Raw genomic sequence first — 57,671 nt, 5'->3', positions numbered from 1 at the left:
ACTTTCGCTTCGTCCCCCGGCTTCATCGCGCCGAGCAACCAAATGAGCTCGCCCGCCGGCCCGCGCGCTGCGGTCGGGTTCGACGACTTCAACTGAGTTCCTTGCGGCACGAGATCACGAATCTCGACGTCGCCGGCCGTCGCGCCGCCGACGTTGCGGACGACGATCTCGAACAGGGCCGGCTTCCCGACTTGGATCTCTTGCGGAGCGATTTTTTCGATCGTGAGCGTCGGGCTCTGCGTTCCTTCGAGAGCTTTCTCGCCAGGCCGACCGGTGCCGCCGACGCCGCTGGATGTCGTTGTTGAAGAGCCGACCGATGATGCAGGGTTGACCGGCGGTGTCGCTGCGGCCATCGTCGATGAACTTGCCGCAACCGGCAGTGGCGCGCGATCCGGAATCGTCGAGGCCGAGCCGGCGGGGCTGAATGGTGCCGGAGCGGCAGCAGTAACCGAAGTCGGAGCCGAAGCGGCGGTAGTCGACGCAGTAGAAGTCGGCACAGTAGAAGTCGACGCGGCGGCGATCGGTGCGCGGGGCAGCGCGTTCGCCGGAGGAGTCGTATAAGTAGGAACCGTGGGGGCGTACGGTGAAGCGGCGGCGGGCGAACTCGTCGTCGTACCGTAACGGGAATCGCTCGCCGGGGCCGCGGCGGACGTTTGCGGTTTCGCGACCGTCGGCATCGGAGTGCTAGGGGGCATCGCAGCGCGCGGCGGCAACGGCGGCGCCGGGGTCGGCATAGCGCCCACCGGTGGAACATTGTTGGCGAACGGCTCGGCCGGCTCGTTGCGCGATTCGGCAATCGGTTCTTCCGCCGCGGCTTGGCGAACAGCGTAACCTTCGTAGCGGTTGCCGACGCGGATCGGGCCGCTCACGGCAGAACTGCTCGAAGGGGTGCCGCCGGCCGTCGTGTCCGACGATGCGGTCGTGCCGAAGCGAATGCGGTTGCCGGTCTTCGTGTTCGGATCGGTCGTGGCCGTGGCTTCCGCGGCGCGATCTTGCGCGGGTGCGGCGACGAATGGCTTAGGCGTGTCGGCTTCCGACTTACGCATGACGGCCGCCAGGGTGGCGGCGGCGATGACGGCGACCGTCGTAACGGCCAACGCACGGTAGACGCGGCGATTCCGCATGACTTAAGCTCCGGAAATTATGTGCGCAGATTCTGCGCGCAAGTAATAAGGGGGGCTTAAGTACCAAAACCCCGCTCGTGGGCAAAGATCAGTTGCCGCCGCCCGTGGCTTGCGGGCCGGGATCGTCGTGGCCGTAGCGACCTTGAAACTCGCCGGTCGGATACTTCTCGGCGTTGCGAAGCATCTTCCGCGCGACGGAGTCTGCCAAGTCGAGATCGAGAGCGTTCGCCAAGGCGAGCGCATAACAGACGACGTCGGCCAGTTCTTCCCCGACGGCCTGCCGCTTGCCGGCATCCACGGCAACGGCCGCCGATTGCTCGGCCGTGAGCCATTGAAAATGCTCCATCAACTCGGCGGCTTCGATCGCCACGGACATCGCCAAGTTCTTCGGAGTATGAAACTGGCTCCATTGGCGCTCGTCGACGAAGCGGCGAACGAGGGCTCGCAGCTCGGCAACCGTGGTCGATGCGTCGTCCATATAAGATCGATCCTGCTCCGATGTGCCTGCCGCTAGGCGGCGCGCGGGGCGACGTCGTCGAAGCCCGGCAGCGTGAGTTGCACCGGTGGATCGCGACGTCGGAAGTAGCGCTTGCGATACACTTCGGACAAATGCACCATGACTTCGAGCACCAACAAATCGGCGCGGGTCATTACATGCCGCGCGCTGCGCGTGCCGAGCCCTTTGACCATCTCTTCGAGCACGTTGACATGCAGCTGCATCGTCTCGGGAGCCGAGATTTCCGCGTCGGCCATGAGCTCGGCCATGCGGCTCATGTCGTCTCCCAAGTTGCCTGAGCCCATGATGACGTAGGCCCGCATCAGCTCGTGGTAATGGCGCACGAGCGGCTCGGGAAGGTCGAGCAGCTTCGGTGCATGCGCGACGTCGTCGATATCGGTTTCTTCGGTGTTCGACGTCGATTTTTCCGGGACGTTCGTCGCTTCGACGACCGCTTCGAGGTCGCGAATCAGCGAGCGCTGTTCGTCGAGCATGCGCTGCGTTTCGTGATGTTCTTGCTGTAGGCGATGTTGTTCGGTTTGCGCCAGGCGGCGATTTTCGCGGATCAAGCGATGCCGCTCGATCGCTCGTGCGACGATCCAGATCAGCGAGCGCGTGGTGGTCGTGTTGACGCAGACGTAAGCATCGGCCCCGGCTTCGAAGGCGAGCGGAAGAACCTCTTGCTCGCTTTGCGCACCGAGCAAGATCAGCGGCTCTTCGGAACCTCCGCCGCGTAGGGCTTCGGCGAGGTCGAGGCCGTCGAGCTGGCCCGGCTCGTGCGTAGCGAGGACGGCATCGAACGCTTCATCGCGGAGGCGCGCGAGGCCGTTTGCCATGCCGAGCGCTTCTTCGATCGACGTATGCACGGCACTATCGTGGGCGAACGCCTCGGTGAGCCAAGCGCCGGTCCGGTGCGTGCCGGTGATGAATAGGAGCCGCAAGTGCGACGGCAGCGTGCCGAGCGGCACGGCGGAGATGTTCGGTCGCGGCGTTTTCAGGGTCAGGGGCATGACGGGCGAGTGCGTGACAAGCGGGCGAAACGGGGCGGCAGCGATTCGATATCCGGCTCGGGGCGGTACTGTAGCGAGCCGGGGGAGAGGGGTCAACGTCGAGCCCCGCGGCAGCGCGAGGCGCTCCAGTCGTGCTAGCTGTTGCGACGTTGCTCTTGTGACGCGCTCGCCGGCATCTAGAATACAGCACTTTCATACAGCCGTTTTCGGCGCGCACTGGAACCGGTGCCGCATCGCCCCCGACCGCGCGAGGATTCTCGAAACGTGAAGATTGCGTACTTAGATTGCTTGAGCGGAATCAGCGGCGACATGACTCTCGGGGCGCTCGTCGATGCCGGAGTGGAACTCGGCGCGATCCAAGCGGCGATCGATTCGCTGAAGCTGCCGACGTGCAAGCTCGTCGCCACGGAGGTCAAGCGCAAAGGGTTTCGAGCGACGAAGATCAACGTCGAGCATGAGCCGGAACATGCGCATCGGCATCTGCATCACATCACCGACATGATCGACGCCTCACAGCTTTCGCCGCGGCAGAAAGATCTGGCGAAACGGATCTTCACGAAGCTCGGTGAGTCGGAAGCGAAGGTCCACGGCACGACGATCCGCAAAGTGCATTTCCACGAAGTCGGCGCGGTCGACTCGATCGCCGATATTTGCGGCGCGGCCGTCGGGTGGGATTTGCTCGGCGTCGATCGTATCTATTGTTCCCCCGTGCCGACCGGACGCGGCTTCATCAATATCGAGCACGGTCGTTGCAGCATTCCGGCACCTGCCACGGCCGAGCTGCTGCAAGGAATTCCGATCGCCGAGTCGAACGTCGACGGCGAGCTCACGACCCCGACCGGGGCCGCGATCTTGGCAACCTTGGTCGACGCGTTCGGGCCGTTGCCGGGAATGAAAATTGCGCGGATCGGTTACGGATCGGGCGACAAAGACTTCGCCTCGCATCCGAACATCTTGCGGCTGTTCGTGGGAGAGAGCGTTGAAGTCGCCGCGAGCGATCAGGTGTGGGTCGTCGAAACGAACCTCGACGATATCAGCGGCGAAGTGATCGGCTACTGCACGACGAAGCTCTGGGAAAAGGGAGCGCTCGACGTCTATACGACCGCGATCCAGATGAAGAAGAACCGGCCCGGCACGACGTTGACCGTGCTCTGCCACGCGGCCGACTTAGAGAAGATCGAAAAGACGATCTTCAAAGAGACCGGCACGCTCGGCGTGCGGCGTTGGCCGGCGAGCAGACACAAGCTGGAGCGGAAGCCGCATAGCGTCGAAACGCCGTGGGGCGCGGTGGAAGGGAAGCTCGGCTGGATCGCGGGCCAAGAGCCTAATTTCTCGCCTGAGTTCGAGGCCTGCCGGAAGATCGCCGAGGCCCACGGAGTGGCGCTGCGCGAGGTATTCGAAACGGCCCAGCGCGCGTTCGATGCCGCGAAGCAAGCTCCGCCTGCGGCAGTTCCCGCGGCGCCACCGGCGGCGAACGGGCCTTCGACGAGTTAGCAGAAACCACTCGCAGGCCAACGGACGGCCTGCGATCTTACGAGAGCGAACAAGGATGTTATTCGCGATGGAATTCGACCCGAGTTCGTTTCTGAAACTATTGTTGGTCGGCGCCGTGACGACGACGCTGCTGGTGCGGTTGCACATTGCGCGGCGCAAGCAGCAGCTACGCGAGGCGCAGCCCGTCGGCGAAGGAAGCCGCGTCCGCGATGCTTACGCGCCGCCGGAGACGCTCCGTTGGCAAACCGAGATCCACGACTTCACGCGCGACGTGCAAGCTCGGCTCGACAATAAGATCGCGATGCTGCAGCAGTTGCTGTCGGCGGCCGATGAGCGAATTGCCCGGCTGGAAGCGATGGAGACACGCAGGTTGCAAGGTGCCCCGCGCATGGTCCCGGGGGAAACCGTCGATGAAACGGCTCGCTATGCCGCGGTGTTTGCGATGGCGAACGCCGGAAACGGCCCGACGACAATCGCCGACCGGCTCGGGATGCCGCTCGGCGAGATCGAGATGATGCTCAGCTTACGCCGACGCATACCGGATCGGCTGTCGGCATAGTCGTTGAATCTGCGGCGTGCCGTTACGTGCCGCGCTTCGCGTATTTCGCGATCGTCGTTTCGATTGCCTCGCTGCCTGTGACGGGGGCTTGGCAAGTGAAGTTCTCGCAGACGAAGAGGGTCGGCTGATTGCGTTGCGGTTTCTTCCCTTCGAGCACCGCTGCGAGATGCTTCGATGCCCCTTTGCCCGGCACCGCCGCGATGACTTTGTTCGGCCAGAAGGGGCCGTTCACTTGCTTTAAGAGGGCATCGCGTCCGGCGGGGTCGTCGGCCGCGACGACGATTTCTTGCGTCGGGCCAAGCCAGAGATCGAGCGCCAGCAACGATTGGCCGACCGCCGTCGGGGCTCGCTCGAACAGTTCGGCGATGGTGGCAAAGGTTCGCTCGGCCGCGACGAGATACGTGGCGTTGCCGGTCAGCTTGCCGAGGCGGACCAGCACGGTGAGGGCCATGCCGGTCCCGCTCGGTACGGCATTGTCGTAGACGTCTTTGTTGCGGGCGATCAGCTTTTCGTGGTCGTCGGCCGTGTAGTAGAAGCCGCCGCGCTCGACGTCGGAGAAGTGGGCGAGCATCGTGTCGCAGAGCTTCGTCGCCTCGTCGATCCACCGACCGTCGAAGTCGGCTTCGTACAGCGACGTAAGGGCTTGCGCGAGGCAAGCGTAGTCGTCGAGGTAGCCGTCGAACTTCGCTTGCCCATGCCGGTAGCTATGCAGTAGTCGACCATCGGGCCGGCGCAGCTTCGTCGTGAGGAAGTCGGCGGCGCGCTGCGCCGCGGCAAGGTAGCGGGGCTCGCCGAGCACGCGGGCCGCCGTCGCCATGGCGTCGATCATCAGGCCGTTCCACGACGTCAACACTTTGTCGTCGAGTCCGGGCGGAATACGCTTCGTGCGTACCGCGAGCAGCTTCGCGCGGGCGGCGGAGAGCTCGGTCCGGAGTTCGTCGACGTTGCGATTGAGCCGCTTCGCATGCGCGGCGAGCGACGTCGACAGGTTCAAGATGCTTCGGCCGGGATGCACCTCGGGCTCGAAGTTGCCGCGCGTCGTGATGTCGTAAATCTCGCAGAAGGTCTTGGCTTGATCGGCTCCGAGAATCGAGGTGACTTCCGCAACCGTCCAGACGTAGAACTTCCCTTCTTCGCCTTCGCTGTCGGCGTCTTGCGTGCTGGAGAAAGCCCCTTCGGGGGTCGTCATCTCGCGTAGGATGTAGTCGAGCGTTTCGCGCAGCGTGCGGGCATAGTCTTCGCGGCCGGTCGCTTGATATGTTTCCGTGTAGGCAACGGCCAAGAGGGCGTTGTCGTAGAGCATCTTCTCGAAATGCGGGACGAGCCAGCGCGCGTCGACGCTATAGCGATGAAAGCCGCCGGCGAGTTGGTCGTAGATACCGCCGCCGGCCATCTTGTCGAGCGTGAAGGTCGCCATGTCGAGCGCCTCGCGCTTGCCGGTTCGCTTCCAAAGCCGGAGCAATACGCGGAGGTCCATCGGGTGCGGAAACTTCGGCGCGCCGCCGAAGCCCCCTTCGGCCGGATCGAAAAGTTTCGTCAACGACGCCTCGACCGCCGTGAACATCGCGGGGGAAAGCTTCGGAGAATTCTTGCCGTCGGAACCCGCGGAACCGACGACCTTCAAGTGGTCGGTCAGTTGCTCGGCTTGATCGAAGAGCGCCGGCCGGCGATTCTTCCAAGCATCGAGCACCGCGGCCATCACTTGCTCGAAGCCGGGCATTCCCGCGCGCGACTTCGGCGGCCAGTAGGTGCCGCCGTAAAACGGGCGCAGGTCGGGAGTGAGAAACACCGACATCGGCCAGCCGCCGCGACCGGTGAGCGATTGCACGGCGTTCATGTAGATCTGGTCGACGTCGGGCCGCTCTTCGCGATCGACTTTGACGCAGATGAAACCGTCGTTCATCTGCTTCGCGATCTCGGCATTCTCGAAGCTCTCATGCTCCATCACATGACACCAGTGGCATGCGCTGTAGCCGACCGAAAGAAAGATCGGACGATCGAGCTTCTTCGCCGCCTCGAACGCTTCCGCGCCCCACGGATACCAATCGACCGGATTGTTCTTATGTTGAAGGAGGTACGGACTCGTTTCCTTCGCAAGTCGATTGGGCATGTTCAAGTTCCGTGCTGAGAGTAAATGTTGCGAAGGAGACGGGGCGTGCGTTAGCGATACTGCTGGTCGGGCGTTGGGAATCGGCCGTCGCCGACTTCGTCGCGATACGCCGTCACCGCGGTTTGAATCTGCGCGCGGAGGTCGGCGTATTGCTTGACGAACTTCGGCGTGTACCCGGAGGTGAGGCCGAGCATGTCGGGCGTGACGAGGACTTGGCCGTCGCAGTCGCCGCCGGCTCCGATGCCGATCGTAGGCACACGGAGGCTCTTCGTGATCTCGGCGGCGAGATCGGCCGGAATGCATTCGAGGAGGACGCAGAACGCGCCGGCCTGCTCGGCCTCGGCCGCTTCGCGCAGCAAGCGTTCGCGATCGCGCTGCACTTTATAACCCCCGAGCAGATGGACGTTCTGCGGACGAAGCCCGCAGTGGGCGACGACCGGAATGCCGGCCGAGGTGAGTCCGGCGATGATCTCGGCTTGGTCGGCCCCCCCCTCGAGCTTGACGGCTTGGCAACGGGTTTCCTTGAGGATCCGACCGGCGTTCTCCACCGCTTTGTAGCGGCCCAGGTGGTTGGTCGGAAACGGCATATCGACGATAACCAGGGCCCGTCGGACGGCGCGGCCGACCATTTCGGCGTGATAGATGATTTCGTCGAGCGTCACCGGCAGGGTCGTGTCGTGCCCTTGGACGACCATCGACATGCTGTCGCCGACGAGAATGGCGTCGATGCCCGACTCGTCGAGGAGCCGCGCCATGGGGTAGTCGTAGGCGGTGAGCATCGAGATTTTACGTCCCGACCCTTTCATTGCGATAAATTTAGGGACGGTCAAACGGGGTTCGGCGGCAGCGGTCATGGGAAAGAGCCTAATTGCGGAATCAACGTCGGGCGGCGGTTTATTCGGGCAGTTGCGCTAGTGCCGTTATTGTGGGCCTCGGCAGGCCGGCGGGCAACCGCCGAGGGGGCGGCCAGCGATGAAAATAGTGGCGATAAGTCGGCGGCTACGCTATGTTGAAAGCCGACGCCCGCTTCGTCTTTGCGTGTCTGCGCCGCGATCCATCGCCCGGATCGGCAGCGCCGGTTTCGGCACGCCGCGATACGAAGCAACCCCATCCGTCCCTTCATTCGATTCATTGCTTTGGAGAAACGCCCCATGCTTTGCCGTGTCGTCGGTGTCGTCGCGCTCGGACTTTTGCTGTCGGTCTCGCAATCGTCGCTGGCCCAGGCTCCTCAGGGGACGATCATGAAGGTCGACGGCAAGGTCGCACAAGTGACCTCGCAAGGCCTGATGGTCAACGGCAACGACGGCAAGTCGTACGGCTTGATGTTCGATCAGAAATCGAAGGTCTCCGTGCTGGGGAGCGCGGCTCCCGAGTTTCTCGCACCGAAGATGTTCGTGCAACTCGATACCGTATTGGACGACAAGGGCATGCCGACCAAGGAAATCGACAAACTGCAGATCGTCCAGCAATCGGAAATCAACGCACCGGGAGTTTTTTCGACAGCCGGGCCTGATGCGAAGCCGGGGGCTGCCGGCGATTATTTCGTTCGCGGTTCGGTGAAGACGTACAAGGACGGCGTGCTCACCGTCATGGCAGGGCCGAAGCCGATGACGTTTAAGGTCAGTGCCGCGGTCTCGATTCCCGTGACGATCTCCGATTGGGGCTTGGCGAGCGTCGGCGATGCGGTCTCGGGCGACGGTCAGAGCTTCCCGGTGCAAGGAACCGTGACGCCGGTCTACGGCGAGCGGATCGAAATTAAAGCGGTCATGCCGATCTCGAAGAAGAAGAAGGGGCGCACGAAGTAACCCGCGCTCCCGCGAAAGCCATTCCAAAAAGCACAGGCCAGCCGAGCGCTGGCCTGTGCTTTTTTTATGCGCGAACGGATTTGCTTAAGAGCCGATCACGGCACCATCGCACCGGAGAAATCGGCCTTCGGCAGCGCCTTGGTCGGCTGCTTGTGCGGAGACTTGTCGTACAGCTGAATCGCGACTGGCATCCAACCGTTAAGATCGGAGATGCGCGTCTCATGGCTCGGGTGCGTCGAAAGAAACTCCGGCGGAGAGCCGCCGCCGACGTGCTTCATACGCTCCCAGAATTTCATGCTTTCGCGCGGGTCGTAGCCGGCCGTCGCCATGAGCAGCAAGCCGAGGTGATCGGCTTCCGATTCATGTTTGCGACTATAGCGCAAGATGCCGAACTTCGCGCCGGCGTTGAGCGCCTGCATGATCCGCATGCGATCTTCGGGCGACATATCGGCCGCCGCGCCGCCGGCGCTCATCAAGCCGATTTGCACCATCTGCTGCTGCGCCATCCGCTCGGCTCCGTGATGCGCGAGCGCGTGCGAGATTTCGTGCCCGAGCACGGTCGCGAGTCCGGCGTCGGTCTCGGCGATCGGCAAGATGCCCGTATACACGACGATCTTTCCGCCGGGCAAGCAGAAGGCGTTCTGCTGGTCGCTCTCGACGACTTCGACGCGCCACTCCATCGGCTGCTGTTTCAATTGCGCGCTGCTGAGGAATCCACCGTCTTCGGCGGCATGCTGCAAGTTCACGGCGATCGTGCGAATGGCATCGACGAGCGGGCCGCGCGTGAGCCGCTTCTCTTGGGCCAGCACTTCTTGAAAGGCTTGCAGCCCGAGGGCCTTCTCTTGTTCCGGATTCAACGCCACGACCTGATTCCTCCCGAACGGCCCTTCTTGGCAATTGCTGATCGCCATGATGCCGATCATCGCCAGGCCCATCAGAATCGGCACGAAGCGGAGCCCGAACGGGGAGCGACGACGCGTGGGATCGGTGTTTCCGAAGGGAGACGACATGGTGGAGGTTCCTTTATCTCGAGCTCAAGTTGCTTGATCTGGTCGATGGAAGAGAAGCGTGGGATGGTCGATGCAAACGATGTGCCTTCAGGTCGTCGTTTTCTGCGCGGGTCATGGCTTCCGGCAAACCGCGATCCAGCCGTTGGCCCGGAGCCTGCCGAACAGCCAAGGGTGCGGCAGGGCATGGCGCTTGGCCGTGTCGAGCGGAATCAGTTCGACGATCTCGAAGCCCGGCTCGCGCAGGTCGCGCTCGAACTCCGGCTTGGTGAAGAGATGGAGAAACATTTCGCGAATGCCGCGATAAGGAAAATACTTATCGCCCGGTTCGTTCGTGCCGCGCCAGCGTTCCCAGGTGAGGTTCTTGAGCAACCAGCGGCGTCCTTGCGACTCGCGCAAATTATGCCATCGATTGTGAACGTGGACGATAAAAATTCCGCCCGGTTTCAAACTGCGATAAACATGCGCGAGCGCCTGCGCTCGCGATGCGCGGCCGCGGATCATGCCGAGCGTGCTGAAGAGGCACGCCGCATAATCGACCGAGGCATCGGCGAGGCAACCGAGTTCGATGAGATTGGCGACGACCAATTCGATCGATAAACTCTCGCGCGTCGCCTTCTCGGCGACCAGCCGAAGGAATCGCGGCGAGAGATCCACACCGACCGCCTGAAACCCACGCCGCGCAAACGGCAGCAACGCGCGACCGGTGCCGCAGCCGAGATCGACGAACGTGCCGGGCTTCGTGAAATGCCGCAGCAACACGCTCTCATCGAAATCGAATAGCGTATTTTCGGCGAATTCTTCGTCGTAGTTGCCCGCAACTTGCGGACGGTGCGCATATTCCCAAACTCCGCGCGAAATGCCGACCGGGAGACGCCACGACGGAGGGGGCGCCGAGGAATCGTCGGTCTCAGCGGCGTCTGCGGCGTTGCGATCGGCGACGGTGCGCTCGGCCACGGCTTGGGGGTCGTCCGGCGGGTTGAAGAGGCGTCAGGCCGTCAGTATAATCCCGTGCTTCGCAAGCGCCCATCAGATCGCTGGTTCCAGACTTCCAACTTCCGGGCTTCCTAGACGCTGAACTCCTGAACGGAGCCGCGACGTGCCGATGCACGTCGAACGTTTCTAGCTCGCGGCATCGCACGAATGCGATCGTCGCGAGACTTGCCTTGGTTTCACTTCGTTAAGGAGATTGCTTCGTGGCTATTCGTGTCGCCATTAATGGTTTCGGTCGGATCGGTCGCCTCGTGTTTCGCGCCATCTGCGACCAAGGTTTGCTCGGCAAGGGAATCGACGTCGTCGCGGTGAACGACCTCGTGCCGGCCGACAACCTCGCCTACCTCGTGAAGTACGATTCGACGCAAGGCAAGTTCAAGGGCGATGTGTTCAGCGAGAAGTCGAGCCCGAGCGTGGCGGAAGACGACATCTTGAGCGTCGACGGCCATAAGATTAAATGCTTGGCGGTGAAAGAAGGCCCGGCCGCGATGCCGTGGAAAGATTTGAAGATCGACCTCGTGTTGGAATCGACCGGCCTCTTCACGGAAGCCGCGAAGGCCAAGGGACACATCGACGCCGGCGCGAAGAAGGTCTTGATCTCGGCGCCTGCCAAGGGCGAAGACCTGACGATGGTTCTCGGCGTGAACTGCGATAAGTACGACGCCGCGAAGCACACGATCGTCTCCAATGCGAGCTGCACGACAAACTGTCTTGCGCCGATCGTGCATGTGTTGCTGAAGGAAGGTTTCGGCGTCGAAGAAGGCCTGATGACGACGATCCACAGCTACACGGCCACGCAAAAGACCGTCGACGGCCCGTCGAAGAAGGATTGGAAAGGTGGCCGCTCGGCTGCGATCAACATCATCCCGTCGACGACCGGCGCTGCGAAGGCCGTCGGTCTTGCGATTCCGGAAGTGCAAGGGAAGCTGTCGGGCATGTCGTTCCGCGTGCCGACGCCGACCGTGAGCGTCGTCGATCTCACCGTGAAAACCGTGAAGGCGACGTCGTATAAGGAAATCTGCGCGGCGATGAAGAAGGCTTCGGAAACCTATCTCAAGGGGATCTTGGCCTACACGAGCGACGAAGTCTGCTCGACCGACTTCATCCATGACGCCCACTCGAGCATCTTTGACGCCGGCAGCGGCATGGAACTCAATAGCAAGTTCTTCAAGCTCGTCAGCTGGTACGACAACGAATGGGGCTACTCGAACCGCTGCGTCGACGCGATCAAGATGATGATCAAGCAATAACGCTCGATCGCATGAGATGACAAAACGAAACGGGGCTCGCCATGATCGGCGGGCCCCGTTTTTTTGTTTGCGTAGCGTTTAGTTACCCGGAGCGACGAGCATCGGGCCGAAGCTGGGGTCCGGCACCGGTCGCAGCGGAGCGTCCGTCGTCGGGATCAGCACTTCGGCGCGTGGCGCGTTGATCGCCGGCTTCGGTGCGCCCCAGTGGAGCGTTGCCGGTTGCACGGCGCCGGCCTCTTTGTTCGTGCTGCCGCCGGCGATCGTCGGCGGAGCAGCGTTCGCGCGGGTCGCCGTTTGCAATGGCGGCGCGAGCGGGTTCTTCCAAGCCGCGGAACTTCCCGTGCCGAGGTCGACGACGAGATCCTTCTCGGCCTGGAGGCGTCGGCCGTCGTCGGTATGGAAGCGAATGAAAAGCTTGAGCCTCGCGTGAGCCGGCGGAGTCTCGGGCCATGGTAGTTCGAAGTGCAAGCCGCCGCTGCCGCCGGTGGCGAGCGGGCGAACCAGCGCTCCGGCATCGCTCGCGGTGAAGTCCCAACGTGCGAAGCGGCCGGCGTCTCCTTCCGCAGCCGGATCGATGACGACGAGCGAGACGCTCCCCGGCGTCGGCACGACTTCGCCCCGCGCGTTGCGCGGCTCGATGACGACGAGAATGCCGTCGTCGCCGGGCTTGCCGTCGGAATTCCAGCCGCCGGTTCGCCGATTCAGAGAAATCGTTTTCACGCTGAGGTCCGCAGGGAGCGGCGTGGGAAGCAGGTCACCTTGTTCGTCGCCGGCGATCGCGCTATTGCCGAGAGCGCCGGGCGAGACGAACTTCGGCGACGACATTTCCTTCATCACCGGTTCGCGGCGCGCAAGTGCGCCGTCGTGCGTGCCGCCGTGTTGCGCACCGCCCGGCTTGAACGGAGGTGCCGCACCGGGGGTCGCGCCAGGAGTCGGAATTCCTTCGGGCTTCGTCGGGTCGGGAGGCGAGATGATCGGAGCGCCGCGGAACGGCGGCGCAGGGCCGGCGCCGGTCGACGGAAGTTGAACTGCCGGAGGGGCCGTGTCGCCGGTCGGCGGCAAGAGCACGGACGGAGCCGCAGTCGAGCCGGTGCCGGAAGAGGAACCGGGCTGGACCGTAGAAGGGCCGTTGAGCGGAGGGGCGAACGTCGAGCCTGAAGAGCCGCCGCTGCCGAATAAGCCACCGAGCGTGGGCTTGCCGCCCGGAGGAAGCGTGTCGGGGTCGATGCCGCGCGAGCGACACAACTCGCGCTGCGCGTCTTCGAGCGCGCCTTCGAGTTGATAGATACGATCTTCTTGCAGGCGCAGTTCGCGCTCCAGCAGCTCACGGTTCGCCGCCTGATTGTGGCGACAACCGAGAACGCTTGTGAGCGCGACGATGATGAGGAGCGCCTGACGCCGGAAATCCATTTCGGCCCGTCGATGTATGCGTGCGAAGCTTCGGCACCGCGAATCCGTCGCGGAGAGGGGCGAATAGTCGCGATTTTACGCCGCCGCGTCAATGCCGACGGTGGGAAAGCCGCAAGGCCTGTGATTCGTTTGCTAGCAACGACAACGCTCGACGGGCCGCAGGGGCAACCTCGTCGAGCGTTATGGAAGCGGCGAAAGATCACGGCCGGGCCGGCCGGCGAAACCCTCGGCAAGATTAAGTAGGCGCGGTCTGCGGAGTCGTCACCGGGCGGTCCATGCGATCGATCACCTTATCGACCAAGTTGTAATCGCGGGCCTCTTCGGCCGACATGAAGTTGTCGCGCTCGGTATCCGCTTGGATCTTCTCCAACGGATGGCCGGTGTGCCGGAGCAAGATCGTGTTGAGCTTCTGCTTGATCTTCCGGAATTCCTTGACGTGGATCAGGATCTCTTCGGCGGTCCCTTCCATGCCGGCAAGCGGCTGGTGGATCATGATCCGCGAGTTGGGCAACGCATGGCGCTTGCCGGCGGCGCCGGCGGTGAGCAATACGGCCCCCATCGATGCACACTGGCCGATGCAGTAGGTCGCCACGTCGCAGGTGACGAATTGCATCGTGTCGTAGATCGCGAGGCCGGCGGTGACGCTGCCCCCCGGCGAGTTGATGTAGAGATGGATGTCGGCTTTCGGGTCGTCCGATTGCAAGAACAGCAATTGCGCGACGATCGCATTGGCGACTTCATCGTTGACCTGCGTGCCGAGGAAGACGATGCGGTCTTTCAGCAGCCGGCTGTAGATGTCCATCGCCCGCTCTTCGCGGCCGCTCTTCTCGATGACGTACGGAATCAGAGGCATCGGTCGGGTACTCCTAGAGCTTTCGGCAGACTCGGTGTTTTCATGAGCAGTAACTAGCGGCTACGATTCTTTAGGAGGGTTAGTCCTTGTCGTCCGCGTCCGGGTCGACCGGCGGCTTCAGCAACACTTCATCCACGAGACCGTAATCTTTCGACTCTTGGGCCGTGAGGTAATAATCGCGATCGACGTCTTTGGCGATCCGTTCGACCGGCTGGCCCGTGTGGAACGCGAGAACTTTGTTGAGTTCTTCGCGCGTCTTCATGATTTCGTTGGCCTGGATTTCGATATCGGTGACTTGCCCACCGACTTGTCCGGCAGGTTGATGGATCATCACCTTCGAGTGCGGCAAGGCGAATCGCTTCCCCTTGGCACCGCCGGCGAGAATGACCGCGCCCCCCGAGGCGGCGAGGCCCACGCAATACGTCGCGACGGGACAGGTGAGGATCTGCATCGTGTCGTACATCGCCATCGTGGCCGTCACGCTGCCGCCGGGCGAGTTGATGTAGAAGTGAATGTCTTTGCGGCGATTTTCGCTCTGCAAATACAACAGCTTCATCACGATCTCGTTGGCGTTGCCGTCGTAGATCTCTCCTTGCAGGAAGATGATCCGATTTTCGAGCAACAAATCGCCCAACGTGAGTTGGCGCTGACGCTGATAGCCGCCGTTGGCCTGAGGGTCGACCGGGGATGAGGCAAAGCCGTTACGCATGAGAAGTCCTTTTTCCGTCGTCTCGCCAAAACCGAAGCTGAAAATCTACAGAAGCAAAAAACCGAACTTGAAATCCAACCGTCCGAGAAATCACCAAGCCCGCAGGTATCGTACGGCGTCGGGCAAGGGGGGCCTACTCGTAATAAACGTTTCGCCGCTTCGTCGGCTGTTTTCTACAACAGTTCGACGAAGCGGCGAAGACGAATTCGTTATTTATTACTAAGTCGTCGGTTCCGTGTGCTTATCGCCCGAGTGCTTGTGTTCGCCCTTGTTGTAAGGCGAATCGCCCGACGTGGCGGCTTCGGGAATGTCGGAAGCCTTCTCACCGCCGGCGAGCGACGTATCGATCGCTTCGGTCGTCGGCACTTCCAAAGCGTACTTGGTTTCGTCGAACTTCGCGTTCGCCAAGATCACGTCGATCGTCTTCCGTTCGATGATTTGGTTGTGCAACGTGTCCATCAAGCCCCGCTTTTCCATCTGGGCCCGCACGCGCCGATTGCTCTCGCCGCTTTGTTCGGCGATCAGCCCGATTTCGTCATCGTAGTCCGACGACGAGACGTCGATCTTTTCTTCTTCGGCGATCCGCTCGAGCACGAAATGCTCCTTGAGCGACTTGGCCGTTTGCTCGCGGCTGTTCCGCAGCAACTCGTTGGCGTGAGCGCGAATTTCCGGCTCGCCGAAACCGCTGCGACGCAGCTCCATCACGCTTCGTTCGAACTCCCGGCCCGACTGACGCTTGAGCAAGTCCGGCGGCAAGTCCCAATCGGCCGCGACGGTGAGCGACGACAGAATCTGCTTACGGGCCTGTTGTTGTTGGTGGTATTGCAGCCGACGCTCGAGGCTTTTGCGAACCGTCGAGCGGAGATCGTCTTCGCTCTCGAAATCGCCGAGGGTTTGCAGGAATTCCGGCGTCATGGCCGGCAACTCGACCTTCTTCACTTCGAGCACTTCGAGTTCGACGTTCAGCTTCTTGCCGCGGAGCGTTTCGTTGGCGGCGTTCTCGCTGATCTCGACTTCGGCGGTCTTCTTATCGCCGGCCTTCGTGCCGACGAGCAGCTTATCGAAGCCGTCGAGCTTGGCATCGTGGAACGAGATCGATTTGCGAATGCAGACGCCGTCGTGGGTCGTCTCGCTGACGACTTCGTCGCCGTTCTTCGCCGTGATTCTCAGGTTGACGAAGTCGCCGGCGTCGGCGGTGCCGTCGTGCGGAACGAGCGTCCCTTGCGAGGCCAGCAGCGTCTTAAGCTGCACGTCGACGTCGGCGTCGGTGAATTCGCGCGTCGGGCGCTCGATCTTGAGGCCCTTCCAATTCGGCATATCGAATTCCGGACGGACTTCGATATCGAACTCGAACGTCATGGCCCCTTCTTCGGGGAGCGTCACGGCGAGCGGATCGAACGACGGCTCGCTGATCGGCGAGAGGTCGTTGTCGGTGGAAACCTGCGACAGGCTATCCATCAACAACGAGCCCTTCACCTGATCGGTCACGTCTTTGCGGAAGCGGGTTTCGACGAGTTTGCGCGGGGCGCGGCCTTGGCGGAAGCCCGGCACGGCGGCCTTCGGCATCAAGTCTTTCAGCGCGTTGTCGAAATAGCGCTCGATGTCCGGCCGATCGATGACGACCGTGATGTGGCGCTCGCAAGAACTCTTCTTCGCAATATTGACTTGAAGATCGAGCTTCTTCGGCGTGGTTTCGGCCCCTTCTTCGGCGACGGCGGTTTCGTCCTGATTCGACATGGTGACTCGTGTTCGCAGTTCAAGAAATACTGTTCGAAAAATATGACAGGCGGATGTAAGTAATGTTGTACGGAATCAAAGCCGCATTGTGTAGGGTCGATATTGCTCGGAGCGGCGGAGAAATGAGGCACGCTGCCCGAAACGACTCTCGACGACTCAGATTGAATCCGAACGGGGTTACTACGGCAAGGCACGCACCGGCGGTTCAGGGAAAAATCGAGAGCCCGAAACGGACGTGAGGCGAACGGTCGCCACGGTAGATCCGCTACGACGATGACGACCGGCATTAAAACTGCGAAAAATCCGCAGGAGTGCGATGAGGTGATCAGCCGGCACAACGACAAAACCGGACCGAGAAAACCGCGGGCTCAGCGAGCCGATCGACGGAAGCCGCAATTTCGGAGCTTCGGCAACCGAGGCCGAAAGCTCGGTGCGATTGAGCCGCTAACCGCAGAGAAGAGCGGTGCGTCGATGTCCGCTCAGCAGCGGAGCATGGGAGAAGAATCCCGCCTCAAACGAGGCAAAACCACGACTTTCCAGCCGACCCAAGCAGATTCAGAGCGGGTGATCGGATTCGAACCGACGACAACCACGTTGGCAACGTGGTGCTCTACCAACTGAGCTACACCCGCATACAGACAACCCTTTTCGTCGAAAACCTACGTCGGACTAGCGGAAAATTCCGCGAAATTTTCCAACTACTTGCCGGCGGCGGTGTTCAGCGAGAGACAGATTATAGATGCGGTCCCCGCGGTTGCAAGGGGTGGCCGGGTTGTAGGGTCTTAACGTCTTTCCCGCTGAAAAGTTGCGACGAGCCGATTGCTGGTTATAGTTAAGGTTTGCGGAGTAGATGTGCGGTTTCGTTCTCGACCTAAGCTGCCGTAGTTACCGAGTCGCACATCTGCGGGATCTTTACGCACCACCGATGAGCCCTCGTAGTCGACCAGCCGGCATTCCGGTCGGCCGAGCGGGGCTTGCCGCGCGGTCGGGCTCGTAATTTTCACGCAGAGACTCGCGGTTCACCCACCACGCCTCGTCGGATACCGACTTCGAAATAAGTCGGGGAGTTAAGCAGATGGATGCAAAGCTGGTCGTCATCGGTGGCAAAGCGAACATGGGCGAAGTCAAACTCCGACTTCCCATGACGATCGGCCGAGGTCATAAGGCCGATCTCATCATCTCGCACCCGACGGTCAGTCGCGAACATTGCAAGCTCTCGGAAGTGAAGGGCCATCTCGTCGTGCTCGACAACGGCTCTTCGAACGGTACGTTCGTCGACGGCGATAAGATCGAGAAAGCGACCGTCGTTCGTCCCGGCCAGATTCTGGCGATCGGCCCACTCACGTTCCGCGCCGAATACGACTTGCCGGGCACAGGCAAGAAGCGCAAAGAACCGAAGCCTGAGGAGTCGGGCCTGGCCGAAACGCAAGCGATCGATCGAGGCGAACTCGATATCGACTTCATCCTCGACGACGCCCCGGCCGGCGAAGCGCCGGAACCGAAACAGAAGGCCGCCGGCTCATCGGCCGAACAAACCATCGAAGCGAAGTTGCCCGACGCCGCGAAGAAGCCGATCGCCAAGGCTCCGCTTGCGCCGAAGCAGGCCGACAAGCCGAAAGCACCGAGCGGCGGCGAGACCGACGAAATGGATCTCGACTTCTTGCTCGACGAAGTTCCAGATGCAAAGAAATCTGCCCCGAGCGAACGAGACGCCGGCGAGATCGACTTCAGCGAACTCGGCTTCGACGAACCGAAGGCCAAGAGCGGCGATCAACTGACGACCGACTTCAGTGCCACGTCCGAGAAGACGGTTGATTTCAAAGCCGAAGACGTCGAGCTCGACGAGTCGTTTTTCGAGGAGATTAAGCCCGAGGTAGTTGAAAAAAAAGTTGAGAAGTCCGTAGAAAAGGGGAAGTCGAAACCGGAAGCGAGCGCACCGGCTACCAAAGCACCGGCCGCTAAGATCGAACCGCCGGCTCCGAAGATCGAACCTCCGGCACCGGTTGCGAAGCAGCCGGTCGAAAAGCAGCCGCCTGCCGAAAAACCGAAGAAGAGCGGCGGTCTCGATTTCGATTTCCTTTCCGCCGGCCCCGCCGCTGCCGAACCGTTGGCCGGTCCCGCCAAGGCGGAAGTCGGCTTCGACGATCTCGCCTCGCAGTTCGATTTCACCGGCTCGGCGAAAGCGAAAGTGGCGCCGGAAGAGATCGAATCGAAGAGCGCCGAACTCGAGGCTAAGTCGGAACCGGTTCAGCCTGAATCGGTTCAACCAGAGCCGATCGAAGCTCCCGCGCCTGCGATGGAAAGCGCTGCTTCGCTCGACGACGATCTCGACCTCGACGCGTTCTTGGACGACGTCGCCGAAGCGCCGACCGAAATGGCTCCTGCTGCCGAAGCAGCTGATCAGCAAGAAGTCGAAAACCTCGTAGCGACAGACGAGCAACCGGCACCAGACGAACAAAAACTTTTCGACGACTTCCCGGAAACGCCTTCCGCGGCAGCTTCATCGATCGAAGAATCGGCCGAAGAGCCGGCCCCTTTCGAAGCGCGCGAAGAAGAGCTCGTCTGGGACGAAACACCGTCGCCGGAAGAGATCGCGCTCGACGATGTTCTCGTCGAAGAAACGCTCGCGAAAGAAACGCCGCAGCAACCGGCAGCCGCCGCGCCGTCGCCGGCCGACGTCGACGAGTTTCCGTTCACCGAGCCGGTCGCTCCGCCGACAGTTTCCGAATTGCCCCCGATGCCGGAGATGGCCTCGGCTGCTGAGGTCGAAGAAGCCGATGACATCGTCATGGAAGAGCCGGCTATCGACGAGCCCCCCTTCCACGCAGCGGCCGATGCCGCGGCTGTCGCGCCGGCCGAACGAGCCGAGTCGTTCACGTTCGACGCGCCTCCGGCCGAAGTGCCGGTCTTCGATGCCGCTTCGGAGTCGATGTCGCTCGCCGATGCCGTCGCTGCGGAGCACGAACCGACTTTCGATTTCGATTCGTTAGACGATTCGGCGGCCGAATCTCCCGTCGAAGAACTCAAGGAAGAAGAACTCGAGGAGATTTCCTTAGATCTCGACGAGGTTCCATCGGCCCCTCCGCCGGCCATCGAGCCGATCGAAGCGAAGCAAGAGCCGACGTTCGACTTCTCGAACTTCGATGTGAAGAAGAAGCCGAAGCCGAAGACCTCGGACGAAACGGTCGCCTTCACCGGCCTCGATCTCGACTCGGGCAAGACGGCGGCGAACATCCCCTCGATCCTCAAGCCCGCTCTGCCGGAAGTTGCCAAGCAGGCACCCGCGATCGCGCCGCCGAGCTTCGCCCCTCTGGCCACGGAACCGGTGGCGTTGGAACCGATGAAGTCGACTTCGGCGCCGGCCGATGATTTCGATTTCCTCTCGGGCGAGGCCTCGCCGGCGGCGACTTCCGACGAACCGAAAGCGAACGAGCCGGAAGCCGCAGCCGACATGTTCGCCGATTTCTCTGCGGCTGCTCCGAGTGCCGCAGCGCCGAGCTTCGATCTCGCACCGCCGACGAACTTCGCCGTCGGCCCCATCTCGGCCAAGCAAGACGCCCCGGAGCTAGATGCCGCTGAGTTAGACGTCACCGAGCAGTTCGTCTCTCCGGCAGCGCCCCTGGTGGCGCCGAGCAAGACGACGCCGGCGAAGGCCTCGAAGCCCGCGGTCGCGAAAGTCTCGGTCTTCGACAAAATCAAAATGCTCTTCTCCGGCTCCGCAAAACCGAAAGCGAAGCCGAGCAAGCCTGCGAAGAAGTCGGCGACTGCTGCCGATGCGCCGGTCGTGAATAAACTTCCCGTCGCGCCGCCGAAGCAATCGTTCGACCCGATCCCGCTCGACGATAGCCCGCTACCGATGTTCGACGTGACGGGCCCAAAAACCGGCGGCGCTGCGATCGGACCGATCTTCGACGACCAGGCCGCTTCGGTGGTCACGTCCGGCTGGAAATCGCTCGACGCGCCGATCCCGCTCGACGACGTTTCGCCGGCCGCAGCTCCGGCTTTAGAAACTCCTGACCAGACCGTGGCCTGGGGGGCCGAGAAGCCGAGCGAAGCCACGCCTCCGGAAAATAGTTGGGACCAAGCCGCTGCCGGTGAAGCGGCAGTTAGCGAAGCGGCCCCCGCCGATGCTCCTGTCGAGTCGGCTGCGAGCGACGAATTCGATCTCTTCGCCGGCGACTTCTTTACGGAAGAGCCGAGCGCCGAGGAGCCGAAGCCCGCAGATGCTGTTGCAGAAACAGCTGCCGTAGAAGAACTGGTCGTGAGCGAGCCGGTTGTCGCGGAGCCGGCGGCTACGGAATCGACTGAGGCGAAGTCGGCCGAAGAGAAACCGACCGATGAGGAATGGAACTTCGACGAATGGAGTGCCGAAGCACCGGTTGCCGAGAACCCGGCAGTAGAAGGCCCGGCCGTTGAAAGCCCCATCGTCGAAAGCCCGGCAGCGGAAGCACCGTTTTTTCTGGACGACTTCGCGCCCGCGGTTGAAAAAAAAGTAGACGCTGAGGCCTCGCCCCCCGCTCCCGCAACGGAGAGCGAATCGCCCGGCCTCTTCGATGACTTCACGCTCGCCGAATCGACTTCCGAGTCGAGTGCGGCGGCTGAGCCGACGGCAGCGCCGGATCCGCACGATTGGATGGCGTCGCTCGACCCTGTCGCAGCCGATGCCCTACCGGCCGAGACCGCAGTAGGCGAAGCCGCCCCAGAGGCGAAGGAAGAAGTAGCGGCAGCGAAAGACGAGGATCTCTTCTCCGCTTGGGATTCCGAAGCAGCGCCGGAACCGGCTGCCGACTCGGAATCGCCGGCCGCGAGCGAGTCGCTGGCAGCCGAAGCTGCGTCCGCTCCAAGCGACCCGTGGTCGCAGGAAGTGCCGCTGTCGTCCTCGCCTGAAGCATGGGAACCGGCAGTGCTCGAAGCCGATGCCGAAGTATCCGTCGCCGCAGACTCGGCGATTTCGGATTCAGCGGCTCAAGATTCACCGGCCGGCGACGCGCCCCCTTTTGAGCTGATGGGCCTCGAACCAATCGACGAGGCGGCTCCTGCTGCGGAGGCGCTTGCTCCTGCAGCCCCGTCCGTGCCCGCAGCGCCGCCGGTCTCGAATCGGCAGCGCTCGGTCGATGTCGATCTGCGGCTGAGTTCTTCGTTGCGCTCGTTGACCCGTGTCAGCGTTCGGCCGCCGCGCTTCGACGTCGTCGCGATGGAGCCGGAAACGCCGGCCGGCCGCTCGTTCGAGCCTCGTCCGAAGTCGGCCCCGAGCATCGCCGCCGCGACCGACACGACGGCGACTCCTCCCGTCGACGAAGAGCCGCAGACAAGCTCGCCGGAGAACGATGCGCAATCGAACGATGCGTCGTCGAATGAAACTCTGCAATGGGGCGCTGCGCCGACCTCGGAAGCGGACGCTGCGACCTCGGTGTTTGCTTTCGACGAACCTGCCGGCGATGCCGATCCGTGGGGCATCCCGAAAGCCGAAAGTACGCCGCCGGCCGAGGCCGTGGCTTCCGGCGAAGTCGAGGCATTTTCTTTCGTCGACGAGACAGCCGACGAACCGCTCGATGCGAATGCCAATCCCGAATTAGCCGCCAAGAAGAACGACACCGGCCGCAACGACGGCGAGACCGATCGGACCGTCGCCTATCTCGGTTCGCCGAGTGTGGTCGAAGAGGCCGAGTCGTTCCTCGCCGGGCTCGACGACCCATCGCGAGCGACGCGCGAGCCCGAGTTCGATCTCGACGCGATGTTCGCCGAGACCGAAACGGCGAAGGCGGAAACCGCCCCTTGGCCGACGGACGCCGGCGCTTCGGTAGAAAACGCTGCGCCGAGCGACGTGAAGGACGATGCCAAAGACGAGGCCGAGATGGATCTGAGTTTCCTCTCCCTCTCCGACGACGTCGCGGAGACGACGCCGGTCGAGGAATCGCCGGCCGCCTCGATCGACCCGTCGGCGGAAGTCGCACATGTGCCTTCCGCGGAAATCGATCTTGGTTTCCTCGATCTTGCCTCCGCGCCGAAGAACGACGCGATCGATCTCGGCGTGTTCGGGCTCGAAGCAGCGGAGCCGGTCGCGGAGATGGCTGAGCCGAAGAAAGCGGAGCCTGCGAAAAACGGCACGAAGCCGGTGCCCCAACCGGCAGCGGCTCCGGCTTCACAGAAGAACGACGCCGAACTCGACGACTTCCTTCGCGATCTCGGGATGAACTAAAGCCGCGTCGATGGCGTGACTTCCGCGAAACCGCAAGCGAGGTTGCGGCACGAGGGAAGTCGCGCGTTCTCGATTTTCTTGACCCGACCTTCCGGCGCTCCTACGCTGGCGGGCCTATGCTGCTCTTCAAGAAAAAGTTTCTCGATTCGATTCGCGACGGAAGCAAAACGCAAACCGTCCGGCTCTGGAAGTTTTGCCGCTTCCGCGCCGGCCAGCGCAGCTATATCCCCGGCATCGGCTATATCCGGATCACGCAGATCGATCCGGTCTGCTTGGAAGAGCTGACGGAGGAAGACGCCCGGCTCGACGGCTTCCTCTCGGCCGAGGCGTTGCTGACCGAGATCCGCACGCTGTATGCGGAGCGACTCGATCAAGGTTATCGCGCGTTTCGACTTCGCTTCCACTTGCTCAGCGCCGAAGAAACGGCCATCGAGCTCGCGGCCCGACCGCCGAAGAGGCCGCGCTCGAAAAAGAAATCGCCTACAGAGGCAAGACGCACCGAGCAAGCGGAAGAGTAATCGCTGTCGGGCGAGCCTTCTTCAGAACCGCATCATGTCGGTGAAGCCTTGCGCAATCTCTTGCGGATGCATGCAGGCGATCCAACCGATGCGGCAGAGAATGCCGAGCGCGGCGATCAGCACGCCGAGTCCCCAAGCGTTGGGGGTCGTCTCGACGGAACTCCGCAGTTGCTCTTTCAAGGCCCGTTCGAGCACGCGCCAGCCGGCGTAACTTTGCGGCGTCGCCGTGGCGACGAGCGACACGTTGCGCACCGATGGATGATCGTCGAAATAGAACTCGACGTGCAGCTTCGGCAGAGCCACGCTGCCGCCGGCCCAACGGACATCGGCATCGAGATCGTTCACGGCATCGGCGAGCGCCGGCCGCAGCTGGTCGAGCGTAACGTTGTAGACCACGAGGCGCGGCTTGCTGAGCAACACGCCGAGCGTAAGAAACAAACAGTACAACACCAGCAGCAGCATCCACACATAGCCGGTCACATGGTCCGGCAGCGAAGGCAACAGCAACTCGATCGGGCCGACGAGCAGCAAGCCGATCGTGCCGAGTCCGAGAAACGCCATGTCGCGCGAGCCGGCGACCACCACCGGTCGGCGACGAAAGTTGAGCACCGCCAAGCCGATCATGTAGATCGAAAGGGGCGCGAGCGCCACGCAGAGTCGAAAATAGTCCATCATAAGCAAAGCATCGCAAGGATCGCGGCGCGGGCTCCCCTCGGCCGTGGCGAACGGTGCGAATCGCCGGGGAATCGTGATGCCAGCCAGTCTACGCTGCCGCAACCGGGCGGGTCAATCGACCGCTTCCGCGTCGGGCCCGAGATGTTGCCGGAGTTCGGCGCGAGCTTTTTCCATTTCGGTCGCACTGCGCCGCAATTCTGCGCTCCAATGCCGTCGCGAGGCGATGTAGTCGAGCGTGGCCGACCGTAACAGAGCCAACGCGATCAAGGCCGCTCCGATCCAATCGCTGATGTACGCCAGCGGGTGGCTGCGCGGATCGATCGCTTCTCCCGCCACGACCGCGGCGCCGAGAAAGAGAATCTGAAAACCGATCCGCAAGCGCCGCACCGAGCGCTGCCGCGCGAACGGGCCTGCCGCCGGATCGGCGAGCCCTCGGCGCTCGAAGAACACGAGCCCGATGCCGACGAGCACCAAAGCCACGCCCAAGTAAAACACGACGGACGGCACGACGAAGATCTCGCGATGTGATCACCGCCGAGAAACAAGCGACGGCGGAGCCGCATTATAGGCTCGGGCGGCCGAGAAGGCACGCGCTTGCTACGGCCGGCTCGCGCTAGCGATTCACGTTGGCGCGCAACCATTCGTAAACGACTCGCCCGACCTTCTCCAAGCTGGCGGCGGAGCATTTGTCGGGCGTATCGGCTTCTGTATGCCAGTAGGGATAGTCGAAGTCGATGACGTCGGCCGTGGGAATACGCGCGATCTCGTTCAGCGGCAGATGATCGTCGCGAACGGTCGGGCCGGCGCGCTGCTCGAACTCGCGAACTCCGAGACGCGACGCTGCGCCCCAGACGTCGCCGACGACGTAGCGCGCGAGCTTGACGCTGTTCTGCTCTTGCCGGATCGCGAGGTTCGCGTCGCCGACCATGTCGAGCAAGAGCCCTTGGCGATAGCGATAGCCCGGCGGTTCGGCGCGGTAGTTCGCCGCGAAATGTTCGGAGCCGAGGAAGTAGCGATCGGTCTCGCTGAACACGAGTTCTTCGCCGTCGAAGTAAATGAAGTCGACGCCGTTCTTGCCTCGCAACCCTTGCATGTGTCGCCCGAGCTCCATGAGGAGCGCGGAACTGCTGCCGCCGTCGTTTGCGCCGACGAACGTGCCGCGCGGGTTCACGCGGTCTTGATCGGGAAACGGTCGGGTATCGTAATGCGTGCAGACGAGATAGCGTTCTTTCGCCGTGGGATTCCAGGCGATGATCAAGTTCGACATCTCGACCGGCGTGCCGTCGACCGGATGCCGGACTTGAAACGTCTGTCGTCGGACGTCGGCACCCAAAGCGGTGAAATGCTTGACGATCAACTCTTGCTGCGCGGTCATCGCCTTCGAACCGCTCGGGCGAGGGCCCAAGGCGCAGAGTTCTTCGAGGTGCTTGAAGGCCGCGGCACCGTCGAACGGGATGGCCTCGTATTTGAGAGGCGCAGCGGCAGCCGAATCGGCCGGAGCGATCGACGAGCGGCCGTCGATGAGGGCGATCCCCGCCGCACCCGCCGCGCAAACCACGACGGCGACGAAGGGATACCAGCCGAAACGAGGCAATCTAAACATGAGCACGAGCCGCGGCGAAGTAGTGACGAAACCGGTCTGCTGTCGTTGAAGTTTAGTTGCCGGGCCTGAGACGAGCGATAGCAACTACGCCGGCGACGGGGCATTCGCGTTGGCGCGGCGCATGAAAAAGCCGCTCGTCGCGGGAGACGAGCGGCTTCCGATATCTTCGAATTGCGTCTACTTCGCAATTAGCAGCAGCCGCCCGACTTGCAACGGCGGCGACGGCAGCGAGCTTCGGCAACCTTGGCTTGCGTCGTCACGGCACCGACCGCGGCAACAGCGGCAACGGCCAGCAAAGCACGACGCAAGAACGAACGACGATTACGATCCATATTCCAACTCCTTTAAGCACAAATCGATGCCGCGAAACGGAAACGAGCGGCATCTGGGTTGGCTTACTTTTAGCGTTCGATGAGGCGGTGTCAAACTCCACGCAGTTTACCTAGATATTTGTAATCGTTAGGGTCGTACGCTGGCCGACACAACCCGACGCAGACAGTGACGCAGTTTACCCATACTCCGGCCCTGCGCTCGCCCAGACCTCCGACTCCCTGTACTCGTATGCAACTTCACATTTCGGAGATTTTCGTACCATTCGATAAAAAGCACGCTCCGGCACCACTCCGGCCTGCTGGAGGAAGCGGTTGGCTGCCTCGTTCCGATCGGGCACATCGATCAAGATCTCACGGCCGGCGAACTGCCGAACGGCGAATGCCAGCAGCGCGCGTCCGACCGCCTCGGTGCGCGCGATCACGGGGCCGACCTGAGTCGCTCGGCTCCCCGAGCGCGCGAGCCCGAAGCCGAGCACGGCCGTAACTTCGCGCGGGTCGCTCATCGCCGTCACGGCTGCTTCGGGCAGCCCGTCGCGGAGCGAGGCCAGCAACGATAGACGATCGGCACCGGTCGCAGCCCGATCGAGATCGGCGACTTCGCCCCCGGCGAGTTCCTCGGCGGTCATCGGTCGGAGGGCGACTCCGTCGCCGGCGGATTCGATCGCTTGTGCGATCCCGCGCCGGCGCGTGAGCTGGAACTGCGTCCGGAAGCCGAGTTTCTCATAGACGGGCTGGCCCATCTCCGTGGCATCGAGCCAGATCGACGTCGCGCCGCGTCGCTCCAAGGTTTCGATCGCGTGTTCGAGCAAGGCGTTGGCAATGCCGCGCCGGCGAAAGTCGGGATCGGTCAGGACCATCGCGATCCAGGCGCTACTGCCGGCGACTGCGTCCCCGCCGAAGACCGTCGTCGCCAAGGTTGCGGCCGGCGTGCCGTTCCAGCAGCCGACGAAGCAGCCGGCCGACTCCAGCGCGAGATGCCGGCGCCAATCGGCTTCCGTCTGGTTCCAGCCGGCGAGTTCTTTCAAACGCATGCCGAGCGGGATGTCGGCCGGCGTCAGGATGCGGATGGAAAGCATAGCGACCGTGGAATGAGAGACCCTAGAAGCTCATTTCGCCGCGGACCATCAACGTGTCCGAAGGATCGAGGCCCGGGCTGCCGCTGTTGAACTCGATCGAACGGTCGAACACCCAACCGGCTTCGAAGCGTCCGCTGAAGCCGCGGGGAGCTCGTCGTTCCCAGCCGACCAAGAGCCGGAGGTCGGCATACGTCATCTTATCGGAGATGCCGCCCGGTTGCTCGATGGCCCAAGTGTTGCCGCCATACTCTCCGCCGAGGTAAACCCAATGCTCGATCGTACCGTTCACGAACGGCCGGAAATACGCGCGCGGCCGAGGAAAGATCGCTTCGATGCGGATGTCGCTCGCAGGTTTCCAGATGGCTCCGGCCACCGGAACCGCCGGGAAGTCGCTGCGCCCGGTATAAACGCCGCCGAAGACGATCTGCCAGCGTTCGTTCCAACTCCAAGCGCCGAGTGCTCGGCCCGTCACACGCCAAGCGTCGCTCGTTTTGTTATGACCGTCGCCGTAGTAGCTCGGCGCTACCGAAATATCGATGCCGAGCCTGGGGGTCGCTTGCTTCATGTAGCGGAATTCGATTTCGCCGTCGATCAGATGCGGCGGCACGTCGATCGGCGCCGGCCCGTCGAGGAAGTGCGTCGTGTAACTCGGCGAGACCAAGATCGGCGAACCGGAAATAAACGGCGGCAGGGCGAACGTGAATTGCTTCGTGAGGCTCGTCATGCCGAAGCCGTCGGCACCGATGCGCGGCAGATAGGTTGTGCGAAACAGGCTTTGTTGAAAGATGCCCGTCTTCGCCCCCTCGGGGATGTGCGACGGTCGCCAACTGAACAGCGGCGTCTCCACCGGCGCCATCAGCGGAATCTCCGGCGATGTGAGGGGCGAGGTGGCGTAAGGAGGATTCGGCACATAGTCGCGCTGGTCGACCGAAGGTGGCGCTAAGGCCACGTTGAACGTCGGAGCGAACAGTCGGGGAGTCGCCGGCGAGGCGATCACCGGCGCACGCGGGAGCGGCTTCGGAGTCGTTGTGGTTTCGCCTTGCACCGAGGGAAGATCATAGAGCCGCGCGACCCCCGGCTTGGCGTCTTCGCGAAACGCCGAATGCGTCGGCAACTGCATCGGCGGGCCGGACAATTGCCCGTTCGCTGCGGCACTCATGGCGAGCGCAAGCATGATCGCGACGCAAATTCTTAGACCGACGCATCGCACGGCTTTGCCCGCGCGGCTGCCGTTCGCGAATGTCGCATCTGCAAGGATAGCTGTGCGACAGTCCACCGGTTGAGTCTTCCGAATTAGTAACTGACGCCGGCGCGCAGCATGATGCTGTCGCTCAAGTCGAGTTTAGGAGGACTGTTGAGATAGAGGATTTCGCGATGGAAGACATAGCCGATTTCCGCGTGGCCGCGCAACCGCGGGCCGATCGCTTCGATCCCGAGATAGACGCGGAAGTCGTTGTAGTTGACGACGTCGTGCGAGCCGTTGGCATGCGTGATCGACCACTGACCGCCGCCGTATTCGCCGCCGAGGTAGCCCCACAATTCGTAGGTGCCGTAGTTCGTAATGCGTTGCGAGAGCTTCGGCTGCGGAAAGAGCAGCTCGAACTTCGCGTCGTCGTGCGGCTTCCAAATAAATCCGGCCGCAGGCAAGATTTTGATATCCAACCGATCGAGATAGACGACTCCCAACACCCCTTGCCATTGCGGGTTGAACTGCCAAGTGCCGACACCTCGGCCGAGGATCCGGATGCTCGTGTGGTCGGTGTACGAGAAGTCGGAGTAGACGCCGACGCTCAGCGCGAGATCGGCCCCGAACCGTTCGTTGAACTGCGGCTTCCAACTCAACTGACCGAACGCATCGTACGTGGTGCCCGGCAGATCGCGCGCCGGCGTAGAGCTCGGGCCTTGAAGGAAATGAAAGTTGAAGCCGGGCGTGAACAAGATCGGCGCGATGTTCACGTTGTGGAAAAACGGGAACGCCAACGAAGCCCAAAAGTCGAGATCTTCGATCCCGAAATTATCCGTGCCGTTGCCGCCGCGATTGATCCAGGTGTAGCGCATCCCCAAGTTTTGCACAAGCTTCGTCGAAGGGGCCGACCAATCTTGAAACGGATATCCCAGTTGCGGGTTCGCCGGTTGGTAACCGTAGGGTTGCAGCGCCGGAGGAGGCGTGGCCGCCGAGCCGGGCATCGCGTAAGGATCCCACGCCGGTGTCAGCGAGGGAGCCTGTGTGCCGGGGAGCGGAGCCGAGTAAGGGTTCGTTACCGATGGAGCCGAGTAGGTCGGCGTGGGAGTGGCGGGCGTGAACGAGCTTTGCGGAGCGGCGCTGCTGAACGGACTCGCCGGTGTGGTCGAGGGAAATTGCACGCGCTGTGCCCAGGCGATTGAGGGCAACAGCGACAAGGCAACGACGAACAACCACGGCCACCGGCAACGAGTCGCCGCAGGGGCAATGCGAGGCGTCGAGTTTTTCACGAGCCGTGGCATGGCGAACAAGGGGTTGAGAGACCGCGAGCAACTGAATTTGCGGTAATAAATGAGGATTGGGGCAACTTAATTAGTGGGGCGAAGTTTTTCGGTCAAGATCGAACGACGATCTGCCGACGCGCGCGAGCCGCAAAATGGCCGGCTGGCCGAGAGTGCTTCAGCACCGACAACGAGCTCTAGAGATTGCCAAGCGTGCCGTTTTCGCTACGATAGCACTCGCGTGCCGGCAACTCGATTCGCTCCGCCGGCCATTACGGAACGCAACCCGAACCGGAGAGCAAGGATGACGACCGATCAACTCGCCTCAAACACCAGCAACCCTTCCGCTCAGGCCTCGGCCGACGAGATGCACGCCCGCAAGAAGGTGATTCGCGAACAGGCCCATGCGGCCCGGGGTGCGCTGGAAAACAAGGACGAGTTGAGCCGCGGAATCTGCGAGAAGTTCGTCGCTTTGCCCGAGTATGCAGCCGCGAAGACCGTGATGTACTACGTCGATGTGCGCAGCGAAGTCCGCACGCGGCACTACCTCGCCACGGCCCTGACGCACGGCAAGCGGATCGTCGTGCCGTGGTGCCGCGAAGACGGCATGCTCGACCTCTTCCTCTTGGAAGATATGAACGAGTTGGCGATCGGCATGTATAAGATTCTCGAGCCTCGGGCCGACCTCCGCGATCTGCCGGCGAAGAAGATTCGCCCTGAAGAGCTCGACCTGATCATGGTGCCGGGCGTGGCGTTCGACGCCCGCGGCGCTCGCACCGGTCACGGCTTCGGCTACTACGACAAGCTGCTCGAACACTCGCGCATGGACTGCCCGCTCGTCGCGCTGGCGTTCGAGTGCCAGATGTTCCCCGAGATCCCGACCGCCGCGCACGACATCTATATGGACAAGATCATCACGGAAGCGACGATCTACAACCGCCAAATGCCGACCCGCAACGGGTAAGCGTCCGGCATCGAAGCGTTGGCGGATGGTCGACTCCACCGACCACCGACCACCGACCACTGACCACCGACCACTTTCTCTGGCCCCTTCTCCCATGCCGGTCGATCCTGCTCGCTTCGCATCCCTCGTCGACGACACCTACGCCGAGGCGTTCCGCAGCATCTACGCCGAGGTGTTGATCACGGCCCGCGATCGGACGTGGCTCGACCATGCCGTGCAAGCGGCGACGGGGAACGCCTCGAGCACGATCCTCTGCGATTGCGAGGCGGGCTTGGATCGCTACGTCGGGCCCGGCGGCGATGAATCGTTTAACACTCCCGACGGCCGGCCCGGCGCGATCGTGCAGTTCCATGTGCCGCGGTTTCATAAAGACCGCGCTGCGCGCTTGGAGCGTTCGCTGTTGGTGCGGCTGAGCCAGAACGTGCTTACGTGCCCGACGACGGCCTGCTTCAATTTGGTGGAGACCGCGCCGGAGTCGACGGAGTATTTCAAGCTCGGTCGCAAGATCGCTTACTTCGGCGACCACCATCAGTTTCGCGACGTGCGCCACGGCCGGCCGGTATGGGTCGTGCCGATTCTCGGCGGCGAGTTTGCGCTCGACCGTCGCTTCGGCTATCGCGACGGCTTGATGGGAGGCAACCTCTGGTTCCTCGGCAGCTCCGTCGACGCAGCGCTCGAAGCGGCTTGCCGCGGGCGCGATGCGGCGGCGCGGACGCCGGGCATTATCCAACCCTTCCCCGGCGGTGTCGCCGGAAGCGGCTCGAAGGCCGGCAGCAGCTATAAGTTTACGATCGCCAGTACCTACGCGGAATTCTGCCCGACCTTGCGCGAGAAGCTCGGCGAGAAGTCGAAGCTGCCGCCGGGCGTGGCTTCGGTCATGGAGATCATCCTCAACGGTCGCGACCTACCGACGATTTGCGCTGCGACCCACGCAGCCGTCGAGGCCGCGCTCGATGTGCCGGGCCTCGTAAAAATATCGGCCGGCAACTACGGCGGCCGGCTCGGCAAGAGCTTCATCTATCTGCATCCCGAGAAGCAGCCGGTCCCTGCTTAGTGCCGCTGCGGCTTAGTCCCCGGTCGCTGCCCTGCGCATGTCTTTCGATCTCGATCCATCTCGCTTGCGGTTGCCGACGTTCATCGCCGAAGTCGACTACGCGCGCACCGTCGACTCGACGAACGACGTCGCGCGTCGTCGTGCCGGGGACCTTCATAAAGACGTCGGCTTGCTCGCGATCGCCGAAGAGCAAACGGCCGGCCGCGGGCGCGGCAGCAACCGTTGGTGGACCGGCGCGGGGAGCCTGGCGTGGAGCTTGCTCATCGATCCGGCGCGGTTCGGCATCGCGCAGCGCTATGCGAGCATGGTGCCGCTGGCCGCGGCGACGGCGCTCGTAGAAGTCGTGACGCGGCATCTGCCGAGTCCCGCCGTCGGTATCCATTGGCCGAACGACGTTTATCTCGGCCCGCGCAAGCTCGCGGGCATTCTCGTCGAAGCGCTCGGCGACGGGCGCCAGATCGTCGGCATCGGCTTGAACGTGAACAACTCCGTCGCCGCCGCTCCGCCCGAAGTCGCGGCGATCGTCGCTTCGCTCGCGGACGAAGTCGGCGCACCGCTCGATCGAACCGATCTCTTGTCGGAATTGCTCGAGGCACTCGGCACGGCCTTCGCCGATCTCGGCCGGCAGCGCGAAGACTTAGCGACCCTCGCCGACGAACTCTGCACGCAACGTGGTTCGTCGCTGACCCTCACCATCGGCGACGAGCGGGTGACCGGCCTCTGCACGGGCATCGCTCCCGACGGCGCTCTGGTGCTCGAAACACCCACCGGCCGACGCACGATCTACTCCGGCATCGTAGTCCGCTAAAATCGTCGTCCGCTAAAGTAGTAGGCACGTTCCACGTGCCGTAACCACGAACGATTTAGTATCGCCAAGCCGGATCGAGCCGCACTCTTAATAAGTAACAAGCGGAGCGCGAACCAATGTCGCAGCGCGCTTCGATGTGGCAGGTGGCTACGGCACGTGGAACGTGCCTGCTACTTTAGCCGCGCTTCTTCTTCTGAATCGGCTTCGGCCGGCGCTTCACCCCTTGCGCTCCGAGCTTCGCGATCGGCTTCGGCGGCTCTTTCGCATTGAGCTCTTCCTTGCGCTTCAGGCCGAGCTTGTATTGCGGCGGAGCGGCTGCCGGCGGTGTCGCGGTTGCCGGAGCAGGGCTCGTCTTCGCTGCCGAAGATGACGTCGACGGAGAGGGCCTTGAGGAAAAGGACCTTGAAGCGTTCGAGCCCGGCGTCGGATGCGCAAGCGTTCGTGTCGACTTAGGGACCGGCACCGGCATTTTCTTCTTCGCGGCGAAAATCTCCTTCGACTTCGACGGCCGCGCGGCAGGCTTCGATTCACCTTGATCGCGATTGTTCCAGTCGAGTTGTTCTTGCGTCAGTTCGTCTTGTTCGCCGGTAATGGGTTCCAAGTGAGTTCGTTCCTTCTTAGTTCGTTTATGTTCTTGGTTCGACTTCCGCGGCGCCCCCTCGGGCCGCCCCTCCGCTTGCGGTTTCGCGGCAACCTTCGCGACAACCACATCGCCGCTCCCGGCCCCCACGACGCTCTTCGCAATCTTCGCGAGCTTGCGCGTGGCTCGCTCTTCGAGTTTCTCAAGCGGAGCGGGCGCCCCTTTTCGTTCGGCGGCGAGGCAAAACTCGCGACGGTTGTGTTGCAACTGCCGACAGTGAACCTTGCCGAACCCCCAACTCTGTACGCGCGACACGTATTCCGCCGCGTCGTCGGCTTGTTCCCAGTCGAGCAGCTTGAGCGTCAGCAGCATCCCTTCGATGTGGACGTCGGGATGCGTCACGATCGCTTCGACCGTGTCGAGCGTGTAGTTCGGCGCGACGTTCATGTCCGTCATCAACCACTTCACGCCGGAGAACTCGCGGCGCTTCACATCGCTGCCGCGCATCCGCAAATGGCGAAAGTTCGGATGCCCGGCGACGTAAGCGTCCATCTCGGCCGGATCGATCCCGGTGACCAACAGCCCCCGATTCAAGAGCGCTTGGCAAGCTCCGCCCGGCGCGCAGCCGATCTCGGCCGCATGGTCGTCCGGCTCGACGGGCAAACCGCTCCAAGCCAGCCCTTCTTCGAGCTTCAAGTAGGCCCGCGAGACGGCGTCGTCGGGCAGCCCGATCTCTTCGAAGATGCCGCCGGGCCGGCGCGTCGGCAAGCCGTCGGCTCGATGAAACCCGACCCACCACAGGTTCGCGTCGACTAGGACGACATCGAGAACCCGATCTCCCTTTTGCGTCGGCTGCTTGGTCTTCAACGCGGCGAACTGCTCGGGCGCGGCGGCGCGAATCGCTAGGTCGGCGGCATACGACTCGGCCGTCTGCGCGACTTCGAAATCGTGCTGGCCCGGCGCGAAGCGATCGCGCGGCCACACGTGCAACGCTTCGAACTCGCGCCCGGCGGCGAGCTTCCACACTTCTTCGGCCGGCGCGACGAGCGTCGGTGCGAGCGACGCCGTGCAGACGAACGACTCCGGCACCGCGACCTTGCCGAGCGAGAAACCGTAGGCCCGCGCGAAGATCGCCTTCAGATCGAAATCGTCTTTCAAGCCATGCTTTTCCGGAAGCTTGAACGTCAGGAAGCCGGGTCGCGAATAAGCGAAACGAAACGACGGGCGATACTTCGCCAACTCGCGCTTCAGCGCCGGCTCGGCGCCGACTTGGCAGGTGATGAAGAGAAACTGACTTTGCTCGGGCATAACTCGAAACCATTCTCGGGCCGCCTGCTAATGAGGCGGCGCGCGTAGGGTGCTGCGATCGATGATGGTGCTGTGCTTAAGGGCCGCGCGGAATCCGCTTGAGCGTGTAAAACGCTTCCGCCGGAAAGAACGGTTCGCCGGCCGGCGCGAGGCTTCGCAGGTGGAATTCGTATACGAAGCCCTGCTTCATCTTATCAAGCGTGAGGCGAACTTGGCGACCGTCGTCCGAGGTGATCGCCGATTTCACGCGCACCGCTTCCCGCTCGACGTCGTTTCCGCCGTATTGCGGGGTCGAAATCCTGCGAAACGATTCCACGGTATACGCCGACGCCTCGCTCGCCGCCGCTCGCTCGACCGGCTGCGTGAAGCGTAGCGTGAAGCCGTCGGCCTGGGCCGAGATCGAGGCCAGCCCGGCCGGCAGCTTGCCATGGGGCCGCAGGCGCACGATCGAACCGGTGTTCCGCCCGCCTCCCCAACCGCTGTCCTGCAAGTTGCCGACGTAGAGGTCGCCGCTCGGCGCGACTTCGCAAACCGTCGGACCCTCGAACGTCGGCTGTTTTTCCTTCGGCCCGGTCTCTTGGGGAGAGGCACTGAACGGAAACGCGGCTCCTTGATACGTGCCGTCGATCTTTTCCAGCGCCATCCGATAGAGCGCGCGGTAGTTGTATTCGCAGCCGATCAAGTGCCCCTCGAACTCGCCGAACAAGTTTTCAGCGCGACCTTCGCGACGGAGCTTCTCGCGCACCGCCGGCGGCGTGTCGAGAAAGCAAATGCCGTTCACGCTGCGGGTCCACGGATGCGGCAACTCGACGGCCGGCGTCTCCACCGGCGGCGCGAAGCCCGGCTGCGATTCCAGCTTGTTGATGAATCCATAGCGAGCGCCGGGCGTCAGGTGGTTGATCTCGTTGAACGGGTTGTAGTTTCCTTGGTTGTCGCTGGCGAAGAGGTCCCCCGCGCGGTTAACGGCCAAGCCCATCGGAAAGCGCAGGCCCCCGCAAAACGGCTCGATCTTAAAGCGCCGCGGATCATCCTTCGTCGGCGTGCGCGGTAGTAGCCGGAGCCCTTGCCCGCGGAGCGCCGCTTTCTTCGGATCGCGCTCGTCTTGTTGGCACGGCAGCGCCACGTAGTACCCGCCGCCGGGAATCTTCGGCAGCCCGACGGCCCAGTCATGGTAGTCGTCGGTATGCCCCCAACCGGAGGCGACGACTTCGATCCGCTCGCGATAGCCGTCGCCGTCGTCGTCGTCGTCGTGCAAGCGAACGAGGCCGAACTTGTTGACGACGTCGAGCACTTCCTTCCCGTCTTGCTCGGCAACGGCGATCCCATACGGCGCGGCGAGATCATCGCTCACGGGGCGGAGCGTGTCTTCGAGCCCGTCGCCGTTCGTATCGCGCGCTTCGACCACGCGCCCTTTGAGCGACGTGAATACCAGCGTGCCGTCCTTCTTCCACGCGAGCCCCGTCGGCATCTCGGCGACCGTGAGCGGAAGCTGCACCGCTTCATAGCCGGGCACGACTTCGAGCTTCACGACGGGCGGAGCCGTCGCCGGCGGAACTTCGTTCGGAAACGAGTCGAGCGGGAGATCGACGAGATAGTCGACGACGATGCGGGCGATCTTTTCTTCGCCGCGCTGCGCTTCCACCGAAGTCAGATACGCGTTCCGTTTCGAGCCGGCGGCGCGGGTCCGATCGACGATCCTCGGCGAGCCCACCCGATTTTGAGTTTCTTCAAGGATCAGAGGAAGATCCGCCAGCGAGCTCACGGCCGACGAACCGACGATTTCGATCGTGCGGCGAAAGCCACTCGTCTTCGCCGACTTGGGATCGCTCGGCAGCGGCTCGAACGTTTGACGCACGCGCAGCGCTCCCTGTTGTCGATCGCCCGACATAGAGCGATAGTCGAACGAGATGCCGCCGGCGGTATGCGTAATCGAATCGAGCTCGCAACTGTTTTGGCTCGATGCGGCCGCGGCGGCCGGCTTACCGATCGTGAAACGCAGGTCGGGCTCGTCGTATTTCGGCGTCCCCTGCAAGTCGACCACCGGCATCCCTCCCGGCTCCCAGTACCAACTCTTTCCTTTGGTTCGTTCGAGCGCCGTGTCGCCGGTCCACCAGGCGGCGAGGCGGTTGTGCTCCAGATCGAAAAGAATGTTGTGCCGGTTCGGCAGGCCGATGACGATCGCGCTGTCGTACGTCGTGCCGTCGACGACGAAGACGTCGGTCAACACGTTGGCGGGTTCTCTAAGGCCGGGCACATTGCGCGAGCGGACGATGCGCACCGGATTCGGCAGCGGCGGCGTGAAACCCGGCTCGTTGAGCACGTTCCACACGGCGGCCAGCTGCTCGTCGACGTCGTCGTGCAACACCCCTTTCACCGGAAGTTGAATCGCCGGCATTTCCATCCGCGGAATAATCCGAGCCGGGTTGCGCACCCAACGATCGAACCACGGCTTGCGCAATCGCGAACCGAGCAGCGTCAGGTCGGTCCCATGCGCCGCGATGTTGACGATGCCGACCGGGTCCGACTTGCCGATCTTATGGCAACTCGTGCAGCCGAAGCCGTCGGAGGTGACGAGCCGGTGCGCGGCAAGTCGCTGTGCGGCGAGTGAGTCGTCCAAATTTGCGATCGTGCTCTCGGCCGGCGCGGGCAATTCGGGAATCCGATCATGGTCGACGAAATGCGCTGCGAGCGCCGCGCGCTCCTCGGCGGTCAGCGTAAACTTCGGCATCCGCACACGGAGCCACGGCCGGAGCGGGTCGCGTTTCAATTCGATCGCGCTCGTCATCGCTTCGGCCGTGAGCTTGTCGCCGACGCCGCTCAGCGACGGCGGCAACAACGCGGCCTGCACGGGCAACAGCTCGGCATCGACGGCCGTGATCTTCGGCGCCTGCTCGGCGATGCCGAAGCCGAGCCCTCGAGCATGACACGCCGTGCAATTGCGCTCGGCAAGCACGAACCGGCCGTCGTACGCAGGCTTCTCATCTGCCGACGGAACGAACGTCGAGAGGTATTCCACGATCGCGGCTCGGCGACGTTCGTCGAGTCGATAGCCGGGCCGATGCCGAGCGACGTCGGGTTCGCCGAAACAAGACTTTTCCCAAGCCTTATGCAAAGGCAATGCATCCGGCACAAGCCGCGCAGCGTCTTTCGGCAAGCGATGGCACGCAGCACACCGCTGCGCCGCGACCAGCGCGCGCCCTTGCGCCACCGGTGAATCATCGATCGCTGCGGGCCGTACGTCGCTTGCGCGTTCGCGAAGCGTAGCCAAATAGGCCCCCAGATCGGCCCGTTCCAATTCCGAAAGCTTGAACACCGGCATCCGATGGTCGGCGTTGATCTTCGCCGGCTCGGCAAGCCAGCGCAAGAAAAACTCCGGGGGCCGCTTCCGCGCGATCGTCGTGAGATCCCCTCCCGAGAAGAGACCGGACGTGCCGAGAGAACCGGCCCCCGATGTATCCGGGCCGATCTTGTGACAAGCTAAGCAGCCCACGCTGCGGGCCAACAACTCGCCGTCGCGAACGGTCGGCTCGGTGCGCGGCTTCGGCTTGCTCTTCTTCGGTTCGTCTTGTCGTCGTGGGTCGGTAGTGATGGGGGGCTTGATCTTGCGTTCGATCGGCTGCGCGACGTTCACTTCCGGCGACTTCTCGGACCCGCTCAAAAGATAAGCCGCGATCGCAAGAGCTTCGCTTTCGCTGAGGCCCGAATAGGGCATGCGCCGCGCGAGCGATGCCGACTCGGCTTCGGTCCGCCCCGAGGCTGCGAGATGAGCGATAAGCCAAGCAGGCTCGATGTTGCCGGAGAGATGCGTGAGTGCGGGTGCGGGAAGCGGAACGCGGCCGGCGGCGATCCTATGGCAGCTCGCGCAGCGCAGCACGCGCACCAAGGCCTGGCCTTCGTCGAACGCGCTTGCCGGCGTTTGCTTCGGGTCGTGAAACAGATGCCGCTCGGGGACCGGTTCGACGGCGAATTGCGGGCCGCTCCAATGCAGCTTGAGCGTCGCATTGCCGGCGGTCTTACGAAACGAAATCTCCAACGGCGTGTGGGCATAGCCGAGCGTAATCGGTTCGCTGACGTGCCACGCCGGCTTCGCGGCCGAGGCATGAAGCAGCGTCTTGCCGCCGAGCTTGAGTTCGAGCTCGCCCCCGCCGACAAATACGTGGAAGCGATACGAGCCCGGCGTCATCGTGAAAAGTTTGCCTTGCCAGGTGGCGGCGAACTCGCCCGGCGCAAGACGTTCGTCCGGCCGATCCTCGCCCCAGACGAATTGCAGATCGAGATCGACGCGCCGGGCCGAGCGTTCCACTGTGCGAGCGGTTTGCCGATATTCCGCGATCAGGCCGGCGGCGTACTTCGGCTCGTCGTCGTCTTCCTCGTCGGCCGCGAAGCAAGGCGACGACGCGGCAGCGAAGCTCAGCAGCATGAACAACGCCCACGGAAATCGGCGCTGGGCAGATCGGCCGACGGTGTGAAGCGTGCGTGTCATCGGCCGCGGTATCCGCCTCGACTACTTGCGCTGCAACAGAAACGCCAACAGATCGGCCACCTTTTGCGGCGGCAGATCTTTCTCCAAGCCTTCGGGCATAAACGATTTCGCCGAACTGCGGAACGATTCCAAGCCGTTGCGCAGGAGCGACTGCCGTTTGCCGTCGGCGAGCGCGAGCGTGATCTCGTTCGACGTCTCGGCGGCGAGCACGCCGGTGTACGTCAGGCCTGCATCGGTCTCGGCCGTGTAGGCGACGTACTTCGACTCGACGGCCCGATTCGGATCAAACAAGGAAATGAGCATCGTCGCCGGAGAGTTGTCGGTGATCGCCATGAGGTCGGGCCCGATCGCGTGGCCGAGATCGCCGAGCTTGTGGCAGTTCGCACACGATTTCACGAACACCTCGCGACCGCGCGCCGCATCGCCGACGAGGCTCAATGCCGCTTGGTATCCATCGACGACCCGCTTGCGATCGGCATTGAAGTCGGATTGCAGCGCCGCTTTCGCTTGCTGGCGCAGCTCCGCCGATTTGTGGTTCAACAACGCTTGTGTTCGAGCGACCCCGATCTCGGCCGGTGAGATTCGCTTAGCGGCGACCGCCGCCACGAGCAACTCGGCGCAAGTAGCGCGCGACAAACAGACGTCGAGCGTTTGCGATCTGCGCGCCGGGCTAAAGCCGTTCCACGCGGCGAGCAGCATTTCGACGGCAGCTCGATCGGAATACCGCTCGCAAGCCGCGACGGCACCGGCTTGCAATTCGTCGGGCACTTTCGGCGAGAGCAACTTGGCGAGCAAGGCGAATTCTTCTTGCGCATAAGGAGCGTCGTAGCCGAAGAGTTCGAGCGCCGTCGCACGGTCGGAGAGTTTCGCTTTCTCGTCGCCGACCGAGGCGCGTGCCGAAGCGATGAAGGTGCGAAAGTCGTCGACCGTGCGGCGCAAGCTGAGAGAGTGATGCAGGCGCGCGAGGTTAAGTTGATGGCGCGAGAGGCCCTTGAGCACCACGACCGCGGCTGCGCTGCGTTCCCCCGTCGGGCTCCGATCGGCGAGCGTCAGGAGGCGCCGCAAGCCGACGGTGTCTTCGTACGCCGCGGCAACATCGATGCAATTCGCGATCGGAATCGCCGGCTTAGGAATTTCCAATGTCGAAAGGGCCTTGCAAACGTCGGCGATATTCAACTTATGGAGCGAGCTCTTCGCGGCCGCCGCGGTGGTGTCGTCGGTGCAGAGTAGTTGCGGCGAAAAGCTTGTCGTCGAGCAATGCTTGTTCGTTCGTGACGAGGCTGATCGCCAAGCGGCGAACGCCCGGATGTTCGTCGGCCAGCGCTTTGCGAAGCACGATCGTGTCGAGCTCGTCGTTTAAGAGCGCGAGCGTGGCGAGCGCGTGTAGCCGCGCCGTCGGGCGCGATGATTCGTTCACGAGCTTGATCAGCGAGTCGACGGCCCGGCCCGTCTCGAACGACCGTTCTTTCTGATTGCCGCAGCGTTCGACGAGCAGTTGTTGCGCCATGTCGCGCACCGTGCCGTTGGAGCTTTCGAGCTTAGCGACGAGCTCTACCGGCGTGAGCGTGTCGAGCTTCGGGATCGGCCAGGGCTTCAAGCCTTTCGAGAAGATCCGATAGATCCGACCCTTGTCGCTTCCCGCGCGAAGGTCGAGCTTGGCTTGCCATTCTTTCGAGATCCATTCCGGATGCTCGATCACAAGACGATACATATCGGCGACCCACAGCGCGCCATCGGGCCCCGTGCGAACCATCGAGGGGCGGAACCAGTTGTCGGTCGAGGAGAGGAACTCGCTGCGCTGTTCGTCGTCGGCCCGCCGGCTCGTAAACGTCGCTCCCTTGGGTTGCACGATCTCGCGGTGAATCAGATTGTGGACCGGTTCGCAGACGAACGAGTTGCCTTGAAATTCCGGGCCGAGCAATTCGTCGCGATAGAAGGTCGCGCTGCAGGCCGACGTAATACGGTTCGCGCTGTGCAACTCGTTGAAGCGAGTCACGGTTTTGCTGCTCGGGAAAACTTCGCTCGCGCCGGGCGTAACCGAAACATCGCGCTGCACGGCCGGATAGCTGGCATGCGGGTTGCGGCGCAGATACTTTTCTTCCAGCACGAAGTGGAAGAGCGGGTTGGCGTTGGAGCTGCCGAACCAGTTGCCCCAGTCGTCCATTTCGCGCAAGCATTGCGACCGGCCGGCCAACGGTTCGACCGCACCGGTGTCGGGATGGATGCGGAAGTCGCGCGCGCCGATCGCGATCTTCTCCTTCGTGCGCAGCGCTTCGATCGCGGTATGCGTGCCGCCGTTGGCGCAGTGGACCCAGCCGTCGAGCCCGAGCCGTAGGCCGTTGGCGAGGTGCTGCGGATTGCCGACCGTGATGCCTGTGTACAGCGTCTCGCGTTTATCGGCCCGGCCGTCGCCATCGGTATCGGTAGCAAGAAATATCTCGGGCACGGCACAGACGAGCACCCCCTTGCGCCACGGCAAAAGGGCTGTGGGATACGAGAGACCGTCGAGGAAGATCGTGGCGCGGTCGTAGCGGCCGTCGCCGTCGTCGTCTTCGAGAAATTTAACGCGACCGCCGGGCGAACCCTTGCCGTCGAGGCCGCGCGGATAGTCGCACATCTCGACGACCCACAGCTTCCCGTCGGCTCCCCAAGCGAAGGCGACCGGATCGACGACCAGCGGCTCGGCCGCGACCAACTCGATCTCCAAACCGGGCCGTAGGACCATCGACTTGAGCGCCTCTTCCGGCGAGAGGGGCTGCGAGGCGAGCGTGTCGTTCGCCGTCGGCTTCGCCAGATCGACGGCCGGCGCGAGCCGCGCGAACGCCGAGAGCAACGTGAGCGACAACAACGTAGCGATGCGGAGACGTGGCAGCATGGCAGCATCCGGGCGACGGCGAGAAGAACGGCAACGCATTCTACCCTCGCGCCCGCCGCGGCTACCACTTCCAGCCGGTGAGAATTTCGCTATTTACCACGCAGCCTTCGGGCGCGCGGCCGCGACTCAGCCCGACGATGCATTCGGCGGCGAGCTTCGCCATCGCGTCGAGAGCGGTTTGGTCGATGCCGCCCATGTGGGGCGCGAGCGTGATGTTTTTCAATGCGAAGAACGGATGGTCTTTGCGCGGGGGCTCGATCTTGAGCACGTCGAGTCCTGCGCCGAAGAGATGGCCGTTGGTAAGGTATTCGAGCAGCGCTTCTTCATCGATGAGCCCGCCGCGCGAAGTGTTGATGAGGACCGAATTCGGTTTCATCTTCGCGAGCGATTGCCGATTCATCAGGTTCGTCGTCTCGGCCGTGCAAGGCATGTGCAGACTGACGACATCCGACGCCGCGAGCAATTCGTCGAACGAGCAGAGCCGAACGTCGTTCGCAGCCGCCCAGGCTTTATCCGCATAAGGATCGAACGCGACGACATCGAGCCCGAGCCCGCGCGCGCGAGGAACCATCGCCTTGCCGATCCGCCCCAGGCCGACGAGGCCGAGCGTGTTTCCGGCGAGCCGGCGCACGGAGTTGCGCCGCCAAAGGCCGGCCCGGATCTCGCCATCGCGCACCGCGACATCGCGAAACACGCTGAAGATGAGCGAGAAAGCTTGCTCGGCCACGGAGTGTTCATTCGTGCCGGGCGTGATGCAGACCGGAATGCCGAGCTCGCTCGCAGCCCGAAAGTCGACGGAGTCGTAGCCGACGCCGACGCGCGCTACGCAGCGCAATTTGCTGCGGCGCAGAATCTCGGCGGTATACGGTTCGACGCTGCACAGCACGGCATCGATTCCTGCGAGATGCTCGAGCAAGACCGCAGGGTTGTCCAGTTTCGCATCGAGCGCCGGGTAGACGATCTTGCAGCCCGCGGCCGTGAGGACGTCGAAATAGGGACCGGCGTTGCGATCGAGCGTCGGCGGCGTAACGAGAACACGGGGAGCTGGGGATGCCATGGATTATTGCCAACCAGGAGAGTCGAAAGGGCGAACCGAGTTTGTACCGCGCCGCGGAGTGGGATTCAATGAAGTCCGTTTTTGATCCTTTTGCGTTGAACCGCGGAGATTCATCCGCGGCTGTTGAAGGACTTTGCGACTGGAGCTCGTCTGCAGATCCGATTGCGATCCTTGACACCTTTCGGCGTCGCTAGAACAATGCCCGAGGTGATCGTGGCCGCACACTTCTCAGAACTTAGGATCGAACACGTGACACAGGGCGCTCCGACCCGGAACGAACGGATTCATATCATCGGCATCGGCGACGACGGCCTCGACGGCGTGACGGCGGCCGCTCGTCAGTTGATTGCGAAAGCGGCGCTGCTGGTCGGCAACGATCATACGCTGAACCTCATCCCTGCCGGAGCGGCCGAGCGGCTCGTCATCGGAGCCGATCTCGACCCGATCGTGAAGCGGCTCTCGACCTTTGCAAGCGGCTCGGCTGTGGTGTTGGTCTCGGGCGATCCTCTCTTCTACGGCATCTCGCGATTTCTCTGCGACAAGCTCGGCAAGGATCGCTTCGACGTGGTGCCGCATGTGAGCAGCATGCAGCTGGCCTTCGCCCGCGTGAAAGAGAACTGGGACGAAGCATATCTCACGAACCTTGCCAACCACACGCTCGACCACGCGATCGAACGGATCCGTTCGGCGGAAAAAGTCGGGCTGTTCACCAGCGAAGCGACGCCGCCGGCCCGCGTGGCGCAAGAATTGGTAAACCGTGGGATCGACTACTTTACCGCTTACGTGTGCGAGAACCTCGGCTCGCCCGACGAGCGCGTGACGCATGGCGAATTGAAAGAACTCGCCGACGACGACTTCGGCCCGCTCAACGTGATGATCCTGGTGCGCAAGCCGAACGTGCCCGACCGCCCGATCGAGGCGATCGGTCGGCGATTGTTCGGCAACCCGGACGAGATGTTCCAACAGTCGAAGCCGAAGAAGGGGCTGCTGACGCCGTCGGAAGTGCGCATCTTGGCGCTGGCGGAAATGGATCTCGGCCCGCGCAGCATCGTGTGGGACATCGGCGCGGGGAGCGGCAGCGTGGCGATCGAAGCCGCGCAGATCGCCGTCGAAGGGACAACCTACGCGATCGAAATGGATCCTGAAGACCATGCGCTGCTGCTCGCCAACGCCGAGCGCTTCGGCGTGAAGAACTTGCGGCCCGTGCTGGGGCAAGCTCCCGAAGCTCTCGAACCGTTGCCGCAGCCCGATGCGATCTTCGTCGGCGGCCTCGGGCGTGAAATCGTGCGCTTGATCGACGTCGCGCTTGATCGCTTGCGCCCCGGCGGCCGGCTCGTAGCGAACACCGGCAGCATCGAGAACCTCGCCGACATCCAAGCGGCGCTGCAAAAGCGCGTCGGGCACGTGAACGTCTCGATGCTCAACATCGCGCGCGGAACGTATCAACTGGAGCGAGTCCGCTTCGATGCCTTGAACCCGACCTTTTTGCTATCGGCGACGAAGCCGGTGTGAGGAAGGGGTCAGGGGTCGGAGGTCAGGGGCAGTTGTTTGTGATTTGAGTTTTCCCGAACGGAGTCGAGATGGCCGAGGCATATCCGAAGCTCGATGTGATTGCCGTCGGTGCGCATCCGGACGACGTCGAGATTGCGTGCGGCGGCACGCTGGCAAAGTTGGTGCGGCAGGGCTACCAGGTCGGCATCGTCGACCTTACCGATGGCGAGCCGACTCCGCTGTCGCCGGGCCCGGCCGTAAGGCTGGAAGAAGCACGTAAGGCCGGCGAGACGCTCGGCGTGCAGGTGCGCGTGAATCTCGATTTGCCGAACCGCCGGCTGTTCGATACGTTCGAGTCGCGCGTGGCGCTGGCAAAAGTATTTCGCCGCTATCGTCCGAGCCTCGTCATCGGGTTCGGCGAGAAGACTCCGATGGCCTCGCCCGATCATTGGCAGGCGATGCTCATTACCGAAGCGGCCGTGTTCTATTCGCGGCTGACGAAATGGGACGAGCACTTCGACGGCATCCCCGTCCACACGGTTCCGCGGTTGATGTACTACACGTTGAATTGGGGCTCGCTCGGCTTGCCTCCCGGCGCCGGGCATGTCGTCGTCGACATTACCGACACGCTCGACATTAAGCTCGCGAGCGTGAAGTGCTACGAGACGCAGTTTCCGCCGGCTAAGGCGCACGTCTTCGATCGCGTGCGCGGGTTCGCAATGCAGCAGGGGCAGGCCGCGGGTTTCGCCGCCGGCGAACTCTTCACGTCGACCGGCATGATCGGCACGAAAGACCTGATGCAGTTTATGTTTCACAACCTGCCGGAAGAAACGCCTCCCTCGGTTTAAGAACCGGAAGCGATCTCATGAGGGCCGGAGGCGGCCTCGCGCAATCGTTATCTTGTGCGCGATCGCTACGGGTTGTCGTGCGCCGCGCGGCGTTGCCGTCTAGTTGCTCGCCGGCAATTCTTTTTCCACCGCGCGGAAAGGCTTGCGCGGATTCACGAACTATGGTTAGTGGTACACTTTAACGGCCTTCGCCTGTCGAGACCCGACGAGCGCGTGCCGGAGTCGTCGTTCACGGCCCGTAGGAATCTTTCGATGATCGAACTAGAATTAGCCACGACCGAGCAAATTCTCGAAGAACTGGGCCGCCGACCGGTGAAGTTCGTCCATGTCTGCACGATCTACAAAGGCAGCACTCCGGACGACGGCTTCATCGCCTATAGCCCGAGCTTAGAATCGGACGACGCCGTATGGATGCTGCGCAAGGCTCAAGAGCTGCTCGAACAAGAAGAAGAGCCGCCGCACGAAGCGTCGCGCTAACGAGGCTCGCGCTCGCGACTTGCCTGTCGTTAGCTCTGCTTACGTCGTGCGTCGGGTCCGACGTACGTGCTTCCGACTTGAAGAGCGATGAAGCGATCGTCTTCTTCCCGACGTTCGCGCCGCTGCCGGCCGATGCCAAGCGCGTCGAGGTGCCGATTCACGGCTGGGTCTTCGAGCGCCGAGGCTTGAGCCCTTCGCGCATGCTCGCCTTCGACTTATTGAGCGAAGCGCTGGAACTCGACGAAGCGGAAAAGTCGACGCGCATTTTCATCGAGCGCGCCGAGCCGTTTATGGCCGACAACGAGCGCGGCAAGACACCGACGATCGAACTGAACGGCGCCAAGTATACTCTCGCCCCCTCGACGGCCGACGGCCATACGGAGTCGACGTTCACGATCGACGCCGCGGCCGGCACGTTTACCGATCGCCAACTGCTCGACTATCGTGTGGAATCCGTTTTCACATTGAAGCGGAAGTTTGTCGGGCGGGTGCAATTGATCGGCGAGACAGGGACGTCCGTCATCTCCGACATCGACGACACGATTAAGATTACGAACGTGCTGGAGAAGCGCGAGCTGGTGCGTAATACGTTCTTGCGCGAGTTTCGCCCGGTCGCAGGAATGGCCGAGGTTTATCGCCGCTGGGAACTAGGCGGCGCCGTGTTTCACTATGTTTCCGGCAGCCCGTGGCAACTTTATCAGCCTCTTGCCCTGTTTCGCGAGCAGGAGAAGTTTCCGGAAGGATCGTTCCACTTGCGGAAGTTCCGCCTCCAAGACCGTTCGGCGATGCAATTCTTCGCCGCACCGGAAGAATACAAACTGTCGACGATCGAGCCGATCCTGATCGCGTTTCCTAACCGACGTTTCATTCTCGTCGGCGATTCCGGCGAACGCGATCCCGAGGTCTACGGCGAACTCGCGCGGCGCCATCCCGAGCAGATAGCGAAGATCGCGATTCGCAACATCACCGATGCGAAGCTCGGCGACGTTCGCCTGCAGGCGGCCTTTCGCGAGGTCGCCCCCGAGCGTTTGCTGCTCTTTCGCACTCCGGAAGAACTCTTGCAAGTGTCGGTCGCTCCGTAAGTCGCCGGCAACGCTACGGGCACACCACGGCCGCAAATTTTTTCGCGCGCATGCGGCAGCGATGCTAGTTACCGAATCGTAAGAAAACCTCGCGAATCTCGCCCGTCGCGCATGTCGCGCGCGGGTGCTCCCTGTCGTGCGAGGGGGAAACTCTACGGCAATTCGCTCGCGAAGAGCGGAAGTCGCCTTGTCGCTGCCGAAGTGTTTCGCTATTTGTACCCGGCCTTTCTCGTTCGATCATTGCGCGGCATACGAAAACGATCGTTTCTCGGAACGATCGGCGACGTCCATTCCTGTCGCGCGAATGTTCGGACACATCACATCACGATCGTTCTACTCTGCTTACGGATCAGCCTTATGGCCGACGTCCGCTCCTACATCTCCGTGCTCGTGCGCTTGGGGATCGCCGGAATTGCGTTGAGTTTCGGATGGTGTTGCGACACCGTTCGCGCTCAGCCCGCGTTTCCTGCGCCACCTCCTTCGGCATCGTCGGGCCCCGTGTTTCCCGGCTCTTCCGGCGCTGCGCCTGCGGTGCCCGAGGTCATTCCCTCGCAGGTGATTCCGACTCCTGCTCCGGAAGCGGTCGAGAACGTGGTCGATGTGCGCGTGACCGGCAACGTCGGCATTCCGCTGCATAAGATTGCGCCGCATATTCAAACGCGCGCCGGTCGCCCGTTTAATCCCGATCAGATCGAAGAAGACGTTCGGCGCTTGACGAAAACACGACAATTCGTGAGCGTGAGCCCGACCTATCAACGGGTTCCGGAAGGGGTCGTCGTCGTGTTTCAAGTGCTCGAGCGCCCGACGCTGCGGCATGTGAAATACGTCGGGGCTTCGATCCGTCGCTCGACGTTGGACAAAAAAACCGGAATCAAAGTCGGCGACTCGATCGATCCGTATCTCGTCGATGAAGCGCGGCGCAAGCTGGAAGAATACTATCAGTCGAAGGGCTACTCCAAAGTTCGCATCACGACGCTCGAAGGAAACAAGCCCGGCGATCGCGGCGCCGTGTTTCTCATCAACGAAGGCCCGAAGCAAAAGGTTTTCGACATCGAGTTCGAAGGCAATACGATCGCCGACGACGGCCGCTTGAAGACGCAAATTCAAAGCAAGCCGCCGATCTTGTATCTCTTCAAGGGAGAAGTCGACGCGAAGAAGATCGATGAAGACGTCGATCGCTTGACCGCCTACTACCGTGGGCTCGGCTTCTTCTCGGCCAAGATCGGCCGCGAGATCGAATTCGGCGAAGACGGCAAGTGGGCGACGTTGCGATTCGTCATCAACGAAGGCCCGCGCTATACGGTTCGCAGCGTCGCGCTGATCGGTAATCGCAAGTTTCAAACACCCGAATTGGAAGCCGAGCTCAAGCTGAAGGGCGGCAAGTTCTTCGACCAAGCCTCGATGACGCGCGACATCTCGACGCTCCAAGATCGTTACGGCGGCATCGGCTATGTGTTCTGCAACGTGCAGGCCGATCCGCGCTTCATGGAACAACCGGGCGAGCTCGATCTCGTGTATCAGATCGAAGAGGGCGATCGTTATCGGGTCGGACGCATCGACGTCCGCATCGAGGGAGACGATCCGCATACGCGAATCAACACGGTCTTGAACCGGATCGATTTGCATCCCGGCGACATCGTCGATATTCGCCGCATTCGCGACAGCGAGCGCCGCCTGAAAGCGTCGGGCCTGTTCAAGAACGATCCCGCCTCGGGCGTGTCGCCGAAGATTACGTTTCAAGCTCCGGATGAAAGCAGCACTCTCGCCCGCGGCAGTAGCGGAGGAACGGTGCGCGGACAAAGCCCCGACGATGCTCGGCCGCCGCTCGTGTACTCGACTCCGCAACACGATGGCTCCGGCGATCGGGTGCTGACGGTCTCGTTCGATGCCGAAGCCGCACCCGGCGCGCAGCCGTTCTTACAACGCGGGCCGTTGCCGTTCGTGCCGGTCGATCCACGGCCGCTTCCGAGCGAATCCGCTACGGAATCAGCGGACGACGAAGAAGCATCGCCGCTCGAGAGTGAAGAACTTTCTCGCCTGGAAAATCCGTTTCAAGTGCCGAGCATTTCGCCGATCTTCACGTTGGACGACGTGAACTTGTTCGGCAGCGCTACGGTGATCTCGGCCGATGTTCTCGGAGTAGATCCCGCTGCGCTGCAAGCAACCGTCGCGGAAGAACCGAGGGCGATGCCCAATCTGCCGCCGGTCGCTCCGGCTTCGCATCACGATTCGATGCCGAGTGTGATGGGACATCAACCGACAAACGGCTTCGTCGCGAATCAGGTTCCTGCGGCGGATGGCTTCGACCGATCGCTAGTGTTCGACGATGGACCGATCGTCGTGCGGGCTCAGAGTCCGATTCAAGATCCGCCATCGCAGCAGCCTGCTTACGGTCAGGTTCCGCTACGAGCGATGAATCCGCAGACTTCGAACTCGAACTACGCCGCCGCGCCGCAAACCGGCGGCGGTTATCCGGTCGTGCCGGTGCAATACACCGCGCCGGCCGCTGCTCCGAATCCGCAAGCCACGCCGTATGCCGGACAACCGGGCGCTTATCAGCCGCAACCGCAACCGGTAGTCGGCGTCGCTCCTTATGGGCAACAGCCTGTGCAGCCGGCCGTTCCGGGCATCCCACCGGCAAACGGCTACGGCAGCGGCAACGACCTGTTCGGTGGAACGCCGACGGCGCCGTTCGTGAACGAGCCGCTCACGCGCGATTTGATTCTCACGCCGACCGTAGAAGAAGCGCAAACCGGTCGGTTCATGCTCGGCGTCGGCGTGAACTCCAACGCCGGTTTGCTCGGCTCGATCGTGCTCGATGAACAGAACGCCGACATCACGCGCTTGCCGACTTCCTGGCGCGACTTGATCGAAGGCCGTGCGTTTCGCGGTGCCGGTCAGCAAGTGCGCATCGAAGCGGTTCCCGGTACGCAAGTCTCGCGCTATTCGGCGATCTTTCGTCAGCCTTATCTTTTCGACACGCGGATCAGCTTGAGCACGAGTGCTTATTACTTCCAGCGTTACTATCGCGATTGGCAAGAAGAACGACTCGGCGGTCGCGTAGCACTCGGTTATCAGTTTCCGTTCATTCCCGATCTTTCGGTCAGCTCCGCGCTGCGAGCGGAACAAGTTCAACTCAGCAACCCGACCTTCCCGACTCCGCAAAAATTGCAACAGTCGCTCGGCACCAGCGACTTGTTCGTCGGTGAATTCGCCGTCACTCACGATACGCGCGACAGCACGTTCATCGCTACGCAAGGACATCGCGTGATGCTCGGTCTCGATCTGGGCTTCGGTACCAATACGTTCCAGCGCGGCACGATCGAAGCTCGTCAACACTTCCTGCTCGGCGAACGGCCCGACGGTTCGGGTCGACAGGTGCTTACGTTCCTCACGCAGCTCGGCTTCACCGGTTCACAGACACCGATTTACGAAAGCTACTTCGCGGGCGGTTTCTCTTCGATGCGCGGCTTCAATTTCCGCGGCGTCGGGCCGATGGTCAACAACGTCAACATCGGCGGTCAGTTTCAATGGCTGAATACCGTCGAGTACATGTTCTCGATGACGGCCGACGATATGGTGCGCGGCGTCGTCTTCTGCGATTTCGGTACCGTAGAAGAAAAGATCGCGATGCACTCGAGCAACTTCCGCGTCGCACCGGGCTTCGGCTTGCGAATCACCGTACCGGCGATGGGACCGGCTCCGATCGCGCTCGACTTCGCAGTGCCGGTTGCACATGCACCGGGCGACAACATCCAGAACTTCGCGTTCTACGTCGGTCTCGGTCGCTAAAGCGCTTAGCGACCGCGCAAGATCGCCGTGTCTTCGTAGTCTTCATAGTAACTGCCGCGCGTCTGGCGCTCGTTGGCGTGGCGTGCGCCGAACCAGCCGTACGGATAGATCGGCGTCACGGCATCTTGCCGACGCCAGAGCGGAGGATCGTTCGCGGCGACAGGCGCGCCGCCGTGTCCGTGATGTCGTCCGGCAGGAGCAGGCTCGACCGGCACCGGATCGACGACGATGTATCTCCGCGGCGCAGGTTGATAAGGGCCATCGGCCCGACCGGTGAAGAGCGAGAGAACCGGGTACTTCGCTTCCGCTTGCGAGGCAACGAAGCTCGACAGCGAAATCGCCCCGATCACGATCCATGTCCAGCGCATAGCCATTGCTTCCTCGATACGTTGCTGCCGCCGATGCCCGCTCCGGCAAGTTGTCGTACGGAGCCTTTAGGAGTTATCGGCAACCGGTTCGAGTTTCACGGCCGAGCTCTAAAAAAAGAAAGGGCCTCGCTGAGGAGGCCCTTTCTGCTTGGAATTCAATTCGCGGCGCTCGTGCGAGCTTACCAGTAGAAGCCGCCTTGGTAGCCCCAGCCGGCAGGGCCGGTACCGCCCCAGCCACCCCAACCGTAGCTGCCCCAACCGTTGTATCGATAGCCATAGACGCCGGAAGGGGAATCCCAAACCGGAGTCGGGCGCGAATACGTCGGGCCGGAAGAGCCCCAGATTTGGCCGTTGTTGTAGTAGCCATACGGATTCGGCGTTTCAATGTAGCGTCCAACGCCCGGACCGCTCGCCCCGTAGTAGCCGTTGCCGAAGTTCACGCCGGCACCGTATTGGCCGAGCGCCGCGCCGGTCGTGCCTGGATAGTAAGAGGTGTAACCGCCCATGGAAGGCTGGTAGGTGCTATAGGCGTTGTACAGGTTCGAGTTGAGCCCATAGCCGCTATATCCGCCGACTCCGTAACCGGTTGCGCAGCCGCCGGAACCGCAGTTGCGGCGACGATGGCCGAACGCGACGACCGTGGTCGGCAAAACCGAGCCGGCAGGCGCGATGTCGGAAACGGTGGTCGCTCCGAAGTTCCGCATGCCGTCGTCCGCCCGCAGGTCGGAAGGGGCAAAGAGCGAAGCAATTGCCAAAAGAAGAGCCGAGGCCTTAAGTTTCATGATTCATCTCAAGATATGCGACTGGATGTGTTGCGCAATTTAGGTGACCTGTCAATACTAGGTCGCCTCTCTCAAGAGCGTCAAGAAAAATGCTAAAAACGGCCGGTTAATACGATTGTAGGCCCCATTGTGCGTCTAAAGGTCGCTGGAACTCCCGGATTCGCCCCTCGGCGACATCCGCGGGCGAGACCGCTGTGCCGGTCGTGGCCGATTCCAGCAGGGCGAAGGCCGCGGCGAGGTCTCGCAGCCCTTCCCGACCGTCGGTCTCCGGTTGCCGGCCCGCTCCGACGGCCCGTAGCCAATCGAGTTGCGCCAGCGCGAAGCTGTCGTCGATGCCGAGCGGGAAGTGCGATGCTTGCAGAGCGGCGGGTGCCGACGCTCGATAGAGTTCGGCCAGCTTCACGGTCGCTTGTCCGTCGGCCGAGAAGTCGCCGGCGGAGATTCTACCGCGCGAGCCTTGGTATACGGCCCCCTGTTCGACGCGCGTCGCCCCGCCGTGGCCGGCCCAACTGGCGAACATACTCCCGAGCGCTCCGCCGGCCGTTTCCAAATGGGCCGTGAACGTATCGTCGGCGTCGCAGGCTTGTTCGCGGATCGTGCGACCCGCGGCATCGCGCGTATAACGCAACGGTTCGAGCACCGACGTCCGAGCCGAGACGCTCTTAATCTCGCCGGCCACGTAGCGCAACTGATCGAAGAAATGGACGCCGAGATCGAGGCTGATTCCTCCGGCTTCCGACTTCAAATGCCGCCAAGGAGTATCGGCGACGATTAAATCCGGCGCCCACCAGACGCCCGCGTACCCGAGCAGAAACATTTGCAACTTACCGGCGAGGCCCGACTCGAACGCCCAGCGCAGGTGCCGCGTCGCCGGCGCGTAGCGAAAGTTCTCGAAGACGCCGAACGTCAATCCGCGCCGCTCCGCCTCTTCGCACATGCGCCGCGCCGCGGCGACCGTAATCGCCAGCGGCTTTTGCGACATCAAATGTTTGCCGTGCGCAAAGGCGACTGCCGCGATCTGGTGATGAAGCGCGTGCGTCGAGAAATCGTTGACCGCATCGATCCGGCCCGACGCGATCATGTCGCGATAGTCGGTATAGGTCGCGACTTCGACCTCGGGCTGAAAGTCGGAAAGAAACTCATCGCCGATCGCGAGCGGATCGCCGGCGAGATTGCTTACGGCCGGTCGCTGCCGGGGGCCTGCTCCGCGGCGGACATACATCTGCGCATCGTCGAGCTTGCGCGAACAGAGCGCCGTGATTTGAAAGTCGGCGATGCCGGCTTCGCGCAACAAGCGATAGCCGCGCAAGTGTGCCGCGAGAATGCGTCCGCAACCGACGATGCCGATTCGTATCATGGCGAATGCGAGGGGTGAAAGATGGGACTTGGTCGCGCTCGACCAACGTGCCCGCGAGCAGGCTTGCGGCACCGGAAGAGATGCCGCCGCTAGTCGTATTGCAATAAGCTGAACGACTCGTGCGGGGCGAGCGTCTTTCTGCCGTTCAAGCCGTTCAGCTCGATGACGAACGCGCAGCCGGCGACTTTCGCGTCGCAGCTCTCGACGAGCCGGCAGCAAGCGGCCATCGTGCCGCCGGTGGCGAGGAGATCGTCGATCAAGAGGACGTTCTGGCCCGGTGAGAAACCATCGACATGCACCTCGAGCGAGTCGGTGCCGTACTCGAGGTCGTAGCGATGCGTATGCTTGTCGTACGGCAATTTGCCCGGCTTGCGAAACGGCACGAAGCCGACTCCGAGTTCGATCGCCAACGGCGCGGCGAAGATGAACCCGCGGGCTTCGGCCGCTCCGACGACATCGATCCCTCGGCCGCGATAATGTTCGGCGAGGCGGCGAATCGTTTCACGAAGCGCTGCGCCATGGCTCAGCAGCGGCGTAATGTCGCGAAACAAAATTCCCGCTTTAGGAAAATCGGGAATGGCTCGCACGTAGGAGGCGAGATCGAGGGGGGCGGTCATCGGGGCACCGGCAGTTCGGCGGGACGGACTCAACGAGTGCCGCCATTGTGGCCGAACGGCGGACGATTTTCTACGGCGAGAATAAGTCCATCCGCGCGATGCTACGAGCGATGTTCCGAGATCGGTAGCAAACCTGCCGAGCTAGCCGCCGAACTTCAAGCCGTCGGCTTCCGCTTTCGAAGAGACCTGCCCTTGGAGTCGAGCGCACTCTTCCGGCGTCAGAGCGATCGTGCTGTAGTTCCCGACGTCGTCGAGCCGGCTTGCCGGGGCCGGCGCATTCGCAGTTGCTTGATCGCGTAAAGCATTAATCGCCGCTTCGAGCACCGCCTCGCGCGAAGCGTAGGTGCCGTCGGCGACCACGTTCGCGATAAAGATCTCGGCGCTGGAGGAAAGTTGCTTTGCCATACGTTTGAGAATATCGCGCAGCCCTCGCCGCGACAACCATTTTCGTAGGCCGCGACGAGGCACCCTAAAACGGTGTTCGGGCAGGTGCGAACCGGCGCGCGGGTCTCGTTTACCCGCCTAAGCCCGCCGCGAGTTTCGCTAGCGCTTCCGTTTCCAGTTGGCGGACCCGTTCGCGCGTCAGGCCGAGGATTTCGCCGATTTCCTTCAGCGTGCGCGGCGTGTTGTCGTCGAGGCCGAAGCGCATCCGGAGGATCGTCGATTCGCGCGGCTCCATCGTTTCGAGCATGCGGAGGATGTGCGTCATGTCGTCCCCCTCGGTCATCTCGAGCTCGGGGCTCTTCTGCCGCTCGTCCATCACCATCTCGCCGAGCGACCAGCCGTTGTCGGCTTGATCGGTCTGCGGAGTTTGATTGTAGATGTGGATCGCCTTCTTGATGATCGACAGCTTCTTGCGCGGCAGGCCGAGCACCCGGGCCACTTCTTCGGGCGTCGGGCCGCGGCCGAGTTCTTCGGTGAGCCGCACGGTCGCACGTCGCCACTTGCTCAACAGCTCGACCATGTAGGCCGGAATGCGGATCGTCTTCGCCGAGTTGATGAGCGAACGCTTGATCGATTGCTTGATCCAATAGCTCGCATAGGTGCTGAAGCGGGTTCCCATGTCCGGGTCGAACCCTTCGACGGCGCGCAACAGCCCGAGGTTCCCTTCTTCGATCAGGTCGGGCAGGGCGAGCCCTTTGCCTGTGTAGCCCCGAGCGATGTTGACGACGAGGCGCAAGTTGGCGCGGACCATGCGGTCGCGAGCGGCCAGATCACCCTGGGCGATAGCGCGGGCGAGTTGTTGCTCGTCGGCGGCCGTGAGCAGCGAGGTTTCGTTGATCTCGCGGAGGTAGGTCTCCAGCGGAGATTGCACGGCCGTACCGGTGCGCTTGCGGTTCTTCATCGTCACGTTAAGTTCCTTGTCCGTAGCATCGCCGCCGCGTCCGGAAACATGCGCTTGCTGCCTCAAGCGCTACTTCCAAACGGTGCTGTCGGGGCGTGCGCCGCGTGTGCGAAGGGAGTGGTATAGTTCGCCGAAGCGATAGTCTTTGCTTGAACAGAGAATGCTATCGTCGATGTAACCCAACTTTCTCCATGCCGGCATCAAGACGAACGAATCCGGCGATTGTGCCTCGACTGCGCTTTGTGTGCGTGTTGCGTGTCGTAGGGTTGCCGAGCGTCGTGCGCATGTGGAGAGTCACACGCGGCACAAGCGTCGTAGCAAATAGAACGACCCCGCCGAGCTAAGCCCGGCGGGGTCGAATCGATCGTTCGGTTACTAACGATTGTCGCTGAAAAACGGCCGGCGCGGCAACGACCGCGGCGAGCGTTTCTCGCTCAGCGACTATTTGAACAGCGGTCCGGACTCGCCGACCCCACCCTTGAGGTCCGCCTGCTCGGCGGCCTTCGAGACGGTCGCCGTGGTGCCGTTGGCGGCAGCGGCGGTCGCTTCGTCGGTGAGATCTTCGTTGGCCCAATCGACGCGTTTGCGCGAAAGTCCGATCTTCCGTTCGTCGGTGTCGACCCGGAGGATCTTCACTTCGATCTCGTCGCCGACCTTGCAGACGTCTTCCGGGTTCTCGACCTTATGCTCGGCGAGTTCCGAAATGTGCAGCAAGCCTTCGAGGCCGTTTTCCAAACCGACGAAGACGCCGAAGTTGGTGAGTTTCGTCACCTTCCCCTTCACGACTTGGCCGGGCTGGTACTTCGAAGGAATGTCGCTAGCCCAAGGATCGTCTTGCAGTTGCTTGAGCCCGAGCGCGATGCGGCGGCGCTGCTGATCGACCGAGATCACGCGGCATTCGAGCTTCTGGCCCTTTTCGACCATTTCGCTCGGGTGGCTGATCTTGCGGGTCCACGACATATCGCTGACGTGCAACAGGCCGTCGATCCCTTCTTCGATCTCGATGAACGCCCCGTAGTTCGTGAGGTTGCGCACCGTGCCGGTGACCATCGTGCCGGGCGGATAGCGATCGGCCACTTTGTCCCAAGGATTGTCTTGGGTTTGCTTCATGCCGAGCGAGATCTCTTGCTTCTCTTTGTTGATGCCCAAGACGACGACTTCGATTTCGTCGCCGATGTGAACGAGCTCGTTCGGATGGCTGATCCGCTTGGTCCACGACATTTCGCTGATATGCACCAGGCCTTCGATTCCTTCTTCGAGCTTCACGAACGCGCCGTAGCTCATCACGTTGACCACTTCTCCCTTGTGACGGCTGTTCACAGGGTACTTGTCGGCCACATGTTCCCATGGGCTGGCTTGCTTTTGCTTCAAGCCGAGCGCGATCTTCTTCTTCTCGAGGTCGATGTGCAGCACCATGACTTCGATCTCTTGATCGATTTGCACCATCTCGCTCGGGTGGCCGATCCGGCCCCAGCTCATGTCCGTGATGTGCAGCAAGCCGTCGAGGCCGCCGAGATCGACGAACGCGCCGAACTCCGCGATGTTCTTGACGACGCCCTTGCGCAACTGGCCGACTTGCAGCTCCGTGAGCAAGGCCTTTTGTTTGACTTCGCGTTCGCTCTCGATGAGCGCCCGGCGACTGACCACGATATTGCGGCGGGCTTCGTCGATCTTGAGCACCGTGCACTGGATCGTGCGGCCGATGTAGTCGCCGATGTCGGCCGGACGACGGATGTCGACCTGGCTCGCCGGCAAGAAGACGTTGACGCCCGTAATGTCGACGAGGAGGCCACCCTTGATCTTGCGCGTGACGACGCCGGTGACGACGTCCCCTTCCTTGACCTTCTTCATCACGTCGATCCACGCCTGGATCTTCTCAGCCTTGCGCTTGCTCAGCTGGATGAGGCCGGAATCTTCCATGCCCGGCTGTTGGTCATCGACTTCCTCGATGAGCACCGTGACGGTTTGGCCGACGACGGGTGGTTCTTCGTCTTCGTTCCACTCGTTGAGTTGGATCGAACCTTCGCTCTTATAGCCGACGTCGACGAGAACCCAATCTCCTTCGACGCGGAGAATCTTCCCCTGAACGATCTTATTCATCCCCAGTTCGGCGCTGCCCTGCAGCTCAAACGTCGTCGGATCGGCTTCGCCGAGCGCTTCCTGGAGCTCTTTTTCCCAGTCTTGTTCGTTGAGGTCGAGACCTCGAATTAGGTTGCGATTAACCATGAAATAAAAAACTAACCATTTATCAGACACCCTCTCACGGCCCGAACTTCGCACGAAGCCCGATCCCTAGCCATGGAGCAAACCGGCAGTCTAGCAAAGACTTAGCTAGCGAACAAGGCGAGCAGACAGGGCCGAAACGGGGGGGAAGGAGGCAGTGGCCGGTGGTCAGTGGTCGGTGTTCAGTTGGGGGAGCTAGCAAGAGGTTCGGCTCCTGGGGAGCCGGGATGTCTACGGACGCTAAAGTAGTAGGCACGTTCCACGTGCCGTAGCCACGAGGGTCTCACAAGCGCGAACCACGCTCGCGACGCAATCCGCCTCCGTTCAATAGCCCGGAATGCATATCCCGGGGAGCAGGCGTGTTCGTAGCGCTAAGCCATCCGTGGCGGACGGCACGTGGAACGTGCCTGCTACTTGGGCCGCTCGCTTCGATTAGATATTTTCGCGCGCGGCACGGCTCAATCGCGATCGCTAGCGACTTAAAAAAGTTCGTGCGTCGTCGCCCGGGTTCGGTCGGGCTTCTTGTCAAACGTTCTCTGCGCAGAGCATTGCGCCCTACCGGCTTCCCCGAGCGGGCTCGTGAGAAGAACAGGGCTCAGGCGACGACGCACCGGACGACACCCAAGGCAAGCGAAGCGCCTCACGCGACGTTGCAACCTCGCGCGAGCCGTCGTGCAAGTTTTCGATCTTCGGCAATCCTCATCGCGCGTCTCGTCCGCACGCGCGACGACCGAAGA

44 protein-coding genes and 1 tRNA gene (1 of these 45 running past the window's edge) are annotated in these 57,671 nt (G+C 62.5%); 14 read left to right on the top strand and 31 right to left on the bottom strand.

All coding sequences use genetic code 11. The annotated features are described in order from the left end of the window. From K8U03_23470 to K8U03_23460, 3 genes are all read right to left on the bottom strand, one after another. Nucleotides 1-1,124, bottom strand: the 5' portion of a protein-coding gene (locus tag K8U03_23470; protein ID MCE9607857.1) for a DUF11 domain-containing protein. The gene continues 1,123 nt to the left of window position 1, outside the view; 1,124 of the gene's 2,247 nt are visible here — the first part of the coding sequence; its start codon is at nucleotides 1,122-1,124; its stop codon lies beyond the left edge, outside the window. A gap of 88 nt (nucleotides 1,125-1,212) precedes the next feature. Further along, nucleotides 1,213-1,602 carry a nucleotide pyrophosphohydrolase gene (locus K8U03_23465; protein MCE9607856.1) on the bottom strand — a complete coding sequence of 130 codons (390 nt, stop codon included), beginning with the start codon at nucleotides 1,600-1,602 and terminating at the stop codon, nucleotides 1,213-1,215. 32 nt (nucleotides 1,603-1,634) lie between these two features. Next, the gene (locus tag K8U03_23460; protein ID MCE9607855.1) at nucleotides 1,635-2,630 is read right to left on the bottom strand and encodes a hypothetical protein; all 996 of its coding nucleotides are present in this window, start codon (nucleotides 2,628-2,630) and stop codon (nucleotides 1,635-1,637) included. Between the two features lie 264 nt (nucleotides 2,631-2,894). On the opposite strand from K8U03_23460, the gene larC reads away from it, so the two are divergent. Together larC and K8U03_23450 are read left to right on the top strand one after the other, a co-directional pair. Then, complete coding sequence (gene larC / locus K8U03_23455; GenBank protein ID MCE9607854.1) at nucleotides 2,895-4,124, top strand: nickel pincer cofactor biosynthesis protein LarC; 1,230 nt, start codon at nucleotides 2,895-2,897, stop codon at nucleotides 4,122-4,124. Between the two features lie 67 nt (nucleotides 4,125-4,191). After that, nucleotides 4,192-4,683 carry a hypothetical protein gene (locus tag K8U03_23450; GenBank protein MCE9607853.1) on the top strand — a complete coding sequence of 164 codons (492 nt, stop codon included), beginning with the start codon at nucleotides 4,192-4,194 and terminating at the stop codon, nucleotides 4,681-4,683. Between the two features lie 22 nt (nucleotides 4,684-4,705). Here the strand turns inward: K8U03_23450 and K8U03_23445 are convergent, their stop codons facing one another. After that, entirely contained in the window at nucleotides 4,706-6,793 is a 2,088-nt protein-coding gene (locus tag K8U03_23445) for a thioredoxin domain-containing protein (protein ID MCE9607852.1), read from the bottom strand. Between the two features lie 50 nt (nucleotides 6,794-6,843). Next, nucleotides 6,844-7,647, bottom strand: coding sequence for a 3-methyl-2-oxobutanoate hydroxymethyltransferase (panB, locus tag K8U03_23440; protein ID MCE9607851.1), 804 nt, complete (start codon nucleotides 7,645-7,647; stop codon nucleotides 6,844-6,846). A 297-nt stretch (nucleotides 7,648-7,944) separates the two neighbouring features. Between panB and K8U03_23435 the strand changes: the two genes are divergently transcribed. After that, nucleotides 7,945-8,598, top strand: coding sequence for a hypothetical protein (locus K8U03_23435; GenBank protein MCE9607850.1), 654 nt, complete (start codon nucleotides 7,945-7,947; stop codon nucleotides 8,596-8,598). A gap of 95 nt (nucleotides 8,599-8,693) precedes the next feature. Here the strand turns inward: K8U03_23435 and K8U03_23430 are convergent, their stop codons facing one another. Further along, a complete protein-coding gene (locus K8U03_23430; protein ID MCE9607849.1) occupies nucleotides 8,694-9,608 on the bottom strand; it encodes a M48 family metallopeptidase in 915 nt (304 codons plus the stop codon). 111 nt (nucleotides 9,609-9,719) lie between these two features. Next, nucleotides 9,720-10,562 (bottom strand): methyltransferase domain-containing protein, encoded by an 843-nt coding sequence (locus K8U03_23425; GenBank protein MCE9607848.1) that lies wholly within the window; start codon nucleotides 10,560-10,562, stop codon nucleotides 9,720-9,722. A gap of 239 nt (nucleotides 10,563-10,801) precedes the next feature. Here K8U03_23425 and gap point away from each other — a divergent pair, with 239 nt between their 5' ends. Beyond that, the gene (gene gap / locus K8U03_23420; protein MCE9607847.1) at nucleotides 10,802-11,848 is read left to right on the top strand and encodes a type I glyceraldehyde-3-phosphate dehydrogenase; all 1,047 of its coding nucleotides are present in this window, start codon (nucleotides 10,802-10,804) and stop codon (nucleotides 11,846-11,848) included. Nucleotides 11,849-11,926: 78 nt separating this feature from the next. On the opposite strand, the gene K8U03_23415 is transcribed toward gap, so the two are convergent. The 5 genes from K8U03_23415 to K8U03_23395 form a co-directional block, all read right to left on the bottom strand. Further along, the gene (locus K8U03_23415) at nucleotides 11,927-13,258 is read right to left on the bottom strand and encodes a hypothetical protein (GenBank protein ID MCE9607846.1); all 1,332 of its coding nucleotides are present in this window, start codon (nucleotides 13,256-13,258) and stop codon (nucleotides 11,927-11,929) included. 235 nt (nucleotides 13,259-13,493) lie between these two features. After that, nucleotides 13,494-14,111 carry an ATP-dependent Clp protease proteolytic subunit gene (locus K8U03_23410; GenBank protein ID MCE9607845.1) on the bottom strand — a complete coding sequence of 206 codons (618 nt, stop codon included), beginning with the start codon at nucleotides 14,109-14,111 and terminating at the stop codon, nucleotides 13,494-13,496. Between the two features lie 79 nt (nucleotides 14,112-14,190). Continuing rightward, on the bottom strand, nucleotides 14,191-14,820 hold the full coding sequence (locus K8U03_23405; protein ID MCE9607844.1) for an ATP-dependent Clp protease proteolytic subunit: 630 nt from the start codon (nucleotides 14,818-14,820) through the stop codon (nucleotides 14,191-14,193). 219 nt (nucleotides 14,821-15,039) lie between these two features. Then, nucleotides 15,040-16,557 (bottom strand): trigger factor, encoded by a 1,518-nt coding sequence (tig, locus tag K8U03_23400; protein ID MCE9607843.1) that lies wholly within the window; start codon nucleotides 16,555-16,557, stop codon nucleotides 15,040-15,042. Nucleotides 16,558-17,116: 559 nt separating this feature from the next. Beyond that, nucleotides 17,117-17,189: transfer RNA gene (locus K8U03_23395), tRNA-Gly, on the bottom strand. 443 nt (nucleotides 17,190-17,632) lie between these two features. Between K8U03_23395 and K8U03_23390 the strand changes: the two genes are divergently transcribed. Together K8U03_23390 and K8U03_23385 are read left to right on the top strand one after the other, a co-directional pair. Next, nucleotides 17,633-22,756, top strand: coding sequence for an FHA domain-containing protein (locus K8U03_23390; protein MCE9607842.1), 5,124 nt, complete (start codon nucleotides 17,633-17,635; stop codon nucleotides 22,754-22,756). Nucleotides 22,757-22,872: 116 nt separating this feature from the next. Next, nucleotides 22,873-23,274, top strand: coding sequence for an ASCH domain-containing protein (locus K8U03_23385; GenBank protein MCE9607841.1), 402 nt, complete (start codon nucleotides 22,873-22,875; stop codon nucleotides 23,272-23,274). A gap of 21 nt (nucleotides 23,275-23,295) precedes the next feature. Here the strand turns inward: K8U03_23385 and K8U03_23380 are convergent, their stop codons facing one another. The 7 genes from K8U03_23380 to K8U03_23350 all read right to left on the bottom strand — a co-directional run bounded on the left by K8U03_23380 (nucleotide 23,296) and on the right by K8U03_23350 (nucleotide 29,444). Further along, entirely contained in the window at nucleotides 23,296-23,949 is a 654-nt protein-coding gene (locus K8U03_23380; GenBank protein MCE9607840.1) for a hypothetical protein, read from the bottom strand. Between the two features lie 111 nt (nucleotides 23,950-24,060). Continuing rightward, entirely contained in the window at nucleotides 24,061-24,456 is a 396-nt protein-coding gene (locus K8U03_23375; protein MCE9607839.1) for a hypothetical protein, read from the bottom strand. Nucleotides 24,457-24,562: 106 nt separating this feature from the next. Further along, a complete protein-coding gene (locus K8U03_23370; protein ID MCE9607838.1) occupies nucleotides 24,563-25,552 on the bottom strand; it encodes a M28 family peptidase in 990 nt (329 codons plus the stop codon). A 188-nt stretch (nucleotides 25,553-25,740) separates the two neighbouring features. Further along, nucleotides 25,741-25,884 (bottom strand): twin-arginine translocation signal domain-containing protein, encoded by a 144-nt coding sequence (locus K8U03_23365; protein ID MCE9607837.1) that lies wholly within the window; start codon nucleotides 25,882-25,884, stop codon nucleotides 25,741-25,743. A 176-nt stretch (nucleotides 25,885-26,060) separates the two neighbouring features. Beyond that, on the bottom strand, nucleotides 26,061-26,960 hold the full coding sequence (locus K8U03_23360; GenBank protein MCE9607836.1) for a GNAT family N-acetyltransferase: 900 nt from the start codon (nucleotides 26,958-26,960) through the stop codon (nucleotides 26,061-26,063). 22 nt (nucleotides 26,961-26,982) lie between these two features. Beyond that, nucleotides 26,983-28,119 (bottom strand): hypothetical protein, encoded by a 1,137-nt coding sequence (locus K8U03_23355; protein ID MCE9607835.1) that lies wholly within the window; start codon nucleotides 28,117-28,119, stop codon nucleotides 26,983-26,985. A gap of 134 nt (nucleotides 28,120-28,253) precedes the next feature. Next, a complete protein-coding gene (locus tag K8U03_23350; GenBank protein ID MCE9607834.1) occupies nucleotides 28,254-29,444 on the bottom strand; it encodes a DUF6268 family outer membrane beta-barrel protein in 1,191 nt (396 codons plus the stop codon). 283 nt (nucleotides 29,445-29,727) lie between these two features. Between K8U03_23350 and K8U03_23345 the strand changes: the two genes are divergently transcribed. The 3 genes from K8U03_23345 to K8U03_23335 all read left to right on the top strand — a co-directional run bounded on the left by K8U03_23345 (nucleotide 29,728) and on the right by K8U03_23335 (nucleotide 32,249). Continuing rightward, nucleotides 29,728-30,387, top strand: a complete 660-nt coding sequence (locus K8U03_23345; protein MCE9607833.1) for a 5-formyltetrahydrofolate cyclo-ligase — start codon at nucleotides 29,728-29,730, stop codon at nucleotides 30,385-30,387. Nucleotides 30,388-30,481: 94 nt separating this feature from the next. Then, entirely contained in the window at nucleotides 30,482-31,441 is a 960-nt protein-coding gene (gene fhcD / locus K8U03_23340; protein ID MCE9607832.1) for a formylmethanofuran--tetrahydromethanopterin N-formyltransferase, read from the top strand. A gap of 37 nt (nucleotides 31,442-31,478) precedes the next feature. Next, complete coding sequence (locus K8U03_23335; GenBank protein ID MCE9607831.1) at nucleotides 31,479-32,249, top strand: biotin--[acetyl-CoA-carboxylase] ligase; 771 nt, start codon at nucleotides 31,479-31,481, stop codon at nucleotides 32,247-32,249. Nucleotides 32,250-32,424: 175 nt separating this feature from the next. Here the strand turns inward: K8U03_23335 and K8U03_23330 are convergent, their stop codons facing one another. From K8U03_23330 to K8U03_23310, 5 genes are all read right to left on the bottom strand, one after another. Next, nucleotides 32,425-34,137, bottom strand: a complete 1,713-nt coding sequence (locus K8U03_23330; protein ID MCE9607830.1) for a hypothetical protein — start codon at nucleotides 34,135-34,137, stop codon at nucleotides 32,425-32,427. Nucleotides 34,138-34,213: 76 nt separating this feature from the next. Further along, nucleotides 34,214-38,620 (bottom strand): c-type cytochrome, encoded by a 4,407-nt coding sequence (locus tag K8U03_23325; GenBank protein MCE9607829.1) that lies wholly within the window; start codon nucleotides 38,618-38,620, stop codon nucleotides 34,214-34,216. 21 nt (nucleotides 38,621-38,641) lie between these two features. Next, on the bottom strand, nucleotides 38,642-39,796 hold the full coding sequence (locus K8U03_23320) for a c-type cytochrome (GenBank protein ID MCE9607828.1): 1,155 nt from the start codon (nucleotides 39,794-39,796) through the stop codon (nucleotides 38,642-38,644). A gap of 1 nt (nucleotide 39,797) precedes the next feature. Further along, nucleotides 39,798-41,495 carry a hypothetical protein gene (locus K8U03_23315; protein ID MCE9607827.1) on the bottom strand — a complete coding sequence of 566 codons (1,698 nt, stop codon included), beginning with the start codon at nucleotides 41,493-41,495 and terminating at the stop codon, nucleotides 39,798-39,800. Nucleotides 41,496-41,556: 61 nt separating this feature from the next. After that, the gene (locus K8U03_23310; protein MCE9607826.1) at nucleotides 41,557-42,552 is read right to left on the bottom strand and encodes a phosphoglycerate dehydrogenase; all 996 of its coding nucleotides are present in this window, start codon (nucleotides 42,550-42,552) and stop codon (nucleotides 41,557-41,559) included. 198 nt (nucleotides 42,553-42,750) lie between these two features. Between K8U03_23310 and cbiE the strand changes: the two genes are divergently transcribed. The 5 genes from cbiE to K8U03_23285 all read left to right on the top strand — a co-directional run bounded on the left by cbiE (nucleotide 42,751) and on the right by K8U03_23285 (nucleotide 50,242). Then, nucleotides 42,751-44,064, top strand: a complete 1,314-nt coding sequence (gene cbiE / locus K8U03_23305; protein MCE9607825.1) for a precorrin-6y C5,15-methyltransferase (decarboxylating) subunit CbiE — start codon at nucleotides 42,751-42,753, stop codon at nucleotides 44,062-44,064. A gap of 68 nt (nucleotides 44,065-44,132) precedes the next feature. Then, on the top strand, nucleotides 44,133-44,891 hold the full coding sequence (locus tag K8U03_23300; GenBank protein MCE9607824.1) for a PIG-L family deacetylase: 759 nt from the start codon (nucleotides 44,133-44,135) through the stop codon (nucleotides 44,889-44,891). Nucleotides 44,892-45,143: 252 nt separating this feature from the next. Then, nucleotides 45,144-45,368: a hypothetical protein gene (locus K8U03_23295; protein ID MCE9607823.1), complete on the top strand. Its 225-nt coding sequence runs from the start codon at nucleotides 45,144-45,146 to the stop codon at nucleotides 45,366-45,368. Between the two features lie 77 nt (nucleotides 45,369-45,445). Then, nucleotides 45,446-46,450, top strand: a complete 1,005-nt coding sequence (locus tag K8U03_23290) for an App1 family protein (protein ID MCE9607822.1) — start codon at nucleotides 45,446-45,448, stop codon at nucleotides 46,448-46,450. 357 nt (nucleotides 46,451-46,807) lie between these two features. Beyond that, a complete protein-coding gene (locus tag K8U03_23285) occupies nucleotides 46,808-50,242 on the top strand; it encodes a BamA/TamA family outer membrane protein (GenBank protein ID MCE9607821.1) in 3,435 nt (1,144 codons plus the stop codon). Nucleotides 50,243-50,247: 5 nt separating this feature from the next. Here K8U03_23285 and K8U03_23280 read toward each other — a convergent pair whose 3' ends face one another. From K8U03_23280 to K8U03_23250, 7 genes are all read right to left on the bottom strand, one after another. After that, nucleotides 50,248-50,616, bottom strand: a complete 369-nt coding sequence (locus tag K8U03_23280) for a hypothetical protein (protein MCE9607820.1) — start codon at nucleotides 50,614-50,616, stop codon at nucleotides 50,248-50,250. Between the two features lie 173 nt (nucleotides 50,617-50,789). Beyond that, nucleotides 50,790-51,314 carry a hypothetical protein gene (locus K8U03_23275; GenBank protein ID MCE9607819.1) on the bottom strand — a complete coding sequence of 175 codons (525 nt, stop codon included), beginning with the start codon at nucleotides 51,312-51,314 and terminating at the stop codon, nucleotides 50,790-50,792. 184 nt (nucleotides 51,315-51,498) lie between these two features. Next, nucleotides 51,499-52,749, bottom strand: coding sequence for a Gfo/Idh/MocA family oxidoreductase (locus K8U03_23270; protein ID MCE9607818.1), 1,251 nt, complete (start codon nucleotides 52,747-52,749; stop codon nucleotides 51,499-51,501). 89 nt (nucleotides 52,750-52,838) lie between these two features. Next, entirely contained in the window at nucleotides 52,839-53,366 is a 528-nt protein-coding gene (locus K8U03_23265) for an adenine phosphoribosyltransferase (GenBank protein ID MCE9607817.1), read from the bottom strand. A gap of 141 nt (nucleotides 53,367-53,507) precedes the next feature. Next, nucleotides 53,508-53,771, bottom strand: coding sequence for a hypothetical protein (locus tag K8U03_23260; GenBank protein ID MCE9607816.1), 264 nt, complete (start codon nucleotides 53,769-53,771; stop codon nucleotides 53,508-53,510). A gap of 109 nt (nucleotides 53,772-53,880) precedes the next feature. Next, nucleotides 53,881-54,711, bottom strand: a complete 831-nt coding sequence (locus K8U03_23255; protein ID MCE9607815.1) for an RNA polymerase sigma factor RpoD/SigA — start codon at nucleotides 54,709-54,711, stop codon at nucleotides 53,881-53,883. Between the two features lie 441 nt (nucleotides 54,712-55,152). After that, nucleotides 55,153-56,937 (bottom strand): 30S ribosomal protein S1, encoded by a 1,785-nt coding sequence (locus tag K8U03_23250; protein MCE9607814.1) that lies wholly within the window; start codon nucleotides 56,935-56,937, stop codon nucleotides 55,153-55,155. Nucleotides 56,938-57,671 lie beyond the last annotated feature (734 nt).

It is taken from the genome of Planctomycetia bacterium, from assembly GCA_021413845.1.
Taxonomy (GTDB): domain Bacteria; phylum Planctomycetota; class Planctomycetia; order Pirellulales; family PNKZ01; genus PNKZ01.
The sequence above is the reverse complement of the archived record's forward strand: the minus strand, read 5'-3'. Positions and strand labels throughout refer to the sequence as shown.

Bases quoted from the DNA above. Each gene is read 5' to 3' on its own strand.
- K8U03_23465 (MCE9607856.1), bottom strand. From the start codon at position 1,602: ATGGACGACGCATCGACCACGGTTGCCGAGCTGCGAGCCCTCGTTCGC.
- K8U03_23325 (MCE9607829.1), bottom strand. From the start codon at position 38,620: ATGACACGCACGCTTCACACCGTCGGCCGATCTGCCCAGCGCCGATTT.
- K8U03_23260 (MCE9607816.1), bottom strand. From the start codon at position 53,771: ATGGCAAAGCAACTTTCCTCCAGCGCCGAGATCTTTATCGCGAACGTG.
- K8U03_23405 (MCE9607844.1), bottom strand. From the start codon at position 14,820: ATGCGTAACGGCTTTGCCTCATCCCCGGTCGACCCTCAGGCCAACGGC.
- K8U03_23390 (MCE9607842.1), top strand. From the start codon at position 17,633: ATGGATGCAAAGCTGGTCGTCATCGGTGGCAAAGCGAACATGGGCGAA.
- tig (MCE9607843.1), bottom strand. From the start codon at position 16,557: ATGTCGAATCAGGACGAAACCGCCGTCGCCGAAGAAGGGGCCGAAACC.
- K8U03_23430 (MCE9607849.1), bottom strand. From the start codon at position 9,608: ATGTCGTCTCCCTTCGGAAACACCGATCCCACGCGTCGTCGCTCCCCG.
- K8U03_23315 (MCE9607827.1), bottom strand. From the start codon at position 41,495: ATGCTGCCACGTCTCCGCATCGCTACGTTGTTGTCGCTCACGTTGCTC.
- K8U03_23410 (MCE9607845.1), bottom strand. From the start codon at position 14,111: ATGCCTCTGATTCCGTACGTCATCGAGAAGAGCGGCCGCGAAGAGCGG.
- K8U03_23330 (MCE9607830.1), bottom strand. From the start codon at position 34,137: ATGCCCGAGCAAAGTCAGTTTCTCTTCATCACCTGCCAAGTCGGCGCC.
- K8U03_23265 (MCE9607817.1), bottom strand. From the start codon at position 53,366: ATGACCGCCCCCCTCGATCTCGCCTCCTACGTGCGAGCCATTCCCGAT.
- K8U03_23380 (MCE9607840.1), bottom strand. From the start codon at position 23,949: ATGATGGACTATTTTCGACTCTGCGTGGCGCTCGCGCCCCTTTCGATC.
- K8U03_23360 (MCE9607836.1), bottom strand. From the start codon at position 26,960: ATGCTTTCCATCCGCATCCTGACGCCGGCCGACATCCCGCTCGGCATG.
- K8U03_23365 (MCE9607837.1), bottom strand. From the start codon at position 25,884: ATGGATCGTAATCGTCGTTCGTTCTTGCGTCGTGCTTTGCTGGCCGTT.
- K8U03_23350 (MCE9607834.1), bottom strand. From the start codon at position 29,444: ATGCCACGGCTCGTGAAAAACTCGACGCCTCGCATTGCCCCTGCGGCG.
- K8U03_23295 (MCE9607823.1), top strand. From the start codon at position 45,144: ATGATCGAACTAGAATTAGCCACGACCGAGCAAATTCTCGAAGAACTG.
- fhcD (MCE9607832.1), top strand. From the start codon at position 30,482: ATGCCGGTCGATCCTGCTCGCTTCGCATCCCTCGTCGACGACACCTAC.
- K8U03_23300 (MCE9607824.1), top strand. From the start codon at position 44,133: ATGGCCGAGGCATATCCGAAGCTCGATGTGATTGCCGTCGGTGCGCAT.
- K8U03_23385 (MCE9607841.1), top strand. From the start codon at position 22,873: ATGCTGCTCTTCAAGAAAAAGTTTCTCGATTCGATTCGCGACGGAAGC.
- cbiE (MCE9607825.1), top strand. From the start codon at position 42,751: ATGCCCGAGGTGATCGTGGCCGCACACTTCTCAGAACTTAGGATCGAA.
- K8U03_23415 (MCE9607846.1), bottom strand. From the start codon at position 13,258: ATGGATTTCCGGCGTCAGGCGCTCCTCATCATCGTCGCGCTCACAAGC.
- K8U03_23450 (MCE9607853.1), top strand. From the start codon at position 4,192: ATGGAATTCGACCCGAGTTCGTTTCTGAAACTATTGTTGGTCGGCGCC.
- K8U03_23445 (MCE9607852.1), bottom strand. From the start codon at position 6,793: ATGCCCAATCGACTTGCGAAGGAAACGAGTCCGTACCTCCTTCAACAT.
- K8U03_23355 (MCE9607835.1), bottom strand. From the start codon at position 28,119: ATGAGTGCCGCAGCGAACGGGCAATTGTCCGGCCCGCCGATGCAGTTG.
- K8U03_23275 (MCE9607819.1), bottom strand. From the start codon at position 51,314: ATGCGGAACTTCGGAGCGACCACCGTTTCCGACATCGCGCCTGCCGGC.
- K8U03_23270 (MCE9607818.1), bottom strand. From the start codon at position 52,749: ATGATACGAATCGGCATCGTCGGTTGCGGACGCATTCTCGCGGCACAC.
- K8U03_23250 (MCE9607814.1), bottom strand. From the start codon at position 56,937: ATGGTTAATCGCAACCTAATTCGAGGTCTCGACCTCAACGAACAAGAC.
- K8U03_23310 (MCE9607826.1), bottom strand. From the start codon at position 42,552: ATGGCATCCCCAGCTCCCCGTGTTCTCGTTACGCCGCCGACGCTCGAT.
- K8U03_23280 (MCE9607820.1), bottom strand. From the start codon at position 50,616: ATGGCTATGCGCTGGACATGGATCGTGATCGGGGCGATTTCGCTGTCG.
- K8U03_23435 (MCE9607850.1), top strand. From the start codon at position 7,945: ATGCTTTGCCGTGTCGTCGGTGTCGTCGCGCTCGGACTTTTGCTGTCG.
- K8U03_23335 (MCE9607831.1), top strand. From the start codon at position 31,479: ATGTCTTTCGATCTCGATCCATCTCGCTTGCGGTTGCCGACGTTCATC.
- panB (MCE9607851.1), bottom strand. From the start codon at position 7,647: ATGACCGCTGCCGCCGAACCCCGTTTGACCGTCCCTAAATTTATCGCA.
- K8U03_23255 (MCE9607815.1), bottom strand. From the start codon at position 54,711: ATGAAGAACCGCAAGCGCACCGGTACGGCCGTGCAATCTCCGCTGGAG.
- K8U03_23460 (MCE9607855.1), bottom strand. From the start codon at position 2,630: ATGCCCCTGACCCTGAAAACGCCGCGACCGAACATCTCCGCCGTGCCG.
- K8U03_23285 (MCE9607821.1), top strand. From the start codon at position 46,808: ATGGCCGACGTCCGCTCCTACATCTCCGTGCTCGTGCGCTTGGGGATC.
- K8U03_23370 (MCE9607838.1), bottom strand. From the start codon at position 25,552: ATGTTTAGATTGCCTCGTTTCGGCTGGTATCCCTTCGTCGCCGTCGTG.
- K8U03_23345 (MCE9607833.1), top strand. From the start codon at position 29,728: ATGACGACCGATCAACTCGCCTCAAACACCAGCAACCCTTCCGCTCAG.